Source organism: Pseudomonas sp. SM4 (genome assembly GCF_051913165.1).
Classification (GTDB): Bacteria; Pseudomonadota; Gammaproteobacteria; order Pseudomonadales; family Pseudomonadaceae; genus Aquipseudomonas.
Genome location: NZ_JBODOE010000005.1, coordinates 293879 through 350111, shown reverse-complemented (window position 1 = coordinate 350111; position 56233 = coordinate 293879). Strand labels below are relative to the sequence as shown.

Genomic DNA, 56233 nt, shown 5'->3' with positions numbered 1-56233 from the left:
CGTCAGGCTGTCATGGTTGAAAAGATGGCCAAAGGTTTCGACGGCAAGCCGTTGTTCAAGGATTTCAGCTTCCAGGTTGAAGCCGGCGAGCGCGTAGCGATCATCGGCCCGAACGGTATCGGCAAGACCACCCTGCTGCGCACCCTGGTCAACGAACTGACCCCGGATGCCGGTAGCGTCAAGTGGACCGACGCCGCTGAACTGGGCTACTACGCTCAGGATCACGCGCACGACTTCGAAGACGACGTCACCCTGTTCGACTGGATGGGTCAGTGGACCCAGGGCGAGCAGATGATTCGCGGCACTTTGGGCCGCATGCTGTTCTCCAACGACGAGATCCTCAAGTCGGTCAAAGTGATTTCCGGTGGTGAGCAAGGTCGCATGCTGTTCGGCAAGCTGATCCTGCAAAAGCCGAACGTGCTGATCATGGACGAACCGACCAACCACTTGGACATGGAATCGATCGAGGCGCTGAACCTGGCGCTGGAAAACTACCCGGGCACGCTGATCTTCGTCAGCCACGACCGTGAGTTCGTATCGTCCCTGGCCACGCGCATCATCGAGCTGAGCCCGGATGGCGTGACCGACTTCAGCGGCACCTACGATGACTACCTGCGTAGCCAGGGCGTCGTGTTCTAAAACGCTGCTGCAATCTGAAAAGCCCTGTCCATGTGACGGGGCTTTTTGGTTTTGAAGATCAACAGATCGCAGCCTTCGGCAGCTCCTACATGGGGACTACTGTCGGAGCTGGCGATGGCTGCGATTTTGATCGTTAGCCTGCTTTCTTTTATACAACGCTCAAGCCATGATGCGAACTCTCCCACCTCCGCCCGCGAACGAGTCCTCATGTCTGCGCAGCAACTGCCACCGCAAAGCTCCATGGCGATCACCCTGCAGATCGTCTCCATCGTTTTCTACACCTTTATTGCCTTCCTCTGCATCGGTTTACCGATCGCGGTGTTGCCGGGTTATGTGCACGAACAATTGGGCTTCAGCGCAATCATCGCCGGGCTGGTGATCGGCTCGCAGTACCTCGCCACCCTGCTCAGTCGGCCGATGGCCGGGCGCATGTCGGACACCATTGGCACCAAACGGGCGATCATTTATGGCTTATGGGGCATTGTGCTCAGTGGCGCGCTGACGCTGATATCGACGTTGCTGCAAAGCTTGCCGCTGACCAGCTTGCTGATATTGATTGCCGGACGCTTGTTGCTCGGTATCGCCCAAGGCTTGATCGGCGTTGGCACGATCAGTTGGTGCATGGGCCAGGTCGGTGTCGAACACACTGCGAAGTCGATTGGCTGGAACGGCATCGCCTCTTATGGGGCGATTGCCATCGGCGCACCGCTGGGTGTGGTGATGGTGGCCGACTACGGTTTCACCAGCCTCGGTATTGCGCTGTCGGTACTGGCGGCGGGCGCGCTGCTGCTGATTCGCAACAAACCGTCGGTGCCGGTGATTCGTGGCGAACGGCTGCCGTTTTGGGCAGTGTTCGGCAGGATCGCACCGTTTGGCGCCAGTCTGACCCTGGCCTCGATCGGTTACGGCACGCTGACCACCTTCATCACCCTCTATTACCTCAACCGCGGCTGGAGCGGTGCGGCTTACTGCCTGACCGTGTTTGGCGTGTGCTTCATCCTGTCGCGACTGCTGTTCATTTCCGCGATCAGCCGCTTTGGTGGTTTCCGCTCGGCGATCGCCTGCATGAGCATCGAAACGGTCGGATTGGTGATGCTGTGGCTGGCGCCGTCCACGGCGTTCGCCCTGATCGGTGCGGGGATGGCCGGGTTTGGCCTGTCGCTGGTGTATCCGGCGTTGGGGGTCGAGGCGATCAAGCAGGTGCCGAGTTCCAGCCGTGGCTCGGGACTGGGGGCGTATGCGGTGTTCTTCGATCTGGCGCTGGCGATTGCCGGGCCGCTGATGGGCGCAGTGGCGTTGAACCTGGGGTATTCGTGGATATTCTTCAGTGCGGCGTTGTTGTCAGTGATCGGGCTGGGGCTGACGTTGCTGCTGATGCGTCGCGCCACGAACTGAAAAGCAAAGTCAAAAGATCGCAGCCTTCGGCAGCTCCTACATGGGCATAGCGCAGATCATGTAGGAGCTGCCGAAGGCTGCGATCTTTTGATCTATTGATCGGCAGTCTGCATGCCGGCGCGTGTCGCTTGGCCCAGCGCATGGGAGAAGAAGCGTCCGGCCTCGGAGATGAGGTTGCGGTGAATGTCTTCGCGGTCGACACCGTCGGCGTCGGTACACAGCGCCGGCATGGCGCGGATCTGTTCTTCATTGCACGGCGCCATGAACACAAAGTGCCCTGCCCCTGCCAGCAATTTGAAGTCCGGCGCGGTTGGCAGTTTGCGCGCCAGCGCAGCGGCGTTTTTGTCGAACGCGACGAGTTTGTCGCCATCGCCACTGTAGAGCAGCACTGGCACATGCACGTCGGCCAGGGTGTGGCGGCCGAACTTCAGGCTCAGCGGCGCCATCAGCAGCAACGCATGGACGCGCGGATCGGCCACCGGTTGCAAATCGTCGCGATCAACGATGAGTTCGCCCTGGGTGTTGCAGGCGTCACGGTCATCCGGGCGTTCCTGGCAATAACGCCGCAGACGATCCAGGTCCGGCTGCGCGCCGGACAGAATCAACGCGGTCTCGCCGCCCGCGGAATAACCGATCACGCCGACCTGTTCGGGGTTGACGTACGGCGCCAGCATGCGGTCGCCAAGGGTTGCGGTGATGGCTTCGGAAATCTGGATCGGCCGCCCGTAGAGATTGCTCAAAGTGCCGAGCCGACTGTGATCCTTGGAATTGTCGCCGGGATGAATCACCGCGACCACGACGAAGCCTTTGCGGGCCAGCGATGTGGCGAGGTCGTGCAAGGCCAGTGGGGTGCCGGTGTTGCCGTGCGAGAGCATCAGCATCGGAAAGCGGCCGATCGCGACCTTGGTGTCCTCGCCGGCCTCGACGGAATAGCCTTCGAGCAGGCTCATGTGCTCGCGATCGCTTGAGGGATAGAACGCGATGGCGCGCATCGGCTGCAGGTCCAGCGGATCGAGGAACGTCATCTCGTGGTAGCCGACGCTCCAGACAGGATGTCGCCCCGGCGCAGCTTGCACTGAATTCAGACTGCCGATCAGGCAAATCAGTAACGTTGCACAAAGACGCATCATCGGATGCCCCACCCTGTTGTTACTCAATCGAAAGATCCATTGCGTTGCGGGCCAGAAACGCCGGGGATTCGGCGCTGCGGTACGACAATGCATTCAGACGCTGATCGTTTGACTGCATAACCCGGGCCAGATTATGTAACAGTCAGAAACAAAAAACTCCGTATTCGGCCCTTGCAGAACCAGAATACAGAGTTTTTTGGGTATTACCTGAACCTCAGCTGTTCTTTACGCAAGCCTTACGCGGCGGCGAACAGTTGCTCGCTGATCTTCGCCTGGGCAGCGGTCATGGCGTTGTTGCGCACTTCATCACCGTACGCCAGGCCTTCGGCACGGACGATTTCAATGTCGGTGATGCCGAGGAAGCCCAGAACCAGCTTCAGGTATTCTTCGTGGGCGATGCCGCTGGCCTGACCGGCGTGGATGCCGCCAGCCGTGGAAACGATCACCACTTTCTTGCCGCCGCACAGGCCTTTTGGGCCGGCTTCGGTGTAACGGAAGGTCTGACCGGCGACGGCAACGCGATCGATCCACGCCTTGAGTTGGGTCGGCACGGTGAAGTTGTACATCGGTGCAGCAATGACCACGGCGTCGGCAGCGATGAACTCGGCCAGGGTCGAAGCACTCAGTTCGGCTTCGTGCTGCTGCGCGGCGTTGCGCAGTTCGGCAGTGGTGCCGGCCGCCACCAAAGTGGTCGACGAGAAGTGGCTGATGGCGTCGGCGGCCAGGTCGCGGTAAGTCACGACAGCGCTTGGCTCGGCGACTTGCCAGGCTTTGACGACTTCGCTGCTCAACTGACGGGAAGCCGAGTTGTCGCCCAGAATGCTCGAATCGATATGCAGCAGTTTCATGTGGAATCTCCTGGAATGAATCGCCGGTGGCGACGGAATGGAGACAATCCTACGCAAGAAACCAATGGATGATTAGCCGCCTGAAATGCGATAGTTTGTCCCATTGATAGAACAGTTGGAATTCAGCCATGCAAGACCTCAACGATCTCTACTATTTCGCCAAAGTCGTCGAGGCCGGCGGATTCGCGGCGGCCGGGCGTTTGCTCGGCATTCCCAAGTCGCGGCTGTCACGACGCATCGCCGAGCTGGAAGAACGCCTCGGCGCGCGTTTGCTGCAGCGCACCACGCGCCAACTCAACCTCACGGCGGTCGGTGAGCGTTACTTGCGTCATTGCCAGGCGATGTTGCTGGAAGCGGAAATGGCCGATGAGGCGGTGGCGAGCATGTCCAGCGAGCCGCGTGGACGCTTGCGGGTGTCCTGCCCGACCGGTCTGGCGCACGAGATGCTGCCATGGGTGATCAGCGAATTTCTCGGTAAATTCCCCCAGGTGCAGCTGGAAGTTGTATTGCTCAACCGCCGCGTCGATCTGGTCGGCGAAGGCTTTGATGTGGCCCTGCGCGTGCGCGAACACGGTGATGAGGACCCTTTGCTGGTCACCCGGCGCTTGCGCCAGGCGCAAATGGTTGTGGTGGCCAGTCCGGCGTTCATTCAGGGGCAATCGATCAACCATCCGCAAGATTTGCGAACACTGCCGGTGCTTGGCGCTTTGGAAGCGGATCGTCTGGTTCATGTGCGCCTGCTTGATCAGCAGGGCAACAGTTTCGAGTTGAACATGGAAGCCCGGCTGGGTATCGATGACTTTATTGTGCGCAAAGCCTGCGTGCTGGCCGGCCAGGGTTTCACGTTGCTGCCGATGATGTACTGCGAGGAAGAACTGCAAAACGGCACACTGCTGCAACTGCTGCCAGAGTGGTCATTGCCCGGTGGCTGGCTGCAAGCGGTGTACCCGCATCGGCGCGGGGTGATGCCGGCGGTGCGCGCGTGGATCGATCACCTGGTCGAATCGTTCAATGCCTGTGGGGAGCGGTTGTTATGAAAAAGGGAAGGATGAGCGAAGCGGACGTCGCCGAATTTTGCCTGGCGTTGCCGGGCGCGCGCGAGGATTACAAATGGGGCGGTGTGCGGGTGTTTTCGATTGCCGGCAACAAGATGTTTGCCTTGCAGGGGCTGCGCGGTGATTCGCTGGCGTTCAAGGTCGACAAGGATCTGTTTCTCGGCCATTGCGACCGCCCCGGCATTCACCCGGCGCCGTATCTGGCGCGGGCGCAGTGGATCATCATGCACCCGCCCTACCCGCTGGGTGCCGAGGAATTGCGCGGATTGTTGCAGCGCTCGCACCAGTTGGTGGTAAGCAAACTGCCGAAAAAAACCCAAATCGGTTTACTGCTATAAACCACTCCCTGTAGGAGCTGCCGAAGGCTGCGATCTTTTGACTTTGATCTTTTAAAAATCAGAATCAAAAGATCGCAGCCTTCGGCAGCTCCTACAGAGGGGGGGTATTTTTTAGAACAGGGCCAGCAGTTTCATGCCGATGAACAGTTGGTCAATCCAGAAAATCTGGTGCAGCAAGACGATCACCCAGAACAGAATCTGGAACGACACCTTGCGCGTCTTGTGCCGAAAAACCTGCTGGGCGATCAATGCGCCCGGCCAGCCGCCGGCCAGTTCCACCGCGTGAAGGATGTTCTCCGGCGTGCGCCAGGCACCGGTGCGGGCCTTGCGCTTGTCTGCCCAGTACAGGAAGAACGCCAGCACACTGACGATCCCGTACCCTGCCAATGGCACCAGCGAGATCCCGCGCAGCCACATCGACAGCGAGCCGTATAACGGCAACGCACAGACGATCAGCAACACCACCAGTTTCAATTTCAGATATTGGATGTTGCCAGCCATAGGCCGACCTTCAGGGCGACGTGCGCGGGAATCATTCATGGTTTGGCCGCCGACCAGTCGACCCAGCCGAATTGCCACGTGGCGAGGATGACCAGGCCGAAGACGATCCGGTACCAGGCAAATGCCGCGTAACTGTGGCTAGCGATGAACTTGAGCAAGCCGCGCACGGCGATCATGGCGAAGATGAACGCCGTCACGAAGCCGATGGCGAATACCGGAAAGTCCGCCGGCACGAACAGGTGGCGATACTTGTAGCCCGAGTACACCGCCGCACCCACCATGGTCGGCATGGCGAGGAAGAACGAGAACTCGGTAGCGGTTTTACGCGACAGACCAAACAGCAAGCCGCCAATGATCGTCGAGCCGGAACGCGAAGTACCGGGAATCATTGCCAGGCACTGCGCAAAACCAACTTTCAGGGCGTCCTGCCAGGTGATCTCGTCGACGGTTTCGGCATGCACTTCATGCTGACGCTTTTCCGCCCACAACATGATGACGCCGCCCACTACCAGCGCGGCCGCGACCGTGATCGGGTTGAACAGGTATTCGTGGATCAGGTCGGCAAAAATTACCCCCAACACCACGGCCGGCAAGAAAGCGATCAGCAGATTGGCAGTAAACCGTCGAGCGCTGGGCTGCGTCGGCAAGCCAATCACCACGTCGAGAATCTTGCGGCGAAACTCCCAGACCACCGCGAGGATCGCGCCGAGCTGAATGATGATGTTGAACGCCATGGCCCGTTCGCCGCCGAAGTCGAGCAAGTCGGCAACAATGATCTGGTGTCCGGTACTGGAAATGGGCAAAAACTCCGTCAGCCCCTCTACAACTCCAAGAATCAGTGCCTGCAAGGCGGTCCAAAGATCCATCAATCCCCCAAAGAGCGATGCACGGCGGCATGCCCCGATAGTATTTTTCTTACGTTCACTGCGTTCAGCGTAGCTGTTTGTAGCTGTACCGATTCCGCGCGCACAGGATCCACACGAAACAGTCAAAATTCCGTGAAATATCAACTTGGATTCAGGTTTTTACGCGCGGGGCCGAAATCCTAACAGACAAGCCTTAATAGCGCTGCCGCGTTATACGACTTGGGTCGCGTATGCCCGCTCACAAAATCGTGGTTGGATGCTGGCGGTCGTTTATTACAAGAAAAAGAATTCGGAGTGACAGCGTTATGAACAGCTTGCGCAGTGTGTCGATCAGCCGACGCTTGTGGCTCATTTTGGTGGTGGCCGTGGTCATGTTGCTGACCTTGGGCGTGTTGATGCTCAAGCAGATCCACGATGACCTGTATCACGCCAAAGCCCAGAAAACCCAACATGTGGTGCAGACGGCCAGCGGCCTGCTCACCTACTACCATGACCTGGAAACCGCCGGCACCTTGAGCAAAGAGCTAGCGCAAAAGCAGGCGCTGACCGCGATTCGTGGTCTGCGCTATGACCAGAGCGACTATTTCTGGATCAACGACCTCACGCCCGTGATGGTCATGCACCCGACCAACCCGAAACTCGAAGGTCAGAACCTCTCGGCGATCCGAGATCCGGACGGTTTTGCGGTGTTCAACGAAATGGTCGCCATCGCCCGCGCCAAAGGCGCCGGCATGGTCGACTACCGTTGGCCGAAGCCCGGCGCCAGTGAGCCGGTGGCGAAAACTTCTTACGTCAAGCTGTTCGAACCGTGGGGCTGGGTGATCGGCTCCGGCGTTTACGTCGACGATGTGCAGGCTGAGTTCAAGGGCCAGGTGATCAAAGCCACGGTCATCGGCTTGGCGATTGCGCTGATCATGGCCCTGCTGGTCATTCTGATCGCCCGCAGCATCGTGCGTCCGTTGCAGGAAACTGTGAACGCGATGGCCAACATTGCCAGCGGCGAAAGCGACCTGACCCGCAGCCTCGATACCCACGGCAAGGATGAAGTCACCGAACTGGCGCATCATTTCAATGCCTTCACCGCGAAATTGCGCCGGGTGATTGGCGACTTGCAGGTCTCGGCCAGCGCACTGGGCCAATCGTCCAGCGAACTGGGCAACGACGCCTCGCAGGCGCAGCAACGTAGCCAACAGCAATCGCAGCAGATGGAACTGGTGGCCACCGCAATCAACGAGGTGACCTACGGCGTACAGGACGTGGCGAAGAATGCCGAACATGCCGCCGCTGAAATGCGTGATGCCGAAGCGCAGGCGCAGCAGGGCCAGATCAATATCGACGGCAGCCTGCAGCAGATCGACAAGCTCTCGGGCACGATCGATCAGGCGGTCGAGGTGATCCGTACTCTCGCCGCCGAGAGCACGCAGATTGGCAGCGTACTGGAGGTGATTCGCTCGATTGCCGAACAGACCAACCTGCTGGCGCTCAACGCCGCGATCGAAGCAGCGCGGGCCGGTGAGCAGGGACGCGGTTTTGCCGTGGTCGCCGATGAAGTGCGCCTGCTGGCTCAGCGCACGCAGAAATCGACGGCCGAGATTCAGTCGATGATCGAGCGCCTGCAAAATCATTCCGAAGCCGCCGTTAAAGTCATCGGCGACAGCAGCAAGGCGTCGCAACTGACCATCGAACAGGCCGGCCTTGCGGGTGCCAGCCTGAATGCCATTGGCCAGGCGTTGCGCAACCTCAATGGTTTGAATGCCTCGATTGCCAGCGCTACTTTGCAGCAGGCGCATGTGGTTGAGGACATCAACCAGAACGTCACCCAGGCGGCGGGGCTCTCGCACAGCACGGCGATCGCTGCAGAGCAGTCGAGTGCGGCCAGCGTGAAGCTCGGCCAACTGAGCGAACAACTCAACGGCCTGCTACGCCAGTTCCGCGTCTGACCTAAATCCTTGTGGGAGCTGGCTTGCCAGCGATGGCGGTGGGTCATCCAATATCAATATTGAATGTGCCGACCTCATCGCTGGCAAGCCAGCTCCCACAGGTTCTTCAGTGTTTGGGCGAATACAGTACAATCCGCTCCCTTCTTTTCTCCCCCCAAGGAATCCCCATGTCCGGGCTTGAACTGTTTGCCGCCGCCCTCGGTGTGATCGCCGTCTGGCTGACGGTCAAACAGAACCCATGGTGCTGGCCGATCGGTCTGGTCATGGTGTTGCTCTACAGCTGGATTTTCTTTGAGGTGAAGCTGTATTCGGACATGTTGCTGCAAGTGATCTACGCCGCGCTGCAAGTCTACGGCTGGTGGCAATGGACTCGTGCCGGGACGATGCACGACGGGCGGCAGGTCACACGTCTCGATCAGCGTTCAATCCTGATCGGGCTCAGCGTCGGCGCTGTCGGCAGCCTGCTGCTGGGCGCGGCCATGGCGCACTGGACGGATGCCGCACAGCCTTGGCTCGACGCAGCGTTGACGGCGTTCAGCCTGGTTGCGCAGTTGTGGATGGCGCAGAAACGTCTGCAGTGCTGGGCACTGTGGTTTGTCCTCGATGTGATCTTTGTCGGGCTGTTCATCTATAAGGATCTGTACCTGACAGCAGCCTTGTACGGCCTGTTCACCCTGATCGCAGTGCAAGGCTATCGTGAATGGCGCGCCGACCCGGCGTTGCGCACATGAAAGTCGTGGTGCTTACCGGGCCGGAATCCACCGGCAAGAGCTGGCTGGCGGCGGGCCTTCAGCAACAGTTCGGCGGCGTGCGGGTGGACGAATACGTGCGCTGGTTCATTGAGCAGAACCCGCGCGATACTTGCCTGGCAGACATTCCCGAGATCGCCCGTGGCCAGTTGCAGTGGGAAGATCAGGCGCGTGCGCAAAGACCGGCGCTGCTGATTCTCGACACGCACCTGCTGAGCAACATATTGTGGAGCCAGACGCTGTTCGGCGCCTGCCCGGCCTGGCTCGAACCCGAGCTGCTGGCACGCCGATACGACTTGCACCTTCTGCTATCCCCGGAGCACATCGACTGGACCGATGACGGTCAACGCTGCCAGCCAGATCTGGAGCAGCGTCTGGCCTTCTTCAACGCCACGCGCGCCTGGCTTGAGCAACATCAGCAATCCGTGCAAATCATTCAGGGCAATTGGGCTGAACGGCAGACGCAAGCTTTTGCGGCGGTTGCACAATTGCTTTGCGAATAACCCGGTTCAAGGGGCTCCTGCCCCACCGTTTTCCCCTGTTCTGGGGGCAAAGTGTCCGATCCTGAAACACACACTTGACGGCAAAGTGGCCGTTTCAACGGCCTCGAGCGTTTTGTCGGTCGACCTGTTACGCAGTTGAAACACCTTGCCGCAAACCCTCGTTCCAGAGCTTTGTTCAGCCAATAGACAGGTCGATGCCAATGTGCGTGTTTCATCAATGAAACAGCTTGTGTATCAAACCTTTGCTCGATTCACGTAAGCATCTGAAATCAATGAGTATTTAAAAAGCGGCACAGCTTTCGCTCTCTCCTTCACAACGCTGACTAGGGCCAGCCCACTGAAGAAGGAATTGCTGCCGTGGGGAATTTCAAAAAGAGCATGACCTGCCTCCTGCTGATCGGATCAGCAGCCAGCACATTGATCAGCCTCAATGTGCAGGCAGAAGGTAATGGCGTCATCGTCCTCAATCGCGACGTTCAGCCGATTCCTATTGGCCGCAACGGTGGCAAAGACCCCTACCCGACCACTGTCAATGCCAACCCGGCCGCCCGTATCAATGCCGCGATGAACAGCACCGAGCTTAGCGACGGCGACTTTGCCGATGTCGCCAGCGGCAGTGCGTTCCGCACCATCAATACGGCCCAGGCCGGCGCCAATCTGCCAGGCCTCAATACGGTCACCAATCCCAACGGCATGCCCGGCATGAGCGCCGGTCACGGTGGCGGTTCCGGTGGCGCGATTTCCGGCACGATCAACCGTGCCATGAGTTCCGGCCTTGCTCCGCTGACCCGTATGGCCGGAGGCCAATGAGATGAATCGCTCACTCCTTCTGCTTGCCTTGCTCGGTTGCAGCACTGTCATGGCTGCTGATCCTGCCTCAGTGAACAACGCCAACATTCAGGACTCCGGTGTTCAGTATCGCGGCAATTTCAACGTCAACCAGGCCGCTGGCGATCAAATGCAACAGGCCAACGTCAAGGCAGTGGGCATCGGCACCGAATCCCACGCCACTACCAGCGTCATGCAAAAAATCGACACACCTGCCTCTCGCTCGATGGACGCCAGCGCAACCATCGGCGGCACCTCTTTCAGTAATGGCAACGGGATTCTGGGCGTGAACCAGGGCGCCGGGGCCAACAACCAGATGGCCAACGTTACGCGCGTCAGCATCAGTGCTGCCCCGCAGAGCGTTGACGACAGTGCCCTTTCGCAACAGAACGTGGCGCTTTTACCGAGCTCAGGAGCAACTGGTACCTCACCCGGCAGTCGCCAGGTCACGACAAGTGATCAGGCCTTCACCGGCAGCCGCGGGGTAATCCAGGTGAACCAGAGTGCCGGGGTGGGGAACCGAATGGCTAACACCCTGAGCATCCGGGTCGCTGACTGACCCAAATAACAAAAGCAGTGCAATTAGAAAGTACCAACACTTAACCAACTAATAAGCACGATGGAGAAACACCATGAAACCTACAATGGCTCTCAAACCACTGGTTTTCGCACTTGCAGCAGTGATGGCAATCGCAGCACAGGCAGGCGGTCGTGATGACGATCATGGTAATGGGCACGGCAACGGCCATGGCAATAACCAGCCAAAAGGCCCGACCCTTGAGCAAATCCTGCAAATCTCGGCGGGTGCTGGCGCCACCGTGATGGATCAGCAAAGCAGCTCAGGCAACGCCGTGTTGAACCAAGGCACCAAAAATGGTGCAGCAGTGGATAGCTCGCTGAATGGCTCCAACGGCAACATGGGCGCCAACGCCGCAGCTGGCGACGGCAACCAACAAGACAACGCCGCTGCTCTGGCGACTGCCGACGAAAGCTTCATCTTCGGCACCGCGGTCGCTGCTTCCAGCGCGACTCAGCTCAATGGCGGCAACACCGTTGCGAACTACTCCAACACCAACGCCGCGTCGCTCAACAATGCTGGCAACAATGGCTCCGGCAACATCGGCGTCAACGTGACCGCTGGCAACTTCAACCAACAGAAAAACAACCTGGCAATCGCTGTGTCGGGCGGTCGTGTAGCGCAGGCAGCAGCCGCAGCCAATCAAAGCTCCACAGGTCTGACCGTTACCAACAATGCTACTCAGGTCATGAAAAAAGAAACTCTGGTCGGGACTGTTAACGCAGTCGGCGCCTTCGTAGCGGCTGGCCAGGCGACTACTGAAAGCGACAACCACGGTGGCGGTAACCATGGCGGCGGCTATGGTAACAATGATCGTGGCGGCAACGGTGGTGGCAACCACGGCGGCAACAACGGCAGCAGCACTTCCGACTTCGTCGCAGTGGGCGTATTCGGTCTGGCCGGTGTGACCACCCAACAACAGCTGACTCCAGACGGCTGGAAAAACCCTGTGACCAACACTGCAACCATGACCAACTCGATGAACAACTTCTCCGGCAACGGTGGAGCCAACGTCTCGTCTGGTGTGGGTAACCAACAAAGCAACTCGCTGTCCATCGCTGCTGGCTGCAGAGCCTGCCTGTAATCGCGATCGAAACGAAAGCCCCGGAAACGGGGCTTTTCCTCAGTCCGCAAAGGCGTATCGATCATGCGTAACACTGCCCTCCTCGCGATGCTGTTCGTCTGTGGCCTGACTCAGGCCGGCCAGATGCCCGTGGCTGCCCTGCCGGGTGGCACGCTCGTCTACAAAAACGTGCAAAGCATCCGTGAGCGCAAGTTTGCCGACATCGTCGAACAGAAAACCGACTTCAGCTGCGGCGCTGCTGCACTGGCCACGGTATTACGCCAGGCCTATTGGCTCGACGTCGATGAGGAGCACATCATCAAAGGCATGCTGGTCAACGCTGACCAGGACCTTGTCCGTACTCAAGGGTTTTCCATGCTCGACATGAAGCGCTACATAGAAAGCATCGGCATGCGCGCCAGGGGCTACAAGATCCCACCGGAAAAGCTCGACGCGGTAACAATCCCGGTGGTGGTACTGATGGAAATTCGCGGCTACAAGCACTTCGTCGTGTTGCAGCGCTCGGACAAGGAGTGGGTTTACATCGGAGACCCGGTTCTTGGCCATAAACGCTACAAGCATGATGACTTTGTCAAAGGTTGGAATGGCATTGTCTTCGCCATCGTCGGTCCCGGATATGACAAGGCCAATGCCTTGCGCAGTCCTCCGGTGCCATTGACGGCCAAGAACAAGCTGGATGGTTTCAACCCGGTCAGAGATGCTGAATTGATGGATTTCGGGTTCATTCAGAGCGACTTCTTTTAATCGCCGATTATAGAGAATGGGACTGGATGTCCCGGGAGCAGCAGATGAAAACCTCATACTGGCTGGCCGCCGCCTGCCTGGCAGCGAGCGCATCGGGCTACGCCAATGCAGGATTCAAACCTATAGAAATCAAGGACCAGGAGCTCGCCGAGCTGCGTGGTCGTTATGTGATGCCGGGGCGGATTATCAGCTTCGGCATTGTCATGAGCAGTACCTGGCGCAACGCCAGCGGTGATCTGATCGGTGCGTCTGCATCAATGCAGGTACAACAAACCACCATCAAACCGGAATTTTACGTGTCGACCATCAAGGAGATGGGCAACGGCAATACGCCGGAGCTGGGCTCGGGATCGATTATCGGCGGTGCCGGCCTGAACTCATCGTCGGGCGTGACGCAGAGCGTACGCGCAGCGGGTGACGGCAACACGGCCAATAACAACGTTGCCATCAACGTCAGGGAAGCCAATCAGGCACCAGCGCTCGCACCCGCACAGGGCCAGGCCCTGATGGCCGGCCAGACTATTACCGGCAGCAATGCCGCCGGCAATGTCGCGGTCTCGGCAACCGGTACCGGTGGCGTGCAAATGGCGATACAAGCCAGTGGCAATCAAGGCACGGCACTGCAACAGGTCGCCTCAAGCGGCTTACTGCAGAACACCCGTCTGCTCGGAAGTGCCAACGTGGTCAACAACCTGACTCAACTCAACGTCGTACTCAATAATAACGGCAGAAGCGCCGGCGCACTGGATTGCAACCTGACTCAACTCGGGGCCCTACGCACTATCGGATATTGAACTACGCTGAGTCTCGATCATTGGGCTTAAAGGGACGGCTTATTCATGTATCGATCAGTATCACTGCGTGCCGCAGTGTGTTTGAGCACTCTTCTCCCGGCCGCGATGCTGCAAGCGGCACCGAACTCGGACGTAGAGGCCCTGAAACAGGAACTTCTAGAGCTGAAGCAACGATACGAAGTACAACAAAAGGCCCTGGCGGTCCTCGAACAACGAGTCCGCCAGGTTGAAGAACAACCCGCCGCCCCACCACCAAAACGTCTGGCGAAATCGCCATCGGACATGAAAGGCAACCGCGTCGCCACCGGTACCGGTGCGGCAGCCGCATCAGGAGGCGCCGCCGGGGGCAGTGGCGCATCGTACGGGCAATCGCTGGCTGACGACTCTCAACCGGCGCAAAGCGTCTCCAACCTGTACGACGAGGCCAGCGGTTTCTTCGGTGGCGGCAAGTTCAGTGTCGAAACCGGCGTCACCTATTCGCGCTATGACACCCGCCAGCTGATTCTCAACGGCTTTCTGGCGCTGGATTCGATTTTCCTCGGCAACATCAACCTTGACCGGATCAAGGCCGACACCTGGACCCTCGACCTCACGGGCCGCTACAACTTTGATAATCGCTGGCAGTTCGACCTGAACGTGCCCGTGGTCTATCGAGAATCGACTTATCAGTCGGGCGGCGGCAATCAGGGCGCGGCCGGTGTCACCACTGAAGAAACCGTCACCAAGGATCCAACCATTGGCGACGTCAACTTCGGCATTGCCTACAAATTCCTCGACGAGTCGGTCAATACGCCGGACGCCGTGGTCACCTTGCGGGTCAAGGCACCTACCGGCAAGGACCCGTTCGGTATCAAGCTGCGTCAGACCGATGCCAACTCCAACCTGTTCGTGCCTGACACCCTGCCAACCGGCAACGGCGTCTGGTCGATCACCCCGGGGATCTCGCTGGTCAAGACGTTCGACCCGGCCGTACTGTTCGGCAGCTTGTCCTACACCCACAACCTGGAAGAATCGTTCGACGACATCAGCTCGACCGTCAACCAGAAAACCCCGGGCAAGGTGCGCATTGGCGACAGCTTCCAGATCGGCGCCGGTATTGCGTTTGCGCTGAACGAGAAGATGAGTATGTCGTTCTCCGTCTCTGACCTGGTACAACGCAAAAGCAAGCTGAAACAGGATGGCGGGGATTGGGAATCGGTGGTGTCCAGCGACGCCAACGCCGGTTACTTCAACGTCGGCATGACCATTGCGGCCACCGACAACCTGACCATCGTGCCCAACTTGTCGATCGGTATGACCGACGATGCACCGGACTTTTCCTTCAGCCTGAAATTCCCGTACTACTTCTAAGCAGAGCAACAGCAAAAGATCGCAGCCTGCGGCAGCTCCTACAGGATTACCCTTGTAGGAGCTGCCGAAGGCTGCGATCTTTTGATCTTCTAGCGAATCTGATGCTTGTGCAGCAGCCGGTAAAACGTCGGACGGGACACGCCAAGTACTTTCGCCGCAATGCTCAGATTGTCACTGTGCCGATTCAACACATCGCACAATGCCTGACGTTCAGCTCGCGTCTTGTAATCTTCCAGCGTGCCCATGGGCGTAGCGATTGAATGCTGACTGATCAGGCCAAGATCGCGCGCCTCGATCTGCCGCCCCTCGGCCAGCACCAGTCCGCGACGAACGCGGTTGGCCAACTCACGGACATTGCCCGGCCAATCGTGTTTACCCATCGCAATCAGCGCATCTTCACTGAAGCTGCGCGGACGTCGACCGGTTTCGTGGCTGTAGAAATGGGAAAAGTGGTTGGCCAGCATCGACAGGTCACCGTGCCGCTCACGCAAAGGCGCGGTGACCACTTGCAGCACATTGAGCCGGTAGTACAAATCCTCGCGAAAGCGCTTCTTCTCGATTGCAGACTCAAGATCGACGTGGGTTGCTGCCAACACCCGCACATCAACGGGAATCGGCTGACTGCCACCGACCCGTTCAATGTGTTTTTCCTGGAGGAACCGCAGCAGATTGGCCTGCAACTCCAGCGGCAGGTCACCAATTTCATCAAGGAACAAGGTGCCGCCGTTGGCCGCTTCGATGCGGCCGACCTTGCGCTGATGTGCTCCGGTAAACGCACCTTTTTCGTGACCGAACAGCTCGGACTGGATCAAGTGTTCGGGAATTGCCCCGCAATTGATCGCCACAAACGGTTTGCTGTGACGTTGCGATTGCCGATGCAGCGTGCGCGCGACCAGCTCTTTACCGGTGCCGCTTTCGCCACGGATCAACACGGGCGATTCGGTCGGCGCCAGCTTGCTGAGCAATTTGCGCAGTTCGCGGATAGGTTTGCTGTCGCCGAGCAATTCATGTTCGGGCTGGTCGACGTGAATTGTGCCCTGCCCGCGCAGGCGTGCCATGCCGAACGCCCGGCCGAGGGTGACTTGCACCCGAGACACGTCAAACGGCAGGGTATGGAAATCGAAAAACCATTCGCAGACGAAGTCGCCAACGTTCTGCAGGCGCAGTACTTCCTGATTCAGCACAGCGATCCATTCCGTGCCGCTGCGACTGATCAGTTCCTTCACCGCTTCGGGTCGTTCCAGGTGAAAAGGCTGCAATCGCAGCAAGCCGACGTCGCAGCTGCGGTCGGCGGCATTTTCCAGCGTACAACTGTCGACATCCCAGCCTACCGCGCGTAAACCGGGCAATAAGCGGTGACAGTCGTCGCACGGATCGACCACCAATAAACGTCGTAACGCAGGCGCTTCGCTCATGACTGTTCCTTGGCGCCAAATATTAGAAATGATTGTAAAAACAGTCATTTGGCAGACCCGACTGTAACATTAGCAAGATTTTGACAGCGCCTTGTATCGATTGCTTATAGGTGTACAAACAAACGCGTTATAAGCAGCGCGGTTGTTAGTTAGCTATCGACTATTTCATTACTGAAAAGCTTTCAGCGAGCTTTCAAAAGCTGTCTAAAAGCCAGGTCTATGAAAGAAAGTTGAAATTTCTTTGTTTCGAGTGTGACCCGTTAGCGGGTTGCGTGCATCAGTACAAGTAACCAGCCGAACGGTAAGCCCAACCGACGGCCTATCACTTGATTGGGCATTACAGAGAGAAGACCCCATGACCGCCCCGCTCCGTATCAACGAAGCTCTTTTGATTGCCAACCACGCGTTCAAACCCTTCCAGTGCGTGGCCTGGGCGCCACAAGACGGCAATGGCGAACTGAGCCTGACCGTTATTGATCGGACCAACTCCCACATTGGCCGCAAACAGATTCCAAGCAGTGCCTACTCCGATCCGGCACAACTCGAACAACTGCTGCAACAAGCCCGCGCCGAGTTGAGCGAAGAAGGCTACCTGCTGCAATCGTGGTCGATGCCACACTGATTTTGCGGGTGATGCGGATGGCATTAAGGTCATCCGCCCTCTTTCCCTTAGTTGCACTTTCTTTTCGTCCGCACCCACGGTTGTATAACTTTAAACAGTGGCGTCAGGCCCAACTGCTTGGCAGGCTTGCCATTGGTTCAAAAAGACACTGTTGTGGCACAGTGCGACCCTCCGCCTGTTAGTTCTCACCGTTGTACTTCTTGAGCATCAAGTATTGAATGTTCGGCTCATGCAGTTACCCACCCGGCTCCCGGGTCATGGTCAACTCGCAAGGAGATGCGTGCATGTTCAGCTCGAACGCTTTCGCGCTGGCGCCGCCGTTAAATAGCGCCGGACAACTTGATCAGACCTTTGCGACTCGCGGCATCGCGCAAGTGTATTTTGCCGGCAGTGAGTCGAGCATGACGCAAGGCGTCGCTGTCGATCAGCAGGGCCGCGTGCTGGTGGCCGCCAAAGTCGGCACGGCCCAAGGCAGCCGATTCGGCCTGGCGCGATTGCTCGCCGACGGTTCGGCGGATCTCGGGTTTGCGCATCACGGCAGTGTCATCGGCGAATATGCCCACGGCTTTGAAGCATCAGCCAGTAAAGTGCAGGTACTCGCTGATGGCCGAATCCTGCTGGCCGGCCTCCACTACGAAAACACCCACCGCACCTTGCCCGCCCTCGCCCGTTTCGATGCCCTGGGCAATCCGGACCCGACATTTGGCGATAACGGCGTGCAAGTCGTGCGCCTGCCGGGCGACTTGTCCATGGGCACCCGCGATAACTGGCTGCCGCCGGGTGTACCGGGCGCGGAGGCCTGCGATGTCGCCGTGCAACCTGACGGCCATGTGCTGCTGATTGCCAATCATCACTTCGAACTGGCCGACCATGCCGGCATGCTCATCCGTCTCAAGCCTGACGGCAGCCTGGACGAGACGTTCAACGGTCGTGGCTTCGTGATGATCCGCCATTTGTTGCTCAATACCTGGCTGAGCAGCCTGCTGTTGCAGGAGGACGGGCGGATCATGGTCGCCGGCTCCATCGATTTTCCGCAAGAAGGCCTGTTGGCGCGTTACCTGCCTGATGGCCGTCTGGATGAGCGGTTTGCCGTCGACGGTTTTATGTCGTTTACCGCTGGCGGGCGCAGTGCGCAGGTCAGCCAGGTGATCGAGTCGGCGCAACACCTGCACTGTTTCGGCAGCAGCCGCGACCCGAGTCACTGTCTTTCTCTGATCCTGCATCACAATGGTCGCGCCGACCTGCACCGCCATGACGGCCTGCCGCAGTTACTCGACATCGGCCCCAGTGGCTGCCAGTGGAACGCCGCTCAACGCATGCAGGACGGGCGGATGATTGCCGTCGGCGCGACCATTGGCGGCGTTGAAGCAGACTTTATCGTCGCGCGCTATTTGCCTGATGGTGACCTCGATCAGCGTTTCGGCGATGGCAATGGCTGGCTGCGCACACGTCTTGGCCGAAGCCTGGACACAGCCAATTCGCTGGCCTTGCAAGCGGACGGCGGGATTCTTGTCGGCGGTTATTCGCTGGATGGCAACTACCGGGCGATGGTCGCGCGCTACCTCAACCCCGAATAAATCCAATGTAGGAGCTGCCGCAGGCTCGGGCCGCGATCGGACGATCTTTTGATCTTGTTTTTTTAAAACCCAGATCAAAAGATCGCAGCCTGCGGCAGCTCCTACAGGGGTGAGGGGGGCATTCAGCACTTGAACTTGCGTGACACATCCGGCAACTTGCGCGCTTCTCAAGACAAGGAGCAAGCGATGTCCGGTTCAATCGCCCAGGCGTTCGCGCAAAATTTTCTCGGGCACTCGCCACGCTGGTACAAGGCGACCATCGTTGGCTTCCTGATCCTCAATGCCCTGGTGTTATGGTCTGTCGGCCCGGTTGCCGCCGGCTGGCTGCTGGTGATCGAATTCATTTTCACCCTGGCCATGGCGCTCAAGTGTTATCCGCTGATGCCTGGCGGGCTATTGCTGATCGAAGCGCTGCTGCTAAAAATGACCACGCCACAGGCACTTTACGATGAGTTGCTGCACAACTTTCCGGTAATCCTGCTGCTGATGTTCATGGTCGCCGGCATCTATTTCATGAAGGATCTGCTGCTGTATCTGTTCTCGCGCCTGTTGCTGGGCGTGCGTTCGAAAGCGGCGCTGGCCTTGATGTTCTGCTTTCTCTCGGCCTTTCTCTCGGCATTCCTCGATGCACTGACCGTCACCGCGGTGATCATCAGTGCCGCTGTCGGTTTCTATTCGGTGTATCACCGTGTTGCCTCGGGCAATGACCCACGCCAGGACAGCGAATTCGGCGACGACCAGCACCTGCCGACACTGCATCATGACGATCTCGATCAATTCCGCGCATTCTTGCGCAGCCTGCTGATGCACGGCGCGGTCGGCACGGCGTTGGGCGGTGTCTGCACACTGGTCGGCGAGCCGCAGAATCTGCTGATCGGCCACGAAATGGGCTGGCATTTTGGCGAGTTCTTCCTGAAAGTTGCCCCGGTGTCGTTGCCAGTCCTGGCGGCGGGCCTGGTGACCTGCGTGTTGTTGGAGAAACTGCGCTGGTTTGGTTACGGCACGCTACTGCCGGACAACGTTCGCGCCGTGCTGGCCAACTACGCCGCCGAAGACAACGCCGAACGTACGCCACGCCAACGCGCCGCGTTGCTGGTGCAAGGTGCGGCGGCATTGATCCTGATCGGTTGCCTGGCGTTTCACGTCGCTGAAGTCGGCCTGATCGGCTTGATGGTGATTGTGCTGATCACTGCGTTCACCGGGATTACCGACGAGCATCGCCTGGGCAGCGCGTTCAAGGACGCCATGCCGTTCACTGCGTTGCTGGTGGTGTTTTTTGCGGTGGTGGCGGTGATTCACGATCAACAACTGTTTGCACCGCTGATTCAATGGGTGCTGGCGCTGCCGGTCGAGCAACAACCGGGCATGCTGTTTATTGCCAACGGCTTGTTGTCAGCAATCAGCGACAACGTGTTTGTCGCGACCATTTACATCACTGAAGTGAAGCAGGCGTTCCTCGCCGGACACATGAGCCGTGAGCATTTCGAAACGCTGGCGATTGCGATCAACACCGGCACCAACCTGCCGAGCGTGGCCACGCCGAATGGTCAGGCGGCGTTTCTGTTCCTGCTGACGTCGGCGATTGCACCGCTGGTGCGCTTGTCGTACGGACGAATGGTGTGGATGGCGTTGCCGTACACCTTCGTGATGGGCCTGCTGGGCTGGTACGCCGTGAGCTACTGGCTCTAACCCCAACCTCATGTAGGAGCTGCCGAAGGCTGCGATCTGTTGATCTTGCTGCATAAAAACAAGATCAAAAGATCGCAGCCTTCGGCAGCTCCTACAGGTGTTATTGGAGGATGTATTTTTCGATCGCTAAGGCGACGCCGTCTTCGGTGTTGGGAGCGGTGACCACGTCGGCCTGGCGTTTTACGGCGTCTTCCGCTTGGCCCATGGCAATCGATAATCCTGCGCAATGGAACATCGCCGGGTCGTTGCCGCCGTCGCCGATCGCAGCGGTCTGTTCCAGCGGTATGCCCAGGTGTTCGGCCAGTGTCGCCAGCGCGGTGCCTTTGTTGGCCTCCAGCGCAGTGACGTCCAGATACACCGGTTGCGAACGCGACACTTGCGCCATGCCGTTGACCTTCGGCAGCAACCGCGCTTCCAGTTCAATCAACAGTTCGGTGTTGTTGCTGGTCGCGACGATCTTGTCGATACGTTCCAGATACGGCTCGAAACTTTCAACCACCACTGGCGGATAACCGAGGCCATGCTGCTCGCGCGGCACCATCGGCCCGTGCGGGTCCTTGAGCAGCCAGTCCCCGCCGCTAAACACCCAGATTTCCACCTCAGGCTGATCGGCAAACGTCGCCAGCGCAATCAGTGCAGTCGTTGCCGGCAGGTAATGCGCCACCAGCAGACTGCCATCGGGATTGACGATGGTCCCGCCATTGAACGCCGCCGTCGGCAGATCAACGCCCAAGGCTTCGATCTGCTGCAACATGGCTTTGGGCGGCCGCCCGGTGGCGAGGCTGAACAACACGCCCGCCTCACGCAAGGCGCGAACCGCGTCGATGGTGCGCTGGCTCAGCGTGTGATCGGGCAGCAACAGCGTGCCGTCCATGTCACTGAGCAGAAAACGGATGGGTTGCTTCGGCAAGTCACTCATCCGAGGCCATGCCAGACGCGACCATCGCGAGTCAGCAGATCTTCGGCGGCTTGTGGGCCGTCTTCACCGGCGGCGTAAGTCTGCACGCTCGCGTCCTGTTGCCAGGCATCGAGGAACGGTTGCACGGCGCGCCAGCCGTTCTCGATGTTGTCGGCGCGCTGGAACAGCGTCTGATCGCCGGTCAGGCAGTCGTAAATCAGGGTTTCGTAACCCGTCGACGGCTGCATCTCAAAAAAGTCCTTATAAGCAAAACCCAGCTCGATGTTGGCCATGTTCAGCGCCGGCCCCGGCCGCTTGGCCAGCAGGTCGAACCACATGCCTTCGTTGGGCTGAATCTGGATACGCAAGTAAGTCGGCTGCAACTCGTCGACTTCGGTGTCGCGGAACTGCGCGTACGGCGCCGGTTTGAAGCAGATGACGATCTCGGTGTCGCGCACGCTCATGCGCTTGCCGGTACGCAGGTAGAACGGCACGCCGACCCAGCGCCAGTTATCGATCATCACCTTCAGCGCCACGTAGGTTTCGGTGCTGCTGTCCGGCGCGACGTTGGGCTCCTGGCGATAGCCGTTCAGAGATTTGCCATCGACTTCGCCCGCGCTGTATTGGCCGCGAACCGAGTTGGCCCGTGCCTCTTCAGTCGTCCACGGACGGATCGCGCCGACCACCTTGGCTTTTTCGCCGCGCACCGCATCAGCGCCAAATGCCGCCGGCGGCTCCATCGCAACCATGGCGAGCAACTGGAACAGGTGATTGGGCACCATGTCGCGCAGTGCGCCGGTGTGTTCGTAAAAACTGCCACGGGTTTCGACACCAACGGTTTCCGCCGCAGTGATCTGCACGTGGTCGATGTAATGGTTGTTCCAGAAGGCTTCGAACAGGCTGTTGGAGAACCGGCTGACCAGAATATTCTGCACGGTTTCCTTGCCCAGGTAATGGTCGATCCGATAGATCTGCTTCTCGGACATCACCTTGAGCAAACAGGCGTTCAACGCTTCGGCGGTTTGCAGGTCGGAGCCGAACGGCTTCTCGATCACCACCCTTCTGAACGCTTCGGGAGTTTCTTCGAGCAAGCCGGCACTGCCGAGTCGGCGCACCACTTCACTGAAGAAACGCGGCGCGGTGGCCAGATAGAACACCGCATTGCCGGTGCCACTGTCGGCGATTTTCGCCGCCAGCGCGGAATAAGTGCTGTCGTCCAGGAAGTCGCCCTGGACGTAGCTGATACCTTTGGCGAGCTTGGCCCACAAGGCCGGATCAAGCATCTGATCACCCTTGCCGACTTTCGCCGCCACTTCGGTCCGGATGAAGTCTTCGAGCTTCTGCGCGAAGGCCTCATCGGTAATGGCGTTGTGGTCAACGCCAACGATCCGCAGGTTTTCGTCAAGCAAGCCGTCGCGACTGAGGTTGTACAGCGCCGGCATCAGCAAGCGCTTGACCAGGTCGCCGTGGGCACCGAACAGAAACAGCGTGGTCGGTGGTGCGGGTTCTGCCTTGGATTTCCTGCGGATCGTATGGGTCATTTCTTCGGTGTCTCCACGTGGCCGCCGAAGCCGAAGCGCTGGGCCGAAAGAATCTTGTCGCCAAAGGTGCCCTGGCCGCGCGAGCGGTAGCGCGAGAACAACGAGTTCGACAACACCGGCACCGGCACCGCTTGCTCCATGGCCGCTTCGATGGTCCATTGACCTTCACCGCTGTCGGCAACCGAACCGGAGAAGCCGTCGAGCTTCGGATCGCTGGCCAGTGCGTCGGCGGTCAGGTCGAGCAACCACGAGGAAACGACGCTGCCGCGACGCCAGACTTCAGCAATGTCAGCCACGTTCAGATCAAAACGCTGATCTTCCGGCAGACGTTCGCTGGATTTGGTCTTGAGGATGTCGAAGCCCTCGGCGAACGCGGCCATCATGCCGTACTCGATACCGTTGTGAATCATCTTCACAAAGTGCCCGGCGCCGGCAGGACCGGCGTGGATGTAGCCGTGCTCGGCACGGTGGTCATCGGACTTGCGATCCTTGGTGCGCGGGATGTCACCCATGCCCGGCGCCAGTGCGGCGAACAGTGGATCGAGGCGCTGCACGGTTTCAGCGTCGCCGCCGATCATCATGCAATAGCCGCGCTCCAGGCCCCAGACGCCGCCGGAGGTGCCGACGTCGATGTAGTGCAGGCCCTTCTCGTTCAGGGTCTTGGCCCGGCGAATATCATCCTTATAGTTGGTGTTGCCGCCGTCGATGATGGTGTCGCCGGCTTCAAGCAGTGTGCTCAGGGTGTTGATGGTGTCTTCGGTCGGCGCGCCGGCCGGCAGCATGACCCAGACCGCACGCGGTTTGGCCAGGCCGGCAACCAGTGCAGGCAGGTCTGCGACGCCCGTGGAGCCCTCGGCGACCAGGTTATCGATGAAAGCGGTATTGCGGTCGTAAACAACGGTGGTGTGACCGTTGAGCATCAGACGTCGCGCAATATTGCCGCCCATGCGGCCCAGTCCAATAATCCCGAGTTGCATGTGCTGATGCTCCTTACTACAAATAAATGTGTGTCATGGGTTATAGCCCAACGCGACTGATGGAGGTTAGTCCAGAGCGTTGCGATGAAGTTTCCGTGCATTGTGCCCGAATCAGACTGATAACGCCCCGAAACGTGGCGAAGACACACCGACCATGAAAAATAAAAAAGTTCCATTCACAGGCAAAAGAAATCAAAATTGGCGCCGATAGTAAGTCAGCAGCCAAAAACGGCCGCTATTTACAGTTGATGCACGCCATTTGCGAGGTGAGCAATGGGCACAGTACACACAGCAATGCCGCCACAAACCCTGTACGTGACAATCCGTCGCGATGAATTGCGCCAGTTGAAAGACGAACGCGACCAACTCAAGCAGGAGCTGGCGCAGCTGCGCGCGTTGACTCAGGGCGCTCAGCCCAAACCTCTGCCGGTGGTCATGCGCAACCCGCACGCCTGAACTGCCCGCGTGTTTCGGGAACGGCGTCCGTCGTTCCCGACATGATTCACCTCTGTCAGTCATCTGCAACTAACAAAGTTTTCACATTCCCTTGGTGATACTCCGGCGCATTCTGGCCGGGCGTTCGCGTGCGGCCTCCGTTCGTCGGTTTCATGGAAGCTCTCCGGCGGTGGTTGCAACGACTGAGCTGGAGTGCTGAATGGCATTGTTCAAACGCAGCAAAACGACTGCGACAGGTTTCGACTGGGCCGGGTTTCTCTGGCTGTTCGTGTTCTTCTGGTATTTCTCGGGTATCACCCAACTGCTGATCCAGCTGACCGGCACTTCGGGTTTCACCGGGTTCCGTCAGGCGTTCGTGATGAGCGCGATCTGGCTGGCGCCGATGCTGCTGTTCCCCCAACGCACCAAGCTGCTCGCCGCCATCATCGGTGTCGTGTTGTGGGCCTGCTCGATGGCCAGCCTGGGTTATTTCTTTATCTATCAGCAGGAATTCTCGCAGAGCGTCATCTTCATCATGTTCGAGTCGAACATTTCTGAAGCGGGCGAGTACATGACCCAGTACTTTGCCTGGTGGATGGTCCCTGCGTTCCTCGCCCACACCCTGTTCGCGTATTTCCTCTGGACTCGCCTGCGCCCGGTGTACATGCCCCGTGGCCGCGCGTTAGTCGCAGCGATGGCGATTATCGTGGCCGTCGTCGGTTACCCGCTGGTCAAGCAAACGATGCGCACCGGCAGCTTCGCCGGCGGTTTCGAGAAGTTTGAAACCCGCATCGAGCCGGCGGTGCCGTGGCAGATGGCCGTGGCCTATCACCGCTATCTGGACACGCTGGCGGAAATGCAGGGCATGTTGCACAGCGCGAGCAAGATCCCGCCGCTGCACAACCTCAAGGACGCTGGCGCCAATCAGCCCTCGACGCTGGTGCTGGTGATCGGCGAATCGACCAACCGTCAGCGCATGAGCCTCTACGGTTACCCGCGCAAGACCACGCCAGAACTGGACAAGCTCAAGGATCAACTGGCGGTCTTCGACAACGTCATCACCCCGCGCCCTTACACCATCGAGGCGCTGCAGCAAGTGCTGACCTTCGCCGACGAGGAAAACCCCGACCTTTACCTGTCGACGCCGTCGCTGGTCAGCATGATGAAACAGGCAGGCTACAAAACCTTCTGGATCACCAACCAGCAGACCATGACCAAGCGCAACACCATGCTCACCACGTTCTCCGAGCAGGCGGATGAGCAGGTCTACCTGAACAACAACCGCAACCAGAACGCCGCGCAATACGATGGTGACGTGATCGAGCCGTTCAACAAGGCCCTGACTGATCCGGCGCAGCGCAAACTGATCGTCGTGCATTTGCTCGGCACGCACATGAGCTACCAGTACCGTTATCCGCCGAGCTTCGACAAGTTCCAGGACCGCGAAGGCGTGCCGGCCGGCGTGCGTGACGATCAGGTGCCGACTTACAACAGCTACGACAACGCGGTGCTGTACAACGACTTCGTAGTGTCGAGCCTGATCAAGGATTACGCCAAGTCCGACCCGAACGGCTTTTTGCTGTACCTGTCCGACCACGGCGAAGACGTGTTCGATTCGGTCGGCCACAAAACCCTGGGCCGCAACGAAAACAAACCCACTGCGCCGATGTACACCATCCCGTTCATGGCCTGGGCATCGCCGAAATGGAAAGAAAACCATGACTGGAACTTCGCCGGCGATCTGGGGCGGCCTTACAGCAGTTCGCACTTGATCCACACCTGGGCGGACATGGCCGGTTTGAGTTTCGATGAACTGGACCGCAGCAAGTGCCTGGTCAGCGACAGCTTCAAGCCGCGTCCGCTGATGATCGGCAACCCGTATGAGCGTGAGCAGCGGGCCTTGATCGACTTCAGCCTGATGAAGCCGAAAAAGCCCGACACCGCGCCAGCGGATGTCGCACAGAAGTAACACCAGCAAGGGGCCGAAATGGCCCCTTTCTTCTACCCGGTAGGAGCTGCCGCAGGCTGCGATCTTTTGATTTTGTGTTTTGAAAAACAGATCAAAAGATCGCAGCCTGCGGCAGCTCCTACAGGGTTGGGGAAGGCCTTAAATAATAATATTTCTCGTTTGTTACTAAATCGCGTCTCCCCTCTTCGTCTTTGAACCAAAGGATATTTCCCCTCGAAGACAAGGAGTCGGCTGCGATGTTCGCGCCCATCACCCGTTCCATGACCCTCACGCTCGGTCTGTGCAGCGCTGCGTTCAGCGCTGATCTACTGGCTGAAAACGATACCGCAAACCCGGCAAATCCGGCCGCTACAGCGTTGGAACTTGCTGCGACCGATGTCACCGCCCAAGGCCTGGGCACCACCACCGAAAACACTGACGCTTACACCACCGGTGCCATGAGTACGGCAACTCGGCTGAACCTGTCGATCAAGGAAACTCCGCAGTCAGTGTCGGTGGTCACCCGCCAGCAAATGGATGATTTCAAACTCGGTACGTTGACCGAAGCCATGCAGCAGACCACCGGCGTGGTGGTACAGCACCTCGATTCCGACCGTGTCAGCTATTCGTCACGCGGCTACTCGATCAACAACTTCCAGATTGACGGCATGCTCAACACCTTCGGCCGCATGAAGTCCGACGCCGATACCATCATCTACGACCGCATCGAGGTGGTGCGCGGCGCCACGGGGCTGACCACCGGCGCGGGCGATCCGTCAGCGACCATCAACATGGTGCGCAAGCGTCCGACGGCACAACTGCAGGCTCTGGCCGGGGTCAGCGGCGGCAGCTACGACGATTACTACAGTTACGTCGACGTTGGCGGCCCGCTGGCCTTCGACGGTCGTTTACGCGGGCGCACGGTGCTGGCCTATCGCGACAGCCAGTCGATCAAGGATAAATACGCGCTGCAACGCGAGGTCGGTTACGGCATTCTCGAAGCGGACCTGACCGAATCAACCGTATTGGCCGTGGGCTACGACTACCAAGACAAACAAGTGCAAGGCACGTCCTGGGGCACGGTGCCGTACTGGAACGCCGATGGCAGCAAAGCGGGACTTGGTCGTTCAACCAACATGGCGACCTCGTGGAGTTCCTGGCCGCTGCGCGACAAGACCGCCTTCGCCACGCTGGATCAGCAACTTGCCGGCGGTTGGCATTTGAAAGCCGCGTACACCCATCGTAAAAGCGATTCCGACGGCAAAACCTATTATGGCGGTGGCGGTTTTCCTGAAGCCGATCGCAGCGGGATGGTCGCGTACATGGGGCACATGATCGGCGATCAGAGCATGAAGGCTTACGACTTCAACTTGTCCGGCCCCTACTCTTTGCTGGGCCGCGAACACGAATTGATGGTCGGCTATGGCGAGGCCCAATACCGTGCCGACTCGCCGTATACCGTTGACGGCCCGACTGCGGCGGACTACGCAAACATCCGTGACTGGAAATACATGGGCGACATCGCCAAATTCCCGGACACGGTGACGGGACTCAGTGGCTCGAAAAGCCAGACCCGGCAAAAGGCCGGTTACCTCGCCACCCGCTTGAGCTTTACCGACCAATTGCATGCTGTGCTCGGCAGCCGTTACGGCAGTTGGGACGAATCCAGTCGCGATAACTATTACGACAGCCAATTGCAATTGAGTCGTTTCGACGCAACCCGTCAGCGTCAAAACGACATCTGGACGCCGTACGCCGGCCTGCTTTACGACCTGACCCCGGAATACACCGCCTACGTCAGCTACACCGACATCTTCAAACCGCAAAGCAACCGTGACAGCAGTCGCAACTACCTCGACCCCGTGGTGGGCAGCAACTACGAACTGGGACTCAAGGGCAGTCTGCTGGAAGAACGTCTGAACCTGTCGACCGCATTGTTCTGGAGCAAACAGGACAACGTTGCCGAAGTCGACGATTCGGTCGCACCGGATCCGGTCACCGGCGAGGAGTTCTACAAGAGCGGCGGCAAAGGCAACAAGGTCAACGGCTTCGAAGCTGAAGTTTCGGGTGAAGTGCTCACTGGCTGGAACATGACCGCCGGCTATACCTACACCCATTCGGCCAATGGTGAAAAGGAACGGAGCAACACCAACCAGCCGCTGAACATGTTCCGTTTGTCCACGGCGTATCGCTTGCCGGGCAACTGGAACGCGCTGACCGTCGGTGGCGCTGTCAATTGGCAGAGCGACGTCTACGGCACCGCCAACCGCCCGATCGGGCGCGGCGCCAACGGGCGGATTCTCACTGAACGTACGCGCATCAACCAGGACGCCTACACCGTGGTCAACCTGATGTCGCGTTATGAGTTCGACAAGCACCTGTCGGCCTCGCTGAACGTCAACAACCTGTTCGACAAGAAGTATTACGACAACGTCGGCTTCTACAACGGCGTGTACTGGGGAGACCCACGCACCGTAACGCTGAGCCTCGACTGGAAGCTCTAACCGTCCCCAGCTAACTGAAATCACCTGTGGTGAGGGGATTTATCCCCGATGGACTGCGCAGCAGGCCCTTGTTCCAGGGAGATGCCCGCCCTCCGGCGGGAGCAAGCTCCCTCACCACAGTTTGGGTGACAGGCGTTCCACTGCGTTAACCCCGAGTTAATTCACCTCCTACAGACTTTGTTCCGAGTTCTGCTTCATGGATGAACGGCTCCGACGTTTTTCAGTAGGAGGCACCATGAAAACCACCACAGCAATCCTTGCAGGTCTGCTCACCCTTGGCTCTGCCAGCGTTTTCGCCGAAGGCGGCGCCGAGCGCATGCACCATTACTACGACAACTTCCCGGTCCAGCGCACGCAAAGTGCGCCGGCCAGCGACGCCAAAGCCCAAGAGCTGCGGGTCCCCGCCGACCAGACCGCACAAGTGACCGAGTCTTATCGCAACTGATTTATCGAGCAACCGATGGACCTCTCACGGCTGCGCTTCAGCCTGAGAGATGACAGTTGGGCGCCCTGTTCGGGCGCCTTTTTTTATGCCTGCAGATCCTTGATCCAGAACAGCATGCGCCCGTGCTCCGGATTGAACATGCCCGGCGCAAAGCCGAACTTGCGGTAGGAACCCTGCGCGACTGGATTGCCTTCCAGCACTTCCAGGGTGATCTTGCAGCAACCACGCTGACGAGCGATGTCCTCGACTTTTTGCAGCATTTTCTGGCTCAGGCCGAGGCCGCGAAATTTGCCCACCACCGCCACATCGTGGACGTTGACCAACGGCTTGCAGGCAAAGGTTGAAAAACCCTCGAAGCAATTGACCAGCCCCGCCGGCTCGCCGCCGACGAACGCCAGCACACTGAAAGCGTAAGGCCGACGGGCCAGTTCTTCCGGCAACCGTCGCAGCAGATCAGGATCGAGCGAATGACCGCCGCCCATGGGGTCTTCTGCGTAATGATTGAGCACGATGCCGATGGCCTCGGCGTGCAGTGGATTGGTGTAGCTGGCCTGAAGCACAAGAATCTCTGCGGAATCCATTTCCATCCCCGAATACACATGAGCCCCGGCGCGCAAAATGCACGCTGACAGGCTGCTCGACCTTAGCGCGGGGGGGAACTGGTGGGCAACCCGCAACGGCAAAAGATCAAAAGATCAAAAGATCGCAGCCTTCGGCAGCTCCTACATGGGAATACCGTACTCACTGTAGGAGCTGCCGAAGGCTGCGATCTTTTGCTGTTATCAATGCCCCCAAATCAACTCTTCAGTCCAGCCCAGCTCGGCGAAGTCCTGCGCACGCAGGGCACTTTCACCTACGCAGAAAAACTCATCCAGTTGCGGCGGCTTTACCGACGTACCGCTGAGCATCGCATGCACCTGGCCACGGTGATGGATCTGATGCTCAAACAAGTGCGCCAGCATGCGCAAACGGCTGTCGTGTTGCGGCGTGTCGCGAGCAATGGTGACGATACGCGCAAGGTCGGCGTCGCGCAGTTGCTCGCAATAGGCGATCAGACGCCGATCAACATGCGCCTGTTCGGCACGCAACGCGGCAGCCTCGGTAAACGGTTCGTCCTGAGTGAAAAACACGTAGCAATCGGGATGCGGCTCATCGCCGCGCAACTCGCGTTCCAGCGCATCGACGTAGAACCAGTCGCAGGCGAGGATGTGATTGAGGGTCAGGCGAATGCCCGGAAAAAAGCTCACCCGTGGTGCCGCAAGGTCGGCGTCAGAGAGCTGCATCCAGGCCTTGGCCAGTCGGTGATTGGCCCAGGCGTTCTGATACGCCTGGGTCAATAGATGATGGGACAGCGGTTGGGTCATGTCGGCGCCCTCTTCACTGATCAAGCTTCGGCAAAGCGCTGCAACTGCATCTCCTGCAAGCGGCTGAGGGTGCGGCGGAACGGGAATTCCAGATAACCCTCGGTGTACAGCGCGTCCATTGGCACGTGTGCCTCGACGTACAGCGGCACCTTACGGTCGTAGCACTCATCGACCAGCGCAATAAAGCGGCGCACGCCATCGTCGTGTACCGACAACTGCGGCAGTTCTCGATCCCCTGCCACGACCCGCTCGGCGCCGTCTTCGGTACCACGGGCGATGCGCCCTTCCCGCTTCTGCGCGCTGAGGTTGGGTACCTCGCCCAACAGAATAGCCCGGTAGGTATCGCACAGCGCGATGAAATCCATGGCGGCAAAAGGCTGTTCGCAAAGATCAGCGTAGCGGCACCACAACACCGCTTCGCTGGCTTGCACCACATTCAACATCCGATGTCCGACCGACACCGGCTGGTCACTGACAGATTCCCCGGCCGCCAGAGCCTGAAACACCTCACCCAACGCACTGGCCGCGCCCGGGGTGGCAACAAAATAACGCTGCAGACCGGCGCCCGGGTGCAGGCGATGATCTTCGGCACCGTTCACCGGCACCACCTGCATGTGCGCCTTGATCGCCGCAATCGCCGGGGTAAAACGGTCACGGTTGAAGCCATCGGCATACAAATCATCCGGCGGCAGGTTGGAAGTGCAGACCACCACCACGCCTTCGTCGAACATCACTTGGAACAGGCGCCCGAGAATGATCGCATCGCCAATGTCATTGACGAACAGTTCATCGAAGCACAGCACGCGCACTTCGGCAGCGAGCTCTTTGGCCAATGCGCGCAACGGGTCGGCAATGCCGCTCAACTGGAACGAACGCTGGTGTACCCAGCCCATGAAATGGTGAAAATGCTGACGCCGCGCCGGCACCCGCAGGCTCTGATAGAACTGATCCATCAGCCAGGTTTTGCCGCGCCCGACCGGGCCCCACAGGTAAACGCCGGTGACCACACGGGCTCCGGCATGCAAGGCTTCGTGGCATTTTTGCAGCGCCCAGACCGCGTGTTCCTGAGCTTCATCCTGGATGAAGCCCTTGTGTTCGATGGCGTGCTGCCAGGCGCTTAGAGGAGAGTCGAAAGTCATGCGCGGCAGTATGCCATGCCCCTGCTGAACGTGTGGCAACGATCAAATCAGTCAGTGATGCCCGCTGCTCGCGACCCGCAAACGATAAAGACCGGACCCCAAGCGCACGAGCCGGCGGATTCTGGCTTGGCTGTAGGCAAAGGCGCAAAGTTGCGTAGCCTGAAAAGAGTGTCTGTGGGTGTTGCTTAAACAGTGAGGTTTAAGGCGTCGACCACGCATGCATTCCCCCCCGCGGTAACCGGCTGACCGTTGAGCACCAAGCGTATTGACAGCCAATATTACCAGCATCATATTGTCGCCATATTTCGACCGTAATCTTATTTCCACCATTTGATTTCATCGAGGACATCGCCATGCATTACAAGGTTTTCGGCCGTAAAACCGGCCTGCGTGTTTCGGAACTGGCGCTGGGCGCTGGCAACTTCGGCACCGGTTGGGGCCACGGCGCGGAGCGCGATGAAGCCAAGCGCATCTTTGATGGCTATCTCGATGCCGGGGGCAATTTCATTGATACCGCCAATGGCTATCAGGGTGGGCAATCGGAATCGATGCTCAGCGAGTTCATCGCTCCGGAGCGCGATCGTCTGGTAATTGCCAGCAAATACACGATGGGTACTACACCGGCGGACGGCATTTCCCACACCGGCAACAGCCGTAAAAACATGGTGCGCGCCGTCGAAGAAAGCCTGAAACGCTTGAACACCGATCACATCGATCTGTTCTGGGCGCATATCAGCGACGGCGTGACGCCGATGGAAGAAATCCTGCGTGGATTTGATGACCTGGTACGCGCGGGGAAAATTCACTACGCCGGATTGTCGAACTTCCCGGCATGGCGGATCGCCCGTGCCGACGTGCTTGCAGAGGTGCGTGGCTTTGCGCCGATTGCGGCTATTCAGGTCGAGTACAGCCTTGCCGAACGCAGCGCTGAACGGGAGTTGCTGCCGATGGCTGAAGCCCTCGGTTTGGCCGCCACACTGTGGTCGCCACTGGGCGGCGGCTTCCTCACCGGCAAGTATCGCGGCAACGATGACAACAACCGTGCGACGAAACTCGGCATGTTGGTGCATGCGGAAAAGAGCGCTCGGGAAACCGCCCTCCTCGATACTTTGCTGGCGGTCGCCAGCGAAATCGGCGTTAGCCCGACCCACGTCGCCATTGCCTGGTTGCGGGAAAAAGCCAAGCGCTCAACCACCGCGCTGATTCCGATTCTGGGATCGCGGACTCGTGAACAACTTGATTCGACGCTGGGTGCACTCGACGTGCAATTGAGCGATGACCAACTGGCCAGACTCGATGGCATCAGCAGCACGGCGGCGGGTGTTCCACACGAGACGATTGTCAGCTCGACTCCGCGTTTTACCGGTTCGCAGATACTGGATTTGCCTAAGGTTCCGGTGGCGTAAGAGTTTTGGGATCTGCTCGCGAAGGCGGTGTGTCATTCAACATTCATGTTGGCTGAACTGGCGTCTTCGCGAGCAGGCTCACTCCTACAGGGTTATGCGGTGTTAATCAGAGATCGACTTTGTGTCGGGCGGCGTAGAGGCAAAGCATTTCCATGGCCAAGGTGGCGGCGGCCAGCGAGGTGACGTCGGCGTGATCGTAGGCCGGGGCGACTTCGACGACGTCCATGCCGACCAGATTGATCCCGCGCAAGCCACCGAGAATCTCCAGCGCCTGCACCGTGCTCAGGCCGCCGCACACCGGTGTGCCGGTGCCGGGTGCGAAGGCCGGGTCGAGGCAGTCGATATCGAAGGTCAGATACACCGGGTTGTCGCCGACCCGCGCGCGGATCGCTTCGACAATCGCTTCGCAGCCACGCCGATGCACTTGCCGCGCGTCGAGGACCTGGAAACCCATAGGGTCGTCATTGGTGGTGCGCAAACCGATCTGCACCGAACGCGCCGGGTCCACCAGACCTTCGCGGGCCGCGTGCCAGAACATGGTGCCGTGGTCGACACGCTTGCCCTCTTCATCCGGCCAAGTGTCGCTGTGCGCATCGAAGTGAATCAGCGACAGCGTGCCGTGTTTGCGCGCATGTGCCTTGAGCAGCGGGTAGCTGATGAAGTGGTCGCCGCCGAAGGTGAGCATGGCGCTGCCGGCATTGAGAATGTGTTCGGCGTGGGCCTCGATGCTTTCCGGGATGCTGTGCGGTGAACCGTAATCGAAATCGCAGTCGCCGTAATCGATAACGGCCAGATGATCGAACGGGTCGAATGCCCACGGCCAGTGGCGCTCCCAGGCAATCCCGGTGGAGGCTGCGCGAATCCCGCGCGGTCCGAAACGTGCGCCGGGACGGTTGCTGGTGGCGGTGTCGAATGGCACGCCGCTGACGGCAACGTCGACGCCACGCAAGTCACGGCTGTAGCGTCGGCGCATGAAACTGGTGATGCCGGCGTACGTGCTTTCGGCGGCAGTGCCGTAGAGGCTGTCACGGGTCATGGCCTGGTCGTTTTGCATTGGCACGTCCATCGGTGTGCTCCTTCTTATTGTATTCAGGGCTATTGGTGGCTACGGAAAGTGGTCCAGAGGCGCGTGCGCTGGCGCATGTCCTTGAGGCTCATGCTGCGATCGGCGTACAGCCGCGCGCGCACATCGCTCGGCGGGTAGATGTCGGGATCGCTGCGCACGGCTTCATCCACCAGCGACGTCGCGGCCTGATTGGCAGTGGCGAAGAACAGCGTGTTGGTCAGCTCAGCCACCGAATCGGGGCGCAACATGAATTCGATAAAGGCCCGGGCGGCGTCGGGGTGCGGCGCGTCTTTGGGAATGGCGAGGTTGTCTTGCCAGATCAGCGTGCCGTCCTTGGGAATGCGATACGCGACTTCGTAAGGTTTGTTGGCCTTGCGCGCCTGATCGGCGGCCATACTCGCGTCGCCGTTATAGGTCAGCGCCAGGCAGACGTTGCCGCTGGCCAGGTCATTGATCTGCCGGCCGGTGGCGACGTAGAGCACCGACGGTTGAAGTTTTTGCAGCAACGCCTCGGCCGCTGCCAGATCCTGTTTGTCGGTGCTGTAAGGGTCTTTGCCCAAATAATGCAGGGCCAGACCGATGACTTCCTGCGGCGAATCCAGAATTGCGATCCCGCAATCTTTGAGCTTGCTGGCGTATTCAGGTTTGAACAGCAAATCGAGGCTATTCAATGGCACGTCCGGCAGACGCTGCTTCACCGCTTCGACATTCATGCCCAGCCCCAACGTGCCCCAGGTGTATGGCACGCCATAGCGATTGCCGGGATCAACGGCGGCAAGTTTCGCCAGCAAGTCCGGATCAAGATTGGCGTAGCCCTTGAGTCCGTCGTGGGGGATTTCTTTCAGCGCGCCTGCGGCCAATCCCCGGGCCAACACGCTGGACGATGGAACGACAACGTCATACCCGCTGCCACCGGTGAGCAGTTTGGTTTCCAGCACCTCTGAGGTATCAAACGTGTCGTAGCGCACGTGGATGCCGGTTTCCTGCTCGAAACGCTGCAAGGTTTGCGGCGGTACGTAATCGGCCCAGCTGTAGAGGTTGAGGGTTTTCTCCTCGGCCTGAGCGTGGATGGCCACGGACAACAACAGCGCGGGGAAACACAGCTTGAACAAGGGAGCCATGACGAACACCTGACCGGAGGAAGTGGTTGCAGGATGCGCCGTCGGATACATTAGAAAAATAGCTGAATAATTATCCTGACTTTATCCCGGAGTAATGTGATGTTGGGGCAACTCCACGACCTCGATTTACAGTTGCTGCGCCTGTTTGTGCGGGTGGTCGAGTGCGGTGGTTTCAGTGCCGCGCAAGGTGATCTGGGCCTGAGCCAGTCGAGCATCAGCCAGCAAATGGCCAAACTGGAAACCCGCTTGGGTTATCGCCTGTGCAGCCGGGGCAAGGGCGGATTCAGCGTGACCCCCAAGGGTGAGCAATTGCTGATCGCGGTGCGTGCGCTGTTCGAGTCGATCGAGCTGTTCCGCCATCAATCCAACGGCGTCGCCGGACGCTTGATCGGTGAAGTACGGCTGGGGATTTCCGAGTCGGTCGATCAGTCAGTGCTGCAACGCGTCGCCGCGGCCATCCGGCGTTTTCGCGAGCGCGACGAGTCGGTGCGCATCGAGTTGATCAGCGCCATGCCCGGCGAAATGGAACGCCTGCTGTTGCAACAGCGGCTGGATCTGGCGATCGGCTATTTCTCGCAAGTGCAGAGCGCTTTCGATTATCGGCAGTTGTTCAGCGAAACCCAGCATTTGTATTGCGCGCCGGGGCATCCGTTGTTTACCGACGCGGCGCCCAGTGACGCGGCGCTTGAGGCATGCGACCGAGTCGATCACCCCTACCGTTTTCTGCGCAGCGACGAGCCGTTCCAGGGCAAGGTCTGTTCGGCGCGATCGGAGCAGGTCGAGGGCACGTTGGCGTTTATCCTGTCGGGCAAACATGTCGGTTATCTGCCGGACCACTATGCGCATCAGTGGCAAGCCAACGGTTTGCTGCGCGCCTTGCGTCCCGGCGAGTTGAGTTTCGAAGTGGCCTTCCATCTCGCCCGGCATCGAGCGCAGGTGCCCGGGGATGCGCAAAAGGCATTCGAAAAAGACTTGTTGGCAGCCTTCACCTGAACACCGCAATGACCGGGTATGGAACAACTCATTGATGGCAATAGAACACTTGTGGCGAGGGGATTTATCCCCGATGGGGCGCGCAGCGGCCCCGGCTCTTTTGCCTGTTGAAAATGCAGGGGACTGCTGCGCAGTCCATCGGGGATAAATCCCCTCGCCACAGATGAATCCCTCTTTACACAGATAAATCCTGCTCTGCATAGATAGATCCTGCTCTTCACGGGTGTGACTTGTGCCAGGGTTGGTTGCAAAAAGCCCCCTGAGCCAATAAAACCTGACCTTTCAGGCAATTTTATTGCGTTGCCCTCGCCGCCCGCTTGCGGCATCCTGCGCACCCATTTTCTGACCCGGCACCGCCTCGCGGCACGCAAATCACCATGACCGCCTCTGAAAAAGCCTCGCGCAACAACGACCTGATCTACGGTCTCAACGACCGTCCGCACCTCACGGCGACCGTGTTTGCCGCCCTGCAACACGTGCTGGCGAGCTTCGTCGGCATCATCACCCCGACCTTGATCATGGGTGGTGCTCTCGGCCTGCACAGTGAAATCCCTTACCTGATCAGCATGGCACTGTTCGTCTCCGGTCTCGGCACCTTCGTGCAGGCCAAACGTTTCGGCCCTGTCGGTTCTGGTTTGCTGTGCCTGCAAGGCACCAGTTTTTCCTTTATCAGCGTGATTCTCAGCGCCGGTTTCATGGTCAAGGCACGCGGTGGCGGCACCGATGAAATCCTCTCGACGATCTTCGGCGTGTGTTTCTTCGCCGCGTTCATCGAAGTGGTGCTGAGCCAGTTCATCGGCAAATTGCGCATGCTGATCACCCCGGTGGTCACCGGCACAATCATCACCCTGATGGGGCTGTCGCTGATCAAGGTCGCGATGACCGACATTGCCGGCGGTTTCGGCGCGCCTGACCTTGGCGCCTCCAGTCACCTCTTCTTGGCGGCGCTGGTGATCGGCACCATCGTTGTGCTCAACCGCGTCGACGTGCCGTTTCTGCGTCTGGGCGCGATCGTCATTGGCCTGACCCTCGGCTACGTGGTGGCGTGGCTGATGGGCACGGTGGATTTCGCCTCGATGCCCGAGGTGCCGCTGGTCAGCGTGCCCGTGCCGTTCAAGTACGGTTTCAACTTCGACTGGGTGGCGTTCGTCCCGGTGGCGGTGATTTTTCTCGTGTCGCCGCTGGAGGCTGCGGGCGACTTGACCGCCAACTCGATGATCTCGCGGCAACCGGTGAAAGGCCCGCTGTACATCCGCCGGATCAAGTCCGGCCTGCTCGCCGACGGCCTTAACTCGGCCATGGCGGCGGTGTTCAACAGCATGCCGATGGTGACGTTCGCGCAGAACAACGGTGTGATCCAGCTCACCGGCGTGGCCAGCCGCTACGTGGCGTTCTTCATCGCCGGTCTGCTGGTGCTGCTGGGCCTGTTCCCGATGATCGGCGCGGTGCTGCAATTGATGCCGAAACCGGTGCTCGGCGGCGCTGAACTGGTGATGTTCGGCACCGTCGCCGTGGCCGGAATCAAGATCCTTGCCGAAGCCGGTCTGCATCGGCGCAACATGCTCATCGTGGCGATTTCCCTCGGCATGGGCCTGGGCATCGCCGCCGTGCCGGAGGTTCTGCGTGAACTGCCGCAAGCGCTGCGCAATATCTTCGAATCGCCAATCACCGTTGGCGCACTCTGCGCTATCGTGCTGAATATCTTCCTGCCGGAAGAATTCATCGAGCTGGAAGAGGACGATTTCGACCCGGAAGCGTCGATTCTTCAGGTCATGGAAAATCCGGACATGCCGGCCAAAGGTGAACCTGCCCCGGCGGCGGCTGTCGCACAGTTGAACCGCTAACGTCTGGCCTTGGAACGAAGGGCTGCGCCGGCAACGGTTCAGCCCTTTTTTTTGAGAGACCGTTTATGCGCCGCCTCCACGCCGTCATGCTGTCGCTACTGCTGCTGTCCCTCAGTGCCTGCGCGCTGTTTCCCAACCGTGATCCGGTGAACATCAATGTGGTTGGCCTCGAACCGTTGCCGAGCCAGGACCTGGAAGTGCGCTTCTCCATCAAGTTGCGCGTGCAAAACCCCAACGAAACCGCGATCGATTACAACGGCATCGCCCTCGATCTTGAGGTCAACGGTCATTCGCTGGCCTCGGGTGTGAGCGATCAGAGCGGCTCGATCCCGCGCTTTTCCGAAACCATCGTCAGCGTACCCGTCAGCATTTCCGCCTTCTCGGTGCTGCGCCAGACCCTCGGCCTCAGCCAGACACAAACCCTCGACAACCTGCCCTACGTGTTGCACGGCAAACTCGCGGGCGGCTTGTTCGGCACCATGCGCTTCGTCGACAGTGGCAAGCTGAGCTTGCCCAAGGCCAGTGCCGCGACCTGGTAAATATGCGTTAGCCTCGCACGTCTATCAAAGACACTCAGGGAGGCTGCAGGTTTATGGAAGATATACCGACGTTGTACACCGAACGGCTGATCCTGCGTGCGCTGCAACTGGCCGATGCCCAAGCGGTGCAGCAACAGTTTGCGCAGTGGGAGGTGGTGCGTTATCTGAACGCCGCCGTCCCCTGGCCCTACCCCGAAGATGGTGCGCTCACCTACTTGCGCGACATTGCTTTACCAGCCGTGGCGGCCGGCAAGGAATGGCATTGGTCGATTCGCTTGAAGTCAGCGCCCGAGCAGTTGATTGGCAACATCAGCCTGATGGATCAGCAGGACAACAACCGTGGCCTGTGGCTGGCACCGGCGTGGCAGGGTCAAGGGTTGATGACTGAAGCGTGTGCGGCGGTGAGCGAATATTGGTTCATCACTCTGAATCGTACGGTGATGCGCGTGCCCAAAGCGGCGCCCAACCTCGGCTCGCGCAAACTGTCCGAGCGTGCGGGCATGCGCCTGATTCGAACCGACGAAGACAACTTCGTCAGCGGCCGCTTCCCCCGTGACATCTGGGAAATCACCCGCGAAGAATGGCTGCAAAACCACTAAGCCCCCTGTAGGAGCTGCCGAAGGCTGCGATCTCTTGATCTTGTTGTTAAAAAGATCAAAAGATCGCAGCCTTCGGCAGCTCCTACAGGGGATTTTCGGGTTTACGTTGTGAAGCGCACGCCGGGTTTGGCGCGTTCGTCCACGCTCAGTTCGAACACGTCCGGCCGCGCGTAGTGGCCGACCACGTCGTAGTCATACCGTGCGCGCACCAGTTCTGCAGTATCGATTTCGGCGGTGAGCAATCCGGCCTCGCCGCGCAGCGGTCCGGCCAACACGTCGCCCATTGGCCCGACAATCACGCTGCCACCGGCAATCAACGGTCGGTCCGCTGGCCAATTGGCGATCTCTACCCCCAGCGCATTCGGCGAGGCCTGCACCTGACAGGCGCTGACCACGAAGCAGCGGCCCTCGTGGGCGATATGGCGCATGCTCACCTGCCACATCTCGCGCTCATCGACTGTCGGCGCGCACCAGACCTCAACGCCCTTGGCGTACATCGCCGTGCGCAACAGCGGCATCATGTTTTCCCAACACACCACCGCACCGAGCTTGCCAACCTGGGTGTCGAGCACCGGCAGCGTCGAACCGTCCCCCTTGCCCCAGATCAGCCGTTCGGTGCCGGTCGGCATGAGTTTGCGGTGCTTGCCGACGAGCCCGGCCTGCGGGTCGAAATACAGCACCGTGCAATACAACGTGCTGCCCGCGCGTTCGATTACGCCGATCACCAGATTGGCCCCGGTCCGTGCGGACAAATCGGCCAGCGCTTCGGTTTCGGCGCCCGGCACATCGATGGCATTGGCGAAGTAGCGGGCGTAGGCCTCACGCCCTTCCGGCAATCGATATCCCAACTGCGTGCCGAACGCCTCACCTTTCGGATAACCGCCGAGCAGCGCTTCCGGCATCACCACCAGCGCTGCGCCGGATTCGATGATCGCCGCTTCCCAACCGAGAATCTGCTCCAGGGTTTCACCTTTGCCACCGGGCAACGAGCCGATTTGCAGGGCGGCAACAATTGATTTGGCCATCACGTTTACTCCATCAGGTTCCGAGGTTGCTGATTTTGCGGCGCCACGCGATCATGAATAAAGCCCAGAGCACTGCTGAATGATATGAGCCAAATGAATATCGCCAATGTCGACCTTAACTTGCTGAAAGTCTTCGAAGCCTTGCACGAGGAATCCAGCGCCAGTCGCGCGGCGTTGCGCCTGGGCGTCACGCAATCGGCGGTCAGTGCGGCGTTGCGGCGCTTGCGTGAGGTGTATGGCGATCAATTGTTTGTGCGCACCGGGCGCGGACTGGCGCCGACACTGCAGGCCAATCAGTTGAAACCGGTGGTCAGCGAGGCACTGAACAAATGTCGGCAAAGCCTCGCCATGGTCGATCCGGCGGCCCATCAATACGAGGGCCGCTCGGTAACCGTGGGCCTGTCGGATGATTTCGAGATTGCCTACGGTCGCCGCCTGATCGAAGAAATTGCCCGCAGCGCGCCGAAGTTGCGCCTGATTTTCCGCCAGACCCACAGCCAGATCGTCGCCCGTGACCTGATGGAACGCAGCATCGACCTGGCGATCACCGCTGGCGGTTTTGCCGAGCGCTTGCTCAGTCGGCAGGTGTTGGGGGAAAGCGGTTATGCCTGCCTGGTCGATCCGGCGAGCCTTGCACCGGGTCAGCAGCAGATAGATCTGCAAGCGTTTGTCGCCCGCGAGCACATTCTGGTGTCGTCCGGCGGTTTTATCGGCATCACTGATGAGGGGTTGGCGGCGCTGGGCTTGAGCCGTCGGGTGTGTGCGTCGACCAGCCATTTTGCCGCGCTGCCTTATCTGCTCAAGGGCAGTCAGGCGGTGGCGACGATTCCGACGCACGCCGCCGCGAGCATTGCGGCGCTTAGCGGGCTGAGCTTGCTGCCCTGCCCGCTGGCCCTGCCGCGCTACCCGATCGAACTCGGCTGGCGCACCAGCACGCAGATCGATCCGGTGGTGGTCAAGGTGCGCGAAGCGATTGCCGCCAGTTTCCGCTAAGGTTTACTTGTTCGCCGCCATCAGGCGATTGACTTCACTGCGCACCATGTTGGCGAATTCCGGCGGCGACATGCCGTCCAGCTCAGAACGCACCCACTCCGCCCATTTGCCCTTGCGCTTGCCACGCTCGCCGAACAGGCGCGCGGCTTCGCCTTTGGCTTTGCCCAGATTGTTCTGCCAGAGTTCGAACAGACGGGATTTCTCGTCTTCCAGCGCAGCGCGCTCTGCGAGGGATTTGTCGGCCAGATTGAAACTCATGGGGAATTATCCTGCTGCATAAAATGGCGACATCTTACACGCTCGACGGAAATCTCCCGCGCAGGTTTTTCTTTCTGACCTAAATTCAGTGCAACTTTTTGACTGACGCCACACTCCATTGATCACTGTCCATTCACCTGCAAGGAGTTACCCAATGGCCCGGAAATCCGCCGTGCAAGCCGCCCAGGATCAAATCAAGGATCAAGCCTTCAGCGAACTTCAGGCGCTGATCGAGGAGTCCGACAAACTGCTCAAGAACAGCGCTTCACTGGTTGGCGAGGAAGCGGAAACCCTGCGCGGACAAATCGCCCAGAAATTGCAGCAGGCGCTGGAATCAGTGTCGAGCGTGCGCGACCGCACCAAACCGGCGGTTGACGCCACCGAAAGCTACATTGGCGGCCATCCATGGCAGACCGTGGCCATTTCGGCCGGTTTTGGTCTGGTGGTAGGCCTGTTGCTCGGTCGTCGTTAGGCCGTCCACGCCGGACAAAAATGCCAGTCAGGGCGACCTGACTGGCATTTTTCATGCGCGCGATTCAGCGGCCGGCAAAACGCAGCCGTGAGAGCTGGCGCAGATCGCCGGCAACGTAATAATCGTCGGTCCAGCGATCATCCACGGCCAAGGGCTGTACCTGCTTCAAGGCCAGCTTCCTGGCGAAATAGCGAAATCGATAATGCTCGTAAAACCGCAGCAACTCCAGACCGTAACGGTCGGCCAGGTCGGTGTCGCCGCGAATGATCAGGTAGTTTTCGTCGTTGCCGTTACTCGCCGAACTGCTGAGGTTGTGGCTGCCGCTGATAATGGTTGGCGCGTCGGTGGTGAAGTCGGTGACCACCGCTTTGGTGTGCACCAGCAAATTACCCTTCTGGCCTTTCATGTTCTCGCGCAGCCAGCCCTCCAGCCCTGTGTTGAGCAGCGCCGTGGCAGCGAATTCGGCGCTGCGATCGGCGTGGAATCCAGTGATGCGGCTGGCGGTGTTTTGCAGGCCGAAACGCAAGATGTCGTCGTGAGGCTGCCCCAGTAGCGCGTTGAGAATGGCGTCCGGCAGGCTGAACGCGGTGACGAACAGCAGGTCTTTTTTCGCCGCCTCGATGATCTCGACAAACTCACGCAAATCAGCGCCGCCGGTGCGTGGCGAGAATCCGGCGAACAACGGCTGCGTGGCATCCATCGGGTTATGTTCGTTGATCCATGCGCGGGTCGCACCGACATCGTCCGGCGTCGCCCACACCTCTTCAAAGGTTTGCAAATAGCGAAGGCTCACCGCCGCGTCGTCGAGCACATGCACCACGTTGGCTTGGCGATAAACGCCATTGGCGGTGAAATTGGTGCTGCCACACAACAGCGCTTGCGGCTGCCGCTGGCCCGTGGCGTCGAGCCGGCTGAGTACGATGAACTTGTTGTGAAAAATATTGTGGGTGACCCGCCCGCGTTTATTCGCGGCAGGCAGCTTGGCCAGGCTGGCCTCGTTGATCGTGGTGTCTTCGTCATCGGGCCGCGCGTGGTACACAACCCGCACCTGCACGCCGCGCGCAAACGCAGCGTTCACCGCATCGACAATCGCCTGTAACTGATATTCATAGATCGCGATGTCCAGCGCCCATTGGTCATCAACTGCACGTTCGATAAAACCCAGCAGACGCCCGAGCAAGCCATTTTCCAGCCATTGCCGCGCGGCGTCGGGCCAGGCTTCGATGGGCATGTTCTTGTTGGCGCTGATCTGCGCGTCGAGCTCGGGAAACTTGCGCTGGAATGCCTGACTGGCGGCCACTGCGCGGTTGAAAATCACGCTCTGATTGGCCGGGTGACCGTCATCCGCGGTGATCGTCAGCTCCAGCGATTCACCCAGTTGCGGCGCGTCCGGGGTGCCGTAGGCCAGATGGACGCGGTAGTGAAGGGTCATCCCCGGATTGACCGCGTAATCGGCCCAGCGAAATTTCTGCAGCGGCGCCAGGTCACTCGGCGTCGCGTGGAACTGCGCGAAGGTGTGGGTTTTGCCGGGAAAGGTCAGGCTGTTGAACAGAAACAGCCACGGTTTGTTGCCCTGCTGCTTTTCGATGGCGAAGCCGAGCAAGCCTTGGCGGCGCGGTTCGGCGAGGTCGATGGCCAGCAATACGCCGTTGGTGCCGGCGTAGGCCTTGACGCGAAAATCGTCCTGAAGGTTTTTCACCAAAACGCGCATCGCTCACTCCTTGTGATTGGTTTGCGGCCAGCATAGACCGAGTGGCGGCGTTCGCGTGCAGGAGCAAGGCTTGCCGCGAAGAGGTCAGATCAGACCCTGTTGACCTCATCAATGTGCCGATAGCCCAGATCCAGCGCCGTCGCCAGCTCCCGGGCGCGACCCAAGCGGATCGGCCCGCGCTCGATGTCGATCAACAGCCCCGGACATTGCGGTGCCGACACGCCAGACACATCCTTCAAGCGTCCATCCGTCACCACCAGCAAGCGCTGCTGCTCGGCAGGAAAACGCTTGCGCCGCAGCGTCAACCATTGCTGCGCCTGGAGCAACGCCGCCACCAGCGGCGTGCCACCGCCCGCGCCCAGCCCATCGAGCCATGCGCGCAAGCCCGAAGAGGCCTTCAAGCCTTGCACCTGCCACTTCGGCGCTGCACCGCTGGCCGTCAGCAACGCCAGCCGCGCGCGCTGGCGGTAGGCATCGTCAAACAATTGCGCGAGCAATCCTTTGGCATCGCTCAGTGCTTGATGACGGCGTGTCGAGGCCGACGCATCGACAATCACCAGCCACAACTCGTTCGCAGAACGGCTGCGCCATTGAAACAACAGATCGGCGCGACGTTGCGGACGTCCCTTGAGCAGCGTGCCCGGCCAGTTCACCGAGCCACTGCGGGCCGCGTGACGCTGGCCCTGACGGCCGTTGTCGAGGCGCCCGGCACGGGGTCTGGCATTCGCCCCCACGTCGGATCGGGGGCGAATGCCTAGGACTTTTTTGGCGGCCAGCTCGGCACTTCACGGCGCGCGCCGGTGGCGAGTGCCGGTGCGGGCAGATCGCCCCACTGGCCCTGCCCTTCACGCGATTCGGACGGCGCATTGCCCTGGGATTGAGGCGGCTGTTGCGGGCTGGGCGCAGACTGTTCGCGACGTCGATGGCGCAAGGCAAATTCGGCAACGGCGTCGATATCTTCGTCCTCGATTACCTTGGCACCGCGCCACGCGGCATGCGCCCGAGCGGCGCGCAGCCAGACCAGATCAGCGCGCAAACCGTCGACCCCGGCGGCGAAACAACGCTCGGTGATCTGGGCAAGTGCGCCATCGTCCAGGGCAATATTGACCAGCGCAACGCGGGCGTTCTCGCAGCGTTCGCGCAGGGTTTGCTGCTGCGTTTCCCACTGTGCGCAGAAGGCTTGCGGGTCACTGTCGAAATCCAGTCGACGCCGAATGATTTGCCCACGCTCGACCGGTGCGGTGTGACCGCTGAGAGCAACGTTCAAGCCGAAACGATCGAGCAACTGCGGACGCAACTCGCCCTCTTCCGGGTTCATCGTGCCGATCAACACGAACTTTGCCGAATGGCGATGAGAGATGCCGTCGCGTTCGATCAGGTTGGTGCCGCTGGCGGCGACGTCGAGCAGCAGATCGACCAGATGATCGGGCAGCAGATTGACTTCATCGACATACAGCACGCCGCCGTCGGCCTTTGCCAGTACGCCCGGCGAAAACTGCGCCCGGCCCTCGCTCAGGGCCGCGTCGAGGTCGAGGGTGCCGACCAGCCGTTCTTCGGTGGCGCCCAGCGGCAAGGTGACGAACTGACCGCTGGCGAGCAAGTCGGCCAAGCCGCGCGCCAATGTCGATTTGGCCATGCCGCGCGGGCCTTCGATCAGCACGCCGCCGATTTTCGGGTCGATGGCGGTGAGGCACAGGGCGAGTTTCAAGTCATCGGCGCCGACCACGGCGGAGAGCGGGAAATGCGGAGTGTCGGTCATCTTGGTTACTCAGTCATGGTCGGTGAAAAGTTTTCAAACGGTAGGAGCGAGCCTGCTCGCGATGGCGGCGTGTCAGGCAGTTCAGTTCTCAATGACACAGCGCTATCGCAAGCAGGCGAAGGCCTGCAAGGGATCGCGTCAGTTATCTTCTTCTATATCCAGCAGTAGATTTTCCAGCGCTTCTTTATAAGCCCCCGGCTCCTGCCACATCCCCCGCTGTTGCGCTTCGAGCATGCGCTCGGTCATGTCGCGCAGCGCATGCGGGTTGTGCTCGCGGACGAAATCCCGCGTCGCCGGATCCAACAGATACGCGTCTGCCAGCAAAGCGTACTGATGATCGTCGATCAACTGCGTCGTCGCATCAAACGCGAACAGGTTGTCGACCGTCGCCGCCAGTTCGAACGCGCCTTTATAGCCATGGCGCTTGACCCCGTCGATCCATTTCGGATTCGCCGCCCGCGAGCGGATTACCCGGTTCAACTCTTCCTTCAAGGTGCGAATTTTCGGCAGATCCGGTTGACTGTGGTCGCCGTGGTAACTGGCGGCAGCTTCGCCGCGCAACGTTTCGACGGCGGCGAGCATGCCGCCCTGAAACTGGTAATAGTCATTGGAATCGAGCAAGTCGTGCTCGCGATTGTCCTGATTCTGCAGCACCGCTTGCACCTGGCTCAGGCGCTGGACGAATTGCTCGCGGGCGGCCGTGCCTTCGTCGGCACCGCCATAAGCGTAAGCGCCCCAGTTCAGATAGACCTCGGCCAGATCGTCGCGGCTTTGCCACAAACGCCCGTCGATAGCGCCCTGCACGCCCGCCCCGTAGGCACCGGGTTTGGCACCGAAAATCCGCCAACCGGCCTGACGTCGTGCAGTGTCTTCGTCGAGGCCGGATTGCAGCAGCGCCTCGCGTTCCGCGCGCACTTTGGCCGCCAACGGATTGAGATCGTCCGGTTCGTCGAGCGCTGCCACAGCTTGCACGGCGGCGTCGAACAAACGGATCAGGTTGGCAAACGCATCACGGAAGAACCCCGACACCCGCAGCGTGACATCGACGCGCGGGCGGTCGAGCAGGCTCAGCGGCAAAATCTCGAAATCGTCGACGCGCTGACTGCCGGTCGCCCACACCGGGCGTACGCCCATCAACGCCATCGCTTGGGCAATGTCGTCGCCACCGGTGCGCATGGTCGCGGTACCCCACACGGAGAGGCCGAGCTGGCGCAGGTGATCGCCGTGGTCTTGCAGGTGCCGTTCTAGAATCAACGTCGCCGATTGGAAACCGATGCGCCACGCGGTGGTGGTCGGCAGGTTGCGCACGTCGACCGAGTAGAAGTTGCGGCCGGTGGGCAGGACGTCGAGGCGGCCACGGCTGGGTGCGCCGCTAGGGCCGGCGGGCACAAAACGACCGCCGAGGGCGTCGAGCAGACCACGCATTTCGGCGGGGCCGCAGGCGTCCAGACGTGGCGCGACGACCTCCCGCAGATTCTGAATGATTGCACTGACCTCCGCCCAACGCGGCTCTTGTAGGAGTGAGCCTGCTCGCGATAGCGGAGTGTCAGTCGCTGAAGACTTACCTGATCCACCGCTATCGCGAGCAGGCTCACTCCTACAAGGGGATTGCAGTGACTGGGAGATCAGTTGGGTGGCGAACAGTTCGAGGCGTTCGCGGGTGTCGCCGGCGGTGCGCCAGGCTTCGTTGCTTTGCGATTGCAGCGCCTCCGGGCGCGGGCCGATCCATGGCTCAGCCAGCGCGCAATCGAGGGGATCGAAGCCGAGTTCGAACGCCTTGGCCAGTGCGCGCAGCAGGCTCGATTGCGCGCCTTTGCCGTCCCCTCGCGGAATCCGCAGCAAGGCCAACAACGTATCAATGCGCAAACGTCCGGTCGGCGATTCGCCAAATATGTGCAGGCCATCGCGAATCTGCGATTCCTTCAGATCACACAAATAGGTATCCAGGCGCGGCAGCCAGATCGCCGCATCGGCGTCACTGTCCAGGCCCGCATCCAGTTGCAGCTCACGATCAATCTGCGTGTCGCGCACCAGTTGCAGGATGTCGCGCTGCAACTCACGGGCACGGCGCGGATCGAGCAGTTGCGCCTCGTAATATTCGTCGGCCAACAGTTCCAGATTGCGCAACGACCCGTAGGTTTCGGCGCGGGTCAGCGGCGGCATCAGGTGGTCGATGATCACCGCTTGCGTGCGCCGCTTGGCTTGGGCGCCCTCACCCGGATCGTTGACGATAAACGGGTAGATATTCGGCAGCGGCCCGAGCAACGCATCCGGCCAGCAGTTTTCCGAGAGGCCGACGCCTTTGCCCGGCAGCCATTCGAGGTTGCCGTGCTTGCCGACGTGAATCACGCCGTGCGCGCCGTAGGTGTTGCGCAACCAGAAATAGAACGCCAGATAGCCGTGTGGCGGCACCAGATCCGGATCGTGATAGACCGCGCTCGGATCGACCTGATAACCGCGCGCCGGCTGAATGCCGACGAAGGTCAGGCCGAAACGAATGCCGGCGATCATCATCCGCCCGTCGCGGCACATCGGATCGTTTTGCGGCGATCCCCAGCGCTCGACCACGGCGCTGCGATTGGCTTCGGGCAACGCGTTGAACATCGCCAGGTAAGCGTCCATGGCCAGGCTTTGCTGGCAGGGCCGCAAGTCAATGGTGTCGAGATCGTTGCTGACGCCGCCGAGCAATTGCTGGATCAACTCGGTGCCACTGCCCGGCAGTTCTGCCGTGATCGGATAGCCCTCGGCCTGCAAGGCGCGAAGAATATTCAGCGCCGCCGCCGGGGTGTCGAGACCGACGCCGTTACCGATGCGCCCATCGCGAGTCGGGTAGTTGGCGAGAATCAAGGCGATGCGTTTTTCGCCATTCGGCACCCGCGCCAGATCGATCCAGCGCCTTGCCAGTTCAGCGACAAAATCCATACGCTCAGGCTGCGCGCGATAGCAGACCACATCGGACTGACTGCGCTCGCTGCGCCAGGCCAGATCCTTGAAGCTGATCGGCCGGCTGATGATGCGCCCGTCGAGTTCCGGCAAGGCAATGTGCATCGCCAGATCGCGCGGGCCCAGACCTTGTTCGCTGTCGCGCCAGCCGGGCTCGTTGTCTTGCGCGCAGATCGCCTGAATCACCGGAATGTTGCGGCGAAACGGCCGCAAATGCGGCGCTTCAGGGCTGGACTGGGCGAAACCGGTGGTGTTCAAAATCACCCCTGCCTCGACTTCATCCAGCCAATCCTCGACCACCGCGAGGCAGCCGGGTTCTTTCAAACTGGCCACCGCGATCGGCAACGGATTAAGCCCCGCCGCCTGCAAGCGCTGGCAAAAAACATCGATGAACGCGGTGTTCGCCGCTTGCAAATGCGAGCGGTAAAACAGCACTGCCGCAACCGGTTGCTCAGGCCGCCATTCGGCTTGCCAGTCACTCAGTGCAGCGGTGTTTTTAGTCGGGTGGTAAATCGCCGTGCGCGGCAGGGTTTGCGGCTCGTCCCACGCATAATCGCGGGCGAGCCAACGGCTGGCCATGCAACGGAAGAAATCCAGTGCGTTGCCCATCCCGCCCTGGCGCAAGAACTGCCAGAGCCGGTCGCGATCTTCGGCGTTGACGGTGCTCAAGTCGCTGAGCTCCGGATCAGGCCGATCATCGCCCGGCACCAGAATCACCTGCACACCGCGCTCGGCCAACTCGATCAAACGCTCGACGCCATACCGCCAATAGGCGATGCCGCCGTGCAGCGAAATCAGGATGACCTTGGCGTGACGCAATACTTCATCGACGTACAAATCGACCGAAGCGTGATTCTGCACCTGCATCGGATTGGCCAGACGCAGGCTCGGATAATCCTCGGGCAACTGCTGCGCCGCTTCGGCGAGCAGCGCCAGGCTGGAATCACCGCTGCACAGGATCACCAGCTCGGCGGGGGTTTGGCCAAGGTCGGCAATGTTGTCATCCGAGACGAAACCGCCGGGCTGAGTCCTGAGCAGGTGCATGGCTTAAACGCTGAGCGCAGCGCGCAGTTGCGCTTCGAGTTGTGCAGCGTCGAGTTCCTGACCGATCAGCACCAGACGCGTCACGCGCACTTCCTCGGCGCCCCACTGACGGTCGAAATGCTTGTCGAAACGCGTGCCCACGCCCTGGATCAGCAAGCGCATTGGTTTGTTCGGGATGGCGGCGAAACCTTTGACACGGAGGATGCCGTGCTTGACCACCAGTTGCGTCAGGGCGTCGAGCAGCAGGCTTTCGTCGGCTTGCGGCAGTTCGATGGAGATCGAGTCGAAAGCGTCGTGATCGTGGTCATCGTGATCGTCATCGCCTTCACCGTGGTGGTGATCGTGATGGCTGTGACGGCTGTCGATGTGCTCTTCGGAACCGGCGCCGAGGCCGATCAACACGTCCAGCGGCAGACGACCGTTGCTGGCTTCGATGATTTTTACCGCTGGTGGCAGTTCTTCGGCGACTTCGGCGCGTACACGGGCCAAGTCTTCCGGGCTGGTCTGGTCGGCCTTGTTGAGGATCACCAGGTCGGCGCTGGCCAATTGGTCGGCGAACAGTTCGTGCAGTGGCGATTCGTGATCGAGGTTCGGGTCGAGTTTGCGCTGCGCATCGACCTGATCCGGGAACGCGGCGAAGGTGCCAGCGGCCACGGCCGGGCTGTCGACCACGGTGATCACCGCGTCAACGGTGCAGGCGCTGCGGATTTCTGGCCACTGGAAGGCTTGGACCAAAGGTTTCGGCAGGGCCAGGCCCGAGGTTTCGATGAGGATGTGGTCGAGATCACCACGACGCGCGACCAGTTCGCGCATCACCGGGAAGAATTCTTCCTGAACGGTGCAGCACAGGCAGCCGTTGGCCAGTTCGTAGACGCGGCCAACCGCTTCTTCTTCGGTGCAGCCGATGGTGCATTGCTTGAGGATTTCACCGTCGATGCCCAGCTCGCCAAACTCGTTGACGATCACCGCGATGCGACGGCCCTGAGCGTTGTCGAGCATGTGCCGCAGCAGCGTGGTTTTGCCCGAGCCGAGGAAGCCGGTGACGATGGTGACGGGGAGTTTGGCCAGTGTTTTCATCTGTATGCCCTTTGGCAAGCGGCGGGCATACGGGACGAGAACCGGCAACGCGCGTGCGTGCCTGGAGAGTTCGCCACCGGATCACCCCGCCCGGTTGTAGTGAGAATCTGTGACGAGGCAGGTCTCCTGGCTGACGGTGTTCAGGCGCGAGGCCTGGCGTTTGCTGCGCCTTCCCGCGGGCTCATGGGTTGAGCTGGCAGTGGCGTGGCAGCGAACATCACCGTTCACAGTTGCGGGGGCAGCCGCGGCATTGACCGCGTTCCCTTCTTAGCTTCGGCAACGGCCGAAGAACCTCGAAAGCGCAAGGCTACGCATCGTCTAAGGGTGGGTCAATGGGCGTTGAGTTTTGGTTTTGGGGGCATATCCGTTGCTGCGGGTGCTGCCGCCGGCGGTTTCGCTCTTACAGCGAGTCCCTTTTTCAAACGCCAAAAAGGAACCAAAAGGCTTTGCCCCGGCGTACGGCACTTCGCTGAGGCTCAGTGTTCCCTCGCTACGGTGTCCATCCGGGGGCATCGCCTACGGTTTGCTGCGCTGCACCTCCTCTCGATGTGTGCGGCTGCGCCGCACGGCGCTGCGCGCCTGATCCCCGGATGGACACCTACGCTCGGCCTGCCGAAGGGGCAAAAAATCAAAAGCCAAAGCAGATCAAAAGATCGCAGCCTTCGGCAGCTCCTACAGGGGATTGCGTCGAAAGGTGGGTAGGCTGCCAGCCTGCTTTCGCCAGCGAACAAAAAGCACAGCCGATAACCCATGTAGGAGCTGCCGCAGGCTGCGATCTTTTGATCTTGCTCTTAAAAGATAAAGTCAAAGGATCGCGGCCTTCGGCAGCTCCTACAGGTGATCGCATCGGAAAGTATGTTGTCATCGCGAGCAAGCTTTGCTCCTACAAAAAACAACAGCTAAACGCGCACCGCTTTTGCCTTTCACCACTCAACAGGATGAGCGTTAGCTCGGCTGCGGCTTTTGATCTGTAAGGCGACGTCGGAAGGCTGAGTGGAGGGATTGATCCGGGCGTGGGAGCGCAGCGACCGTTTGGCGCAGCCAAACACAGCGAGAGGAGGTGCAGCGAAGCAAACCGTAGGCGCTGCGCCCGGATCGATCCCGGAGCGAAGGGACCCCGAGCCCCAGCGAGCGGGCCGCACGTAGGAGCAAGCCTTTTCGGTTACCTTTTCGGCGTTTGGAAAAGGTGACCCGCCGTAAGGGCGGAACCCTAAGCAGCCGTTACCGCAGCAACGGATATACACCCAAAAAATTGACTAAAAACCCAACCCCATGCTCTCCTACACAACTTGTTACGGGTGCCCTTCACAGGGTGAAACGGGAAACCGGTGAATCATGTGCTTTACTCAAGCCCATGTCAGTCCGGTGCTGCCCCCGCAACGGTAAGCGAGCGAAGCGTCAAAACCACTGTGCCCAAAAGCATGGGAAGGTGACGCTTGCAGGTCGGCCTGACGCCAACCCCTCGTGAGCCCGGAGACCGGCCCGCAACACACAGCTCGCACCTCGTGCGTCGCTGAACATAACAAACCCGCGGTGGGCGGGCGCTGTTCGAACCTCTGCGCGCCCGACCCGCAGGGGTTTTCATGCGCTCGATTCACCCGCTGACACTCCAGAGGGAAGCGCCATGTCGATCATCAGCAGCACCGGCAGCAACACGGACAAAATCACCAGCAGCGCCACACTGAGCCAACGCCTGAGCGCCGCGATCTTCGCGTCGATCCTCGGCGCCAGCCTGGTCTACTTCGCCGGCTTCTCGCACATCGAAGCGGTGCACAACGCCGCCCACGATACCCGCCACAGCGCCGCGTTCCCGTGCCACTGAGACCTGCCGACATGATCAAGCGTATCGCGCAAACCGCAGGGTTCACCGGTCTTCTGGCCGCCCTGCTCCTCACCCTGCTGCAAAGCTTCTGGGTTTCGCCGCTGATTCTTCAGGCGGAAACTTTCGAGAAAGCCGAACCCGTCGCCGTGCATGAACACGCCGAAGGCGCCATGGCCGGCCACACCCACGACGCCGAAGCCTGGGAGCCGGAAGACGGCTGGCAGCGCGTGGTCTCGACCACGGGCGGCAATCTGGTGGTAGCCGTCGGTTTCGCCCTGATGCTCGCCGGCCTTTACACCCTGCGCGCACCGACCAAAACCTCGCAGGGCCTGCTCTGGGGCCTGGCCGGTTACGCCACGTTCGTCCTCGCGCCGACCTTGGGCCTGCCGCCAGAACTGCCGGGCACCGCGGCCGCTGATCTGGCTTCGCGACAGATGTGGTGGATCGGCACTGCCGCGTCGACTGCCGTCGGCCTGTCATTGATCGCGTTCAGCCGTCACTGGCTGATGAAAGTCCTCGGTGTGGCGATTCTCGCCGTGCCGCACGTGATCGGCGCCCCACAGCCGCAAGTGCATTCGATGCTCGCCCCTGAAGCATTGGAAGCGCAGTTCAAAATCGCTTCGCAGCTGACCAACGTAGTGTTCTGGCTGGCCCTGGGCCTGATCAGTGCCTGGTTGTTCCGCCGCAAAAGCGCTGGCCAATACCACGCATGACAAATGACAGCGCAGCGCCGACCTTTGTGGTCGGCCTGGGCTGCCAGCGCGGCTGCCCTGCCAGCACGCTGCGCGCGTTACTTGATCAGGCGTTACAGGCACATCGCATCGAGCTTCATGCGGTCAAGGCTTTGGCCAGTATCGACCTGAAACGCGATGAACCCGGTTTACAGGAGCTCGCCGCACAACTGGCGTTGCCATTGCTGTACTTCAGCAGCGAGGAATTGGCCAGTTACCAAGAGCGACTCAGCCATCGTTCCGAGATCGCTTACGAACGCACCGGTTGCTACGGCGTTGCCGAAAGTGCTGCGCTGGCCCTCGCCGAACAGTTGATTCAGGCACCGGCAAAACTGCTGATTTCCCGGCAAAAATACGCCCAGGCCACCTTCGCATTGGCCGGCGCTGCGTAAAAACCCGATAATCCCCGACATCGATCATGAGCAATCTTCATCTGAAGCGATTGCTGCGCCTCTTTTTCACAGGATTCTACGATGACCGTCTACTTCATCGGCGCCGGCCCCGGCGACCCGGAACTGATCACCGTCAAAGGCCAGCGGCTGATCCGCAGTTGCCCGGTGATCATTTATGCAGGCTCGCTGGTGCCGACGGCGGTGCTTGAAGGTCATCAGGCTGAAACGGTGGTCAACAGCGCCGAATTGCATCTGGAACAGATCATCGAACTGATCAAAATCGCGCACGCGAAGGATCAGGATGTAGCGCGGGTGCATTCCGGGGATCCGAGTCTGTATGGCGCGATTGGAGAGCAGATTCGCTATTTGCGCGAGCTGAATATTCCGTTTGAGATCGTTCCCGGCGTGACGGCGACGGCGGCGTGTGCAGCGTTGCTGGGTGCGGAACTCACGCTGCCGGATATCTCGCAAAGCGTGATTCTGACCCGTTATGCCGATAAAACCGCGATGCCCGCGGGTGAGGAACTCGGCAGTCTGGCGCAGCACGGTGCGACCATGGGGATTCATTTGGGCGTTAATCACCTGGACAAGATTCTGGCCGAGCTATTGCCGCATTACGGCGCCGATTGCCCGATTGCGGTGATTCACCGGGCGACGTGGCCGGATCAGGATTGGGTGGTCGGGACGCTGGCGGACATTGCCGGGAAGGTTGAAGCGAAAGGGTTTCGGCGTACGGCGTTGATACTGGTCGGGCGGGTGTTGGGGAGTGAGGTGTTTAGCGAGTCATCGCTGTATCGCGCGGGGCATGCACACCTTTACAGACCCTGAAAGCAAAAGATCGCAGCCTTCGGCAGCTCCTACAGGAAAACACATTCCAATGTAGGAGCTGCCGAAGGCTGCGATCTTTTGATTCTGTGGCTTGAGACAATGCATTCATCACGGGAAAATGCATTGCCTGAATTGGAACTGCTGCGCAGTTCATCGGGGATAAATCCCCTCGCCACAGCGCCGTTTTTCTTTTCCGCAGCGAACACCTTAGTAGTAGGCGTTTTCTTTCTGCGTGTGGTCGGTCACGTCACGAACGCCCTTCAGCTCAGGAATACGCTCAAGCAAGGTGCGCTCGATGCCTTCTTTCAGGGTCACGTCCGCCTGGCCGCAGCCTTGGCAGCCGCCGCCGAATTGCAGCACGGCGATGCCGTCTTCAACCACATCGATCAGGCTGACCTGACCGCCGTGGCTGGCCAGCCCCGGGTTGATTTCGGTTTGCAGGTAATAGTTGATGCGCTCGTTGACCGGGCTGTCAGCGTTGACCATCGGTACTTTGGCGTTTGGCGCCTTGATGGTCAGCTGACCGCCCATACGGTCGGTGGCATAGTCGACAACGGCGTCGTCAAGAAACGCTTCGCTGAAGTGATCGATGTACGCGGTGAAGCTTTTCAGCCCCAGCGCGGTGTCTTCAGGTTTTTCTTCGCCCGGCTTGCAGTAGGCAATGCAGGTTTCGGCGTACTGGGTGCCAGGCTGGGTGATGAAGACGCGGATGCCGATGCCCGGGGTGTTCTGCTTGGAGAGCAGATCGGCCAGGTAATCGTGGGCGGCGTCGGTAATGGTAATAGCGGTCATGGAAACTCCTCGCAGGCTTGGGCGCAGTTTACGCCAATCGCTGCGCCGGACAAAGTCCTAGTATTTTTGTCGGGAAAGATTCTCGTCCGACTCGCCGTCGATGCGTGCCTTGAGCCAACGATAGCTGCGTTTTTCCACCCACTCGTAGCTCAACCACGAGCCGGCGCCAATCGCCAGCACACAGACGACAAACATAAGATACGGGTTGATCCCATAGCGCCGCGCGATAAAACCGCCCGCCGACAGCACCAGTACATGCATCAAATACACCGAATAAGAGCAATCACCCAGCAGCTTGAGCCACCGACTGCGTTCCACGTAACGCTCCAGCGCCATGCACGACATCACCAGCACCGCACTCGGCACGCCCCAATTGAGCAGCCGTGGCGCCGGGGCCAAGTGATAAATCGCCAACAGTGCCGCGACGATGCCGGCCAGCGGCAGCCATAAACCGGCGCCAATCCAGCCCCGACGATGGAGCATGCCGATGCCGATCCCCAGCAGAAATTCGTAAACGATGTCCGAACGATAGAATTCGCTGATCCAGCCAAACCCCGTCCACGCCTGACTCACCGCAAACAGCAGCGCCGCGACCACCAGCAGGCGCACCTGCAAGCGAAACAGCAGCGCCCAGGCGAACAGCACGTAGAAGAGCATTTCGTAATTCAGCGTCCAGCCGACATTCAACGTCGGGTAAATGCCGTAGCCGCCGGGGTTTTCAGTCGGGATAAACAGCAAGGACAGCAGCAGATGGTTCCAGTCCACCGTTTGATCGGGCAATAGCGGCTGGGCAAACACCACCAGTAACGCCATCAGCACGGTGTACAGCCAATACGCCGGGACAATACGGAACAACCGGTACAGCAGAAAGCGCGCGGGCGGCAGCGGTTTGTTCTCGGTGGAGAGGAAAATCACCAGACCGC

General features: G+C 59.9%; 54 protein-coding genes and 2 riboswitches (2 of these 56 cut by a window edge). Of the genes, 32 read left to right on the top strand and 22 right to left on the bottom strand.

Features of this window, described 5'->3' with window-relative positions; translation table 11 throughout:
* Positions 1–639: the end of an ABC-F family ATPase gene (locus ACQ4MY_RS12250; protein ID WP_081500496.1), read on the top strand. It extends 948 nt beyond the left edge of the window; 639 of the gene's 1587 nt are visible here — the last part of the coding sequence; the start codon falls outside the window, past its left edge; its stop codon occupies positions 637–639.
* Positions 640–846: 207 nt separating this feature from the next.
* Positions 847–2034 carry an MFS transporter gene (locus tag ACQ4MY_RS12245; protein ID WP_440095283.1) on the top strand — a complete coding sequence of 396 codons (1188 nt, stop codon included), beginning with the start codon at positions 847–849 and terminating at the stop codon, positions 2032–2034.
* A 92-nt stretch (positions 2035–2126) separates the two neighbouring features.
* Here ACQ4MY_RS12245 and ACQ4MY_RS12240 read toward each other — a convergent pair whose 3' ends face one another.
* Positions 2127–3164: an alpha/beta hydrolase family protein gene (locus tag ACQ4MY_RS12240; protein WP_008079112.1), complete on the bottom strand. Its 1038-nt coding sequence runs from the start codon at positions 3162–3164 to the stop codon at positions 2127–2129.
* 236 nt (positions 3165–3400) lie between these two features.
* Entirely contained in the window at positions 3401–4012 is a 612-nt protein-coding gene (locus tag ACQ4MY_RS12235; protein WP_440095282.1) for an FMN-dependent NADH-azoreductase, read from the bottom strand.
* A gap of 128 nt (positions 4013–4140) precedes the next feature.
* Here ACQ4MY_RS12235 and ACQ4MY_RS12230 point away from each other — a divergent pair, with 128 nt between their 5' ends.
* Complete coding sequence (locus ACQ4MY_RS12230) at positions 4141–5049, top strand: LysR substrate-binding domain-containing protein (protein ID WP_440095281.1); 909 nt, start codon at positions 4141–4143, stop codon at positions 5047–5049.
* Entirely contained in the window at positions 5046–5405 is a 360-nt protein-coding gene (locus ACQ4MY_RS12225) for an MmcQ/YjbR family DNA-binding protein (protein ID WP_008078931.1), read from the top strand. Before ACQ4MY_RS12230 ends, ACQ4MY_RS12225 begins: the two co-directional genes overlap by 4 nt.
* A gap of 111 nt (positions 5406–5516) precedes the next feature.
* Here ACQ4MY_RS12225 and ACQ4MY_RS12220 read toward each other — a convergent pair whose 3' ends face one another.
* Together ACQ4MY_RS12220 and ACQ4MY_RS12215 are read right to left on the bottom strand one after the other, a co-directional pair.
* Complete coding sequence (locus tag ACQ4MY_RS12220; protein WP_045122989.1) at positions 5517–5945, bottom strand: DUF1294 domain-containing protein; 429 nt, start codon at positions 5943–5945, stop codon at positions 5517–5519.
* The gene (locus ACQ4MY_RS12215) at positions 5942–6772 is read right to left on the bottom strand and encodes an undecaprenyl-diphosphate phosphatase (RefSeq protein WP_008078929.1); all 831 of its coding nucleotides are present in this window, start codon (positions 6770–6772) and stop codon (positions 5942–5944) included. The genes ACQ4MY_RS12220 and ACQ4MY_RS12215 overlap by 4 nt, the downstream gene beginning before the upstream one ends.
* A gap of 305 nt (positions 6773–7077) precedes the next feature.
* Between ACQ4MY_RS12215 and ACQ4MY_RS12210 the strand changes: the two genes are divergently transcribed.
* From ACQ4MY_RS12210 to ACQ4MY_RS12170, 9 genes are all read left to right on the top strand, one after another.
* Positions 7078–8712 carry a methyl-accepting chemotaxis protein gene (locus ACQ4MY_RS12210; protein ID WP_440095280.1) on the top strand — a complete coding sequence of 545 codons (1635 nt, stop codon included), beginning with the start codon at positions 7078–7080 and terminating at the stop codon, positions 8710–8712.
* A 167-nt stretch (positions 8713–8879) separates the two neighbouring features.
* Positions 8880–9443, top strand: coding sequence for a nicotinamide riboside transporter PnuC (pnuC, locus tag ACQ4MY_RS12205; protein WP_158835632.1), 564 nt, complete (start codon positions 8880–8882; stop codon positions 9441–9443).
* Positions 9440–9964 carry an AAA family ATPase gene (locus ACQ4MY_RS12200; protein ID WP_440095318.1) on the top strand — a complete coding sequence of 175 codons (525 nt, stop codon included), beginning with the start codon at positions 9440–9442 and terminating at the stop codon, positions 9962–9964. The genes pnuC and ACQ4MY_RS12200 overlap by 4 nt, the downstream gene beginning before the upstream one ends.
* 357 nt (positions 9965–10321) lie before the next feature.
* Positions 10322–10774 carry a hypothetical protein gene (locus ACQ4MY_RS12195; protein ID WP_440095279.1) on the top strand — a complete coding sequence of 151 codons (453 nt, stop codon included), beginning with the start codon at positions 10322–10324 and terminating at the stop codon, positions 10772–10774.
* 1 nt (position 10775) lies between these two features.
* Complete coding sequence (locus ACQ4MY_RS12190) at positions 10776–11351, top strand: hypothetical protein (RefSeq protein WP_008078924.1); 576 nt, start codon at positions 10776–10778, stop codon at positions 11349–11351.
* 73 nt (positions 11352–11424) lie between these two features.
* The gene (locus tag ACQ4MY_RS12185; RefSeq protein ID WP_008078923.1) at positions 11425–12453 is read left to right on the top strand and encodes a hypothetical protein; all 1029 of its coding nucleotides are present in this window, start codon (positions 11425–11427) and stop codon (positions 12451–12453) included.
* 63 nt (positions 12454–12516) lie between these two features.
* A complete protein-coding gene (locus ACQ4MY_RS12180; RefSeq protein WP_008078922.1) occupies positions 12517–13197 on the top strand; it encodes a C39 family peptidase in 681 nt (226 codons plus the stop codon).
* A 44-nt stretch (positions 13198–13241) separates the two neighbouring features.
* Positions 13242–13991 carry a hypothetical protein gene (locus ACQ4MY_RS12175; protein ID WP_008078921.1) on the top strand — a complete coding sequence of 250 codons (750 nt, stop codon included), beginning with the start codon at positions 13242–13244 and terminating at the stop codon, positions 13989–13991.
* 45 nt (positions 13992–14036) lie between these two features.
* Complete coding sequence (locus ACQ4MY_RS12170) at positions 14037–15341, top strand: hypothetical protein (protein ID WP_008078920.1); 1305 nt, start codon at positions 14037–14039, stop codon at positions 15339–15341.
* Positions 15342–15430: 89 nt separating this feature from the next.
* Here the strand turns inward: ACQ4MY_RS12170 and ACQ4MY_RS12165 are convergent, their stop codons facing one another.
* Positions 15431–16756, bottom strand: a complete 1326-nt coding sequence (locus ACQ4MY_RS12165; protein ID WP_008078919.1) for a sigma-54 dependent transcriptional regulator — start codon at positions 16754–16756, stop codon at positions 15431–15433.
* 355 nt (positions 16757–17111) lie between these two features.
* Here ACQ4MY_RS12165 and ACQ4MY_RS12160 point away from each other — a divergent pair, with 355 nt between their 5' ends.
* From ACQ4MY_RS12160 to nhaB, 3 genes are all read left to right on the top strand, one after another.
* On the top strand, positions 17112–17378 hold the full coding sequence (locus ACQ4MY_RS12160; RefSeq protein WP_008078918.1) for a hypothetical protein: 267 nt from the start codon (positions 17112–17114) through the stop codon (positions 17376–17378).
* A 284-nt stretch (positions 17379–17662) separates the two neighbouring features.
* Complete coding sequence (locus ACQ4MY_RS12155) at positions 17663–18955, top strand: hypothetical protein (RefSeq protein ID WP_440095278.1); 1293 nt, start codon at positions 17663–17665, stop codon at positions 18953–18955.
* A 186-nt stretch (positions 18956–19141) separates the two neighbouring features.
* Positions 19142–20644: a sodium/proton antiporter NhaB gene (gene nhaB, locus ACQ4MY_RS12150; RefSeq protein WP_440095277.1), complete on the top strand. Its 1503-nt coding sequence runs from the start codon at positions 19142–19144 to the stop codon at positions 20642–20644.
* Positions 20645–20744: 100 nt separating this feature from the next.
* On the opposite strand, the gene ACQ4MY_RS12145 is transcribed toward nhaB, so the two are convergent.
* The 3 genes from ACQ4MY_RS12145 to gnd are packed head-to-tail and all read right to left on the bottom strand — an operon-like array spanning position 20745 to position 24060.
* On the bottom strand, positions 20745–21563 hold the full coding sequence (locus ACQ4MY_RS12145) for an HAD family hydrolase (RefSeq protein WP_440095276.1): 819 nt from the start codon (positions 21561–21563) through the stop codon (positions 20745–20747).
* Complete coding sequence (zwf, locus tag ACQ4MY_RS12140) at positions 21560–23083, bottom strand: glucose-6-phosphate dehydrogenase (RefSeq protein ID WP_008082541.1); 1524 nt, start codon at positions 23081–23083, stop codon at positions 21560–21562. The genes ACQ4MY_RS12145 and zwf overlap by 4 nt, the downstream gene beginning before the upstream one ends.
* A complete protein-coding gene (gene gnd, locus ACQ4MY_RS12135; protein ID WP_008082539.1) occupies positions 23080–24060 on the bottom strand; it encodes a phosphogluconate dehydrogenase (NAD(+)-dependent, decarboxylating) in 981 nt (326 codons plus the stop codon). The genes zwf and gnd overlap by 4 nt, the downstream gene beginning before the upstream one ends.
* A gap of 273 nt (positions 24061–24333) precedes the next feature.
* Here gnd and ACQ4MY_RS12130 point away from each other — a divergent pair, with 273 nt between their 5' ends.
* The 4 genes from ACQ4MY_RS12130 (at position 24334) to ACQ4MY_RS12115 (ending at position 29392) form a co-directional block, all read left to right on the top strand.
* Positions 24334–24516, top strand: coding sequence for a DUF6026 family protein (locus ACQ4MY_RS12130; RefSeq protein WP_008082537.1), 183 nt, complete (start codon positions 24334–24336; stop codon positions 24514–24516).
* Between the two features lie 199 nt (positions 24517–24715).
* Positions 24716–26464, top strand: a complete 1749-nt coding sequence (locus ACQ4MY_RS12125; protein WP_440095275.1) for a phosphoethanolamine transferase CptA — start codon at positions 24716–24718, stop codon at positions 26462–26464.
* A 236-nt stretch (positions 26465–26700) separates the two neighbouring features.
* Positions 26701–28947 carry a TonB-dependent siderophore receptor gene (locus ACQ4MY_RS12120; protein WP_440095274.1) on the top strand — a complete coding sequence of 749 codons (2247 nt, stop codon included), beginning with the start codon at positions 26701–26703 and terminating at the stop codon, positions 28945–28947.
* 235 nt (positions 28948–29182) lie between these two features.
* Positions 29183–29392, top strand: coding sequence for a hypothetical protein (locus tag ACQ4MY_RS12115; protein ID WP_158835594.1), 210 nt, complete (start codon positions 29183–29185; stop codon positions 29390–29392).
* 83 nt (positions 29393–29475) lie between these two features.
* On the opposite strand, the gene ACQ4MY_RS12110 is transcribed toward ACQ4MY_RS12115, so the two are convergent.
* The 3 genes from ACQ4MY_RS12110 to zapE form a co-directional block, all read right to left on the bottom strand.
* Positions 29476–29973 (bottom strand): GNAT family N-acetyltransferase, encoded by a 498-nt coding sequence (locus ACQ4MY_RS12110; protein ID WP_008088660.1) that lies wholly within the window; start codon positions 29971–29973, stop codon positions 29476–29478.
* Between the two features lie 201 nt (positions 29974–30174).
* Positions 30175–30756 carry a DinB family protein gene (locus ACQ4MY_RS12105; protein WP_440095273.1) on the bottom strand — a complete coding sequence of 194 codons (582 nt, stop codon included), beginning with the start codon at positions 30754–30756 and terminating at the stop codon, positions 30175–30177.
* Positions 30757–30776: 20 nt separating this feature from the next.
* Positions 30777–31895, bottom strand: coding sequence for a cell division protein ZapE (gene zapE, locus ACQ4MY_RS12100; protein WP_440095271.1), 1119 nt, complete (start codon positions 31893–31895; stop codon positions 30777–30779).
* Positions 31896–32248: 353 nt separating this feature from the next.
* On the opposite strand from zapE, the gene ACQ4MY_RS12095 reads away from it, so the two are divergent.
* Entirely contained in the window at positions 32249–33301 is a 1053-nt protein-coding gene (locus ACQ4MY_RS12095; RefSeq protein WP_440095270.1) for an aldo/keto reductase, read from the top strand.
* A 106-nt stretch (positions 33302–33407) separates the two neighbouring features.
* Here ACQ4MY_RS12095 and speB read toward each other — a convergent pair whose 3' ends face one another.
* Positions 33408–34367, bottom strand: a complete 960-nt coding sequence (speB, locus tag ACQ4MY_RS12090) for an agmatinase (protein WP_440095269.1) — start codon at positions 34365–34367, stop codon at positions 33408–33410.
* A 29-nt stretch (positions 34368–34396) separates the two neighbouring features.
* Complete coding sequence (locus tag ACQ4MY_RS12085) at positions 34397–35488, bottom strand: polyamine ABC transporter substrate-binding protein (protein WP_440095268.1); 1092 nt, start codon at positions 35486–35488, stop codon at positions 34397–34399.
* A gap of 99 nt (positions 35489–35587) precedes the next feature.
* Between ACQ4MY_RS12085 and ACQ4MY_RS12080 the strand changes: the two genes are divergently transcribed.
* The 4 genes from ACQ4MY_RS12080 (at position 35588) to ACQ4MY_RS12065 (ending at position 39463) form a co-directional block, all read left to right on the top strand.
* A complete protein-coding gene (locus tag ACQ4MY_RS12080; protein ID WP_440095266.1) occupies positions 35588–36481 on the top strand; it encodes a LysR family transcriptional regulator in 894 nt (297 codons plus the stop codon).
* A gap of 377 nt (positions 36482–36858) precedes the next feature.
* A complete protein-coding gene (locus ACQ4MY_RS12075; protein WP_008088653.1) occupies positions 36859–38325 on the top strand; it encodes a nucleobase:cation symporter-2 family protein in 1467 nt (488 codons plus the stop codon).
* Between the two features lie 65 nt (positions 38326–38390).
* The gene (locus ACQ4MY_RS12070) at positions 38391–38864 is read left to right on the top strand and encodes an LEA type 2 family protein (RefSeq protein ID WP_440095265.1); all 474 of its coding nucleotides are present in this window, start codon (positions 38391–38393) and stop codon (positions 38862–38864) included.
* A 53-nt stretch (positions 38865–38917) separates the two neighbouring features.
* Positions 38918–39463: a GNAT family N-acetyltransferase gene (locus ACQ4MY_RS12065; protein WP_440095264.1), complete on the top strand. Its 546-nt coding sequence runs from the start codon at positions 38918–38920 to the stop codon at positions 39461–39463.
* Between the two features lie 101 nt (positions 39464–39564).
* Here ACQ4MY_RS12065 and ACQ4MY_RS12060 read toward each other — a convergent pair whose 3' ends face one another.
* Entirely contained in the window at positions 39565–40488 is a 924-nt protein-coding gene (locus tag ACQ4MY_RS12060; RefSeq protein WP_440095263.1) for a carbon-nitrogen hydrolase family protein, read from the bottom strand.
* 84 nt (positions 40489–40572) lie between these two features.
* Between ACQ4MY_RS12060 and ACQ4MY_RS12055 the strand changes: the two genes are divergently transcribed.
* Complete coding sequence (locus ACQ4MY_RS12055) at positions 40573–41481, top strand: LysR family transcriptional regulator (RefSeq protein WP_008088649.1); 909 nt, start codon at positions 40573–40575, stop codon at positions 41479–41481.
* Between the two features lie 3 nt (positions 41482–41484).
* Here the strand turns inward: ACQ4MY_RS12055 and ACQ4MY_RS12050 are convergent, their stop codons facing one another.
* Positions 41485–41739, bottom strand: coding sequence for a hypothetical protein (locus ACQ4MY_RS12050; RefSeq protein WP_008088647.1), 255 nt, complete (start codon positions 41737–41739; stop codon positions 41485–41487).
* Between the two features lie 154 nt (positions 41740–41893).
* On the opposite strand from ACQ4MY_RS12050, the gene ACQ4MY_RS12045 reads away from it, so the two are divergent.
* On the top strand, positions 41894–42211 hold the full coding sequence (locus ACQ4MY_RS12045) for a DUF883 family protein (protein WP_008088645.1): 318 nt from the start codon (positions 41894–41896) through the stop codon (positions 42209–42211).
* Positions 42212–42275: 64 nt separating this feature from the next.
* Here the strand turns inward: ACQ4MY_RS12045 and ACQ4MY_RS12040 are convergent, their stop codons facing one another.
* From ACQ4MY_RS12040 to cobW, 5 genes are all read right to left on the bottom strand, one after another.
* Positions 42276–43922, bottom strand: coding sequence for a phospholipase D-like domain-containing protein (locus ACQ4MY_RS12040; RefSeq protein WP_440095261.1), 1647 nt, complete (start codon positions 43920–43922; stop codon positions 42276–42278).
* An 89-nt stretch (positions 43923–44011) separates the two neighbouring features.
* Positions 44012–44656, bottom strand: a complete 645-nt coding sequence (locus ACQ4MY_RS12035) for a vWA domain-containing protein (RefSeq protein WP_440095259.1) — start codon at positions 44654–44656, stop codon at positions 44012–44014.
* Positions 44657–44676: 20 nt separating this feature from the next.
* Complete coding sequence (locus tag ACQ4MY_RS12030; RefSeq protein ID WP_008088640.1) at positions 44677–45681, bottom strand: ATP-binding protein; 1005 nt, start codon at positions 45679–45681, stop codon at positions 44677–44679.
* 138 nt (positions 45682–45819) lie between these two features.
* On the bottom strand, positions 45820–49668 hold the full coding sequence (cobN, locus tag ACQ4MY_RS12025) for a cobaltochelatase subunit CobN (RefSeq protein ID WP_440095257.1): 3849 nt from the start codon (positions 49666–49668) through the stop codon (positions 45820–45822).
* 3 nt (positions 49669–49671) lie between these two features.
* A complete protein-coding gene (gene cobW / locus ACQ4MY_RS12020; protein WP_440095256.1) occupies positions 49672–50745 on the bottom strand; it encodes a cobalamin biosynthesis protein CobW in 1074 nt (357 codons plus the stop codon).
* Between the two features lie 99 nt (positions 50746–50844).
* A riboswitch (cobalamin riboswitch) is annotated at positions 50845–51056 on the bottom strand.
* 279 nt (positions 51057–51335) lie between these two features.
* Between cobW and ACQ4MY_RS12015 the strand changes: the two genes are divergently transcribed.
* The 5 genes from ACQ4MY_RS12015 (at position 51336) to cobM (ending at position 54518) form a co-directional block, all read left to right on the top strand.
* A complete protein-coding gene (locus ACQ4MY_RS12015) occupies positions 51336–51719 on the top strand; it encodes a hypothetical protein (RefSeq protein WP_440095254.1) in 384 nt (127 codons plus the stop codon).
* Positions 51720–52024: 305 nt separating this feature from the next.
* Positions 52025–52245, top strand: a riboswitch (cobalamin riboswitch).
* Between the two features lie 124 nt (positions 52246–52369).
* Positions 52370–52567 carry a CbtB domain-containing protein gene (locus ACQ4MY_RS12010; RefSeq protein ID WP_008080475.1) on the top strand — a complete coding sequence of 66 codons (198 nt, stop codon included), beginning with the start codon at positions 52370–52372 and terminating at the stop codon, positions 52565–52567.
* A gap of 11 nt (positions 52568–52578) precedes the next feature.
* A complete protein-coding gene (locus tag ACQ4MY_RS12005) occupies positions 52579–53280 on the top strand; it encodes a CbtA family protein (RefSeq protein ID WP_242207214.1) in 702 nt (233 codons plus the stop codon).
* Positions 53277–53690, top strand: coding sequence for a cobalamin biosynthesis protein (locus tag ACQ4MY_RS12000; protein WP_008080473.1), 414 nt, complete (start codon positions 53277–53279; stop codon positions 53688–53690). Before ACQ4MY_RS12005 ends, ACQ4MY_RS12000 begins: the two co-directional genes overlap by 4 nt.
* Positions 53691–53771: 81 nt before the next feature.
* The gene (gene cobM / locus ACQ4MY_RS11995) at positions 53772–54518 is read left to right on the top strand and encodes a precorrin-4 C(11)-methyltransferase (RefSeq protein WP_440095253.1); all 747 of its coding nucleotides are present in this window, start codon (positions 53772–53774) and stop codon (positions 54516–54518) included.
* A gap of 207 nt (positions 54519–54725) precedes the next feature.
* On the opposite strand, the gene nfuA is transcribed toward cobM, so the two are convergent.
* Positions 54726–55310 (bottom strand): Fe-S biogenesis protein NfuA, encoded by a 585-nt coding sequence (nfuA, locus tag ACQ4MY_RS11990; RefSeq protein WP_007912592.1) that lies wholly within the window; start codon positions 55308–55310, stop codon positions 54726–54728.
* Between the two features lie 57 nt (positions 55311–55367).
* Positions 55368–56233: the 3' portion of an acyltransferase family protein gene (locus tag ACQ4MY_RS11985; protein WP_440095252.1), read on the bottom strand. The gene runs 157 nt beyond the window's last position; only the last 866 of its 1023 coding nucleotides appear in the window; its start codon lies off the right edge, out of view; its stop codon occupies positions 55368–55370.

Bases quoted from the DNA above. Each gene is read 5' to 3' on its own strand.
- ACQ4MY_RS12245 (WP_440095283.1), top strand. From the start codon at position 847: ATGTCTGCGCAGCAACTGCCACCGCAAAGCTCCATGGCGATCACCCTG.
- ACQ4MY_RS12240 (WP_008079112.1), bottom strand. From the start codon at position 3,164: ATGATGCGTCTTTGTGCAACGTTACTGATTTGCCTGATCGGCAGTCTG.
- ACQ4MY_RS12235 (WP_440095282.1), bottom strand. From the start codon at position 4,012: ATGAAACTGCTGCATATCGATTCGAGCATTCTGGGCGACAACTCGGCT.
- ACQ4MY_RS12230 (WP_440095281.1), top strand. From the start codon at position 4,141: ATGCAAGACCTCAACGATCTCTACTATTTCGCCAAAGTCGTCGAGGCC.
- ACQ4MY_RS12225 (WP_008078931.1), top strand. From the start codon at position 5,046: ATGAAAAAGGGAAGGATGAGCGAAGCGGACGTCGCCGAATTTTGCCTG.
- ACQ4MY_RS12220 (WP_045122989.1), bottom strand. From the start codon at position 5,945: ATGAATGATTCCCGCGCACGTCGCCCTGAAGGTCGGCCTATGGCTGGC.
- ACQ4MY_RS12215 (WP_008078929.1), bottom strand. From the start codon at position 6,772: ATGGATCTTTGGACCGCCTTGCAGGCACTGATTCTTGGAGTTGTAGAG.
- ACQ4MY_RS12210 (WP_440095280.1), top strand. From the start codon at position 7,078: ATGAACAGCTTGCGCAGTGTGTCGATCAGCCGACGCTTGTGGCTCATT.
- pnuC (WP_158835632.1), top strand. From the start codon at position 8,880: ATGTCCGGGCTTGAACTGTTTGCCGCCGCCCTCGGTGTGATCGCCGTC.
- ACQ4MY_RS12200 (WP_440095318.1), top strand. From the start codon at position 9,440: ATGAAAGTCGTGGTGCTTACCGGGCCGGAATCCACCGGCAAGAGCTGG.
- ACQ4MY_RS12190 (WP_008078924.1), top strand. From the start codon at position 10,776: ATGAATCGCTCACTCCTTCTGCTTGCCTTGCTCGGTTGCAGCACTGTC.
- ACQ4MY_RS12185 (WP_008078923.1), top strand. From the start codon at position 11,425: ATGAAACCTACAATGGCTCTCAAACCACTGGTTTTCGCACTTGCAGCA.
- ACQ4MY_RS12180 (WP_008078922.1), top strand. From the start codon at position 12,517: ATGCGTAACACTGCCCTCCTCGCGATGCTGTTCGTCTGTGGCCTGACT.
- ACQ4MY_RS12175 (WP_008078921.1), top strand. From the start codon at position 13,242: ATGAAAACCTCATACTGGCTGGCCGCCGCCTGCCTGGCAGCGAGCGCA.
- ACQ4MY_RS12170 (WP_008078920.1), top strand. From the start codon at position 14,037: ATGTATCGATCAGTATCACTGCGTGCCGCAGTGTGTTTGAGCACTCTT.
- ACQ4MY_RS12165 (WP_008078919.1), bottom strand. From the start codon at position 16,756: ATGAGCGAAGCGCCTGCGTTACGACGTTTATTGGTGGTCGATCCGTGC.
- ACQ4MY_RS12160 (WP_008078918.1), top strand. From the start codon at position 17,112: ATGACCGCCCCGCTCCGTATCAACGAAGCTCTTTTGATTGCCAACCAC.
- ACQ4MY_RS12155 (WP_440095278.1), top strand. From the start codon at position 17,663: ATGTTCAGCTCGAACGCTTTCGCGCTGGCGCCGCCGTTAAATAGCGCC.
- nhaB (WP_440095277.1), top strand. From the start codon at position 19,142: ATGTCCGGTTCAATCGCCCAGGCGTTCGCGCAAAATTTTCTCGGGCAC.
- ACQ4MY_RS12145 (WP_440095276.1), bottom strand. From the start codon at position 21,563: ATGAGTGACTTGCCGAAGCAACCCATCCGTTTTCTGCTCAGTGACATG.
- zwf (WP_008082541.1), bottom strand. From the start codon at position 23,083: ATGACCCATACGATCCGCAGGAAATCCAAGGCAGAACCCGCACCACCG.
- gnd (WP_008082539.1), bottom strand. From the start codon at position 24,060: ATGCAACTCGGGATTATTGGACTGGGCCGCATGGGCGGCAATATTGCG.
- ACQ4MY_RS12130 (WP_008082537.1), top strand. From the start codon at position 24,334: ATGGGCACAGTACACACAGCAATGCCGCCACAAACCCTGTACGTGACA.
- ACQ4MY_RS12125 (WP_440095275.1), top strand. From the start codon at position 24,716: ATGGCATTGTTCAAACGCAGCAAAACGACTGCGACAGGTTTCGACTGG.
- ACQ4MY_RS12120 (WP_440095274.1), top strand. From the start codon at position 26,701: ATGTTCGCGCCCATCACCCGTTCCATGACCCTCACGCTCGGTCTGTGC.
- ACQ4MY_RS12115 (WP_158835594.1), top strand. From the start codon at position 29,183: ATGAAAACCACCACAGCAATCCTTGCAGGTCTGCTCACCCTTGGCTCT.
- ACQ4MY_RS12110 (WP_008088660.1), bottom strand. From the start codon at position 29,973: ATGGATTCCGCAGAGATTCTTGTGCTTCAGGCCAGCTACACCAATCCA.
- ACQ4MY_RS12105 (WP_440095273.1), bottom strand. From the start codon at position 30,756: ATGACCCAACCGCTGTCCCATCATCTATTGACCCAGGCGTATCAGAAC.
- zapE (WP_440095271.1), bottom strand. From the start codon at position 31,895: ATGACTTTCGACTCTCCTCTAAGCGCCTGGCAGCACGCCATCGAACAC.
- ACQ4MY_RS12095 (WP_440095270.1), top strand. From the start codon at position 32,249: ATGCATTACAAGGTTTTCGGCCGTAAAACCGGCCTGCGTGTTTCGGAA.
- speB (WP_440095269.1), bottom strand. From the start codon at position 34,367: ATGGACGTGCCAATGCAAAACGACCAGGCCATGACCCGTGACAGCCTC.
- ACQ4MY_RS12085 (WP_440095268.1), bottom strand. From the start codon at position 35,488: ATGGCTCCCTTGTTCAAGCTGTGTTTCCCCGCGCTGTTGTTGTCCGTG.
- ACQ4MY_RS12080 (WP_440095266.1), top strand. From the start codon at position 35,588: ATGTTGGGGCAACTCCACGACCTCGATTTACAGTTGCTGCGCCTGTTT.
- ACQ4MY_RS12075 (WP_008088653.1), top strand. From the start codon at position 36,859: ATGACCGCCTCTGAAAAAGCCTCGCGCAACAACGACCTGATCTACGGT.
- ACQ4MY_RS12070 (WP_440095265.1), top strand. From the start codon at position 38,391: ATGCGCCGCCTCCACGCCGTCATGCTGTCGCTACTGCTGCTGTCCCTC.
- ACQ4MY_RS12065 (WP_440095264.1), top strand. From the start codon at position 38,918: ATGGAAGATATACCGACGTTGTACACCGAACGGCTGATCCTGCGTGCG.
- ACQ4MY_RS12060 (WP_440095263.1), bottom strand. From the start codon at position 40,488: ATGGCCAAATCAATTGTTGCCGCCCTGCAAATCGGCTCGTTGCCCGGT.
- ACQ4MY_RS12055 (WP_008088649.1), top strand. From the start codon at position 40,573: ATGAGCCAAATGAATATCGCCAATGTCGACCTTAACTTGCTGAAAGTC.
- ACQ4MY_RS12050 (WP_008088647.1), bottom strand. From the start codon at position 41,739: ATGAGTTTCAATCTGGCCGACAAATCCCTCGCAGAGCGCGCTGCGCTG.
- ACQ4MY_RS12045 (WP_008088645.1), top strand. From the start codon at position 41,894: ATGGCCCGGAAATCCGCCGTGCAAGCCGCCCAGGATCAAATCAAGGAT.
- ACQ4MY_RS12040 (WP_440095261.1), bottom strand. From the start codon at position 43,922: ATGCGCGTTTTGGTGAAAAACCTTCAGGACGATTTTCGCGTCAAGGCC.
- ACQ4MY_RS12030 (WP_008088640.1), bottom strand. From the start codon at position 45,681: ATGACCGACACTCCGCATTTCCCGCTCTCCGCCGTGGTCGGCGCCGAT.
- cobN (WP_440095257.1), bottom strand. From the start codon at position 49,668: ATGCACCTGCTCAGGACTCAGCCCGGCGGTTTCGTCTCGGATGACAAC.
- cobW (WP_440095256.1), bottom strand. From the start codon at position 50,745: ATGAAAACACTGGCCAAACTCCCCGTCACCATCGTCACCGGCTTCCTC.
- ACQ4MY_RS12015 (WP_440095254.1), top strand. From the start codon at position 51,336: ATGGACACCTACGCTCGGCCTGCCGAAGGGGCAAAAAATCAAAAGCCA.
- ACQ4MY_RS12010 (WP_008080475.1), top strand. From the start codon at position 52,370: ATGTCGATCATCAGCAGCACCGGCAGCAACACGGACAAAATCACCAGC.
- ACQ4MY_RS12005 (WP_242207214.1), top strand. From the start codon at position 52,579: ATGATCAAGCGTATCGCGCAAACCGCAGGGTTCACCGGTCTTCTGGCC.
- ACQ4MY_RS12000 (WP_008080473.1), top strand. From the start codon at position 53,277: ATGACAAATGACAGCGCAGCGCCGACCTTTGTGGTCGGCCTGGGCTGC.
- cobM (WP_440095253.1), top strand. From the start codon at position 53,772: ATGACCGTCTACTTCATCGGCGCCGGCCCCGGCGACCCGGAACTGATC.
- nfuA (WP_007912592.1), bottom strand. From the start codon at position 55,310: ATGACCGCTATTACCATTACCGACGCCGCCCACGATTACCTGGCCGAT.